This is a genomic window from Pseudomonas sp. C32 (assembly GCF_030417915.1).
Lineage (GTDB): Bacteria > Pseudomonadota > Gammaproteobacteria > Pseudomonadales > Pseudomonadaceae > Aquipseudomonas.
Map to the genome: position 1 here is coordinate 1 of NZ_JAUHUK010000016.1, position 57,671 is coordinate 57,671.

Below are 57,671 nucleotides of genomic sequence, written 5' to 3' on the forward strand. Positions count from 1 at the left end.
TACTGGCTGATGGCGTGCAGCTTACAGCTCAAGTTGACTGGCGGTGATGCCAAACGCCGCGGCGATTTTTTCGCGTGTGGCTTTGCGGGGCTTGGCGACTGTTTCCTGTTGGGCGAAGGCCGGTTGAGAAATGCCCATGCGTTTGGCTACTTCATCTTGGGTAAGGTTCAAGTGTTCTCGCCATGCGCGTACCGGTAGAGCTCCGTCAACAATGCGGCTGACAACTTCGTGAGGGATCATCATGTTTTCCATCCTTTGTATTTACTCCTGCCCAATCGACTCCAAAAACTCCGACCGCTCGTCACTCATTCGCGCCACGCAATCGTTCTGCGCAATGGTGAATGCTTTGCTGCCGGCCGTGGCGGGAAAGGCTTCTACGGCGCAATCGGCATCGCGGGTTTTCAGCCATTGGGCCTGGGCGGTCTTGATCCTGGCGGTGATGTCGGTCAGTTGCGACGGGTTCTTGCCGTAGAGCGACTGCATGCGCTCGTTCAGGCTTTTGAGGTTTTCGCTCAGCAGGTCTTCGGCGGTGGTTTTGCTGAAGACCGAGCATTCCAGGGTCTGGATGTCGTTTTCGACTTTGTCGCAGGGGTTGTCGTCGGACTCCTCCGCTGCGTGTACGCCGGTCGCAATCAGTGCCAAAGCCAGAAAGATGGATTTCATTGAGGTCGCCGCTCTATTCCAGTGATGCGACGAATTCTGGCTCAAGCGGACGGCCTTGAACAGGTCGCGGATTGTGCCTGGCGACGACCCTTTGTCGCGGATTGACGCTTTCGGCAATTCCCCTGTCGTTTTTGCACCCGGCTGCCCCGGTGCGCAGGCATATGCTGGCCCCAAAGCGCCGGCAGACGATTCGGCGCATGAATCGCTAATAAGGGGACAGCCTGATGAGCCCAGCCGAATTGCACGCCGACAGCATCGTTATCGACGGGCTGATTATCGCCAAGTGGAACCGTGAACTGTTCGAAGACATGCGCAAGGGCGGTTTGACGGCGGCCAACTGCACCGTTTCGGTGTGGGAGGGCTTTCAGGCCACCGTCAATAACATCGCCGCCAGCCAGAAACTGATTCGCGAGAACGGCGATCTGGTGATGCCGGTGCGCACCACCGCCGACATCCGCAAGGCCAAGGAACTGGGCAAGACCGGCATCCTCTTCGGCTTCCAGAATGCCCACGCCTATGAGGACCAGATCGGCTATGTCGAGGTGTTCAAGCAGCTGGGCGTCGGCATTGTGCAGATGTGCTACAACACCCAGAACCTGGTCGGCACCGGCTGCTACGAACGTGATGGCGGCCTGTCGGGTTTCGGTCGCGAAATCGTCGCCGAGATGAACCGGGTTGGCGTCATGTGCGACCTGTCCCACGTCGGTTCCAAGACCTCCGAAGAAGTCATCCTCGAATCGAAGAAACCTGTGTGCTACTCCCACTGCCTGCCGTCGGGGCTCAAAGAGCACCCGCGCAACAAGTCCGATGAAGAACTCAAGTTCATTGCCGACCACGGCGGTTTTGTCGGCGTGACCATGTTCGCGCCATTCCTGGCCAAGGGCATTGATTCGACCATCGACGATTACGCCGAAGCCATCGAGTACGTGATGAACCTGGTTGGCGAAGACGCCATCGGCATCGGCACAGATTTCACCCAGGGCCATGGCCAGGACTTCTTCGAATACCTGACCCACGACAAGGGCTACGCCCGCCGCCTGACCAGCTTCGGCAAGATCATCAACCCGCTGGGCATCCGTACCGTGGGCGAGTTCCCGAACCTGACCGAGACCCTGCTCAAGCGCGGCCACTCCGAGCGCGTGGTGCGCAAGATCATGGGCGAGAACTGGGTCAATGTCCTCAAGGACGTCTGGGGCGAGTAAGCCGCCGCACTTCTGAATCCTTTCCTGCGGCCGTCCGCGCCGCAGGCAACACAACGAATTTTCTGGAGTTAAGTTTCCATGGCCAAGATCGCCCCGCAATTGCCAATCGAAGTCGACAGCGAAACCGGTGTCTGGACCTCCGATGCCCTGCCGATGCTGTACGTGCCGCGCCATTTTTTCGTCAACAATCACATGGGCATCGAGGAAGTGCTGGGCGCCGAAGCCTATGCCGAGATCCTCTACAAGGCCGGCTACAAATCCGCCTGGCACTGGTGTGAAAAAGAAGCCGAATGCCATGGCCTGGAAGGCGTCGCGGTGTTCGAGCACTACATGAAGCGCTTGTCGCAACGCGGCTGGGGCTTGTTCAAGATCCAGGACATCGACCTCGACAAAGGCACCGCCAGCGTCAAGCTCGAACACTCGGCGTTCGTCTACGTGTACGGCAAGGTCGGGCGCAAGGTCGACTATATGTTCACTGGCTGGTTTGCCGGTGCGATGGATCAGATTCTCCAGGCCCGTGGCAGCAAGATTCGCACCGTCGCCGAGCAAGTCTACGGTGGCTCCGAAGAAGGCCACGACGACGGCTTGTTCACCGTCAAGCCGTTGTAAGTCGAGGAACCCGCCATGGCTTTCGAAGCAATGTTCCAGCCGATCCAGATCGGCAAACTGACCATCCGTAACCGCGTGCTCAGCACCGCGCACGCCGAGGTCTACGCGACCGACGGCGGCATGACCACCGACCGGTACGTCAAGTATTACGAAGAGAAGGCCAAGGGCGGGATCGGCCTGGCGATCTGCGGCGGTTCGTCCGTGGTGGCGATCGACAGCCCGCAGGAGTGGTGGAGTTCGGTGAACCTGTCCACCGACCGCATCATCCCGCACTTCCAGAATCTGGCCGACGCCATGCACAAGCACGGCGCCAAGATCATGATCCAGATTACCCATATGGGCCGTCGCTCGCGTTGGGACGGCTTCAACTGGCCAACCCTGATGTCGCCCTCGGGCGTGCGTGAGCCGGTGCACCGTGCCACCTGCAAGACCATCGAGCCGGAAGAAATCTGGCGGGTGATCGGCAACTACGCGCAAGCGGCACGCCGCGCCAAGGCCGGTGGCCTGGACGGCGTCGAACTGTCGGCCGTGCACCAGCACATGATCGACCAGTTCTGGAGCCCGCGAGTCAACAAACGTACCGACGAGTGGGGCGGCACCTTCGAAGGCCGCATGAAGTTCGGCCTGGAAGTCTTGAAAGCGGTACGCGCCGAGGTCGGTGACGATTTCTGCGTGGGCATGCGCATCTGCGGTGACGAGTTCCACCCCGATGGTTTGTCCCACGAGGACATGAAGCAGATCGCCAAGTATTACGACGACACCGGCATGCTCGATTTCCTCGGCGTCGTGGGTTCGGGTTGCGACACCCACAACACCCTGGCCAACGTTATCCCCAACATGAGTTATCCACCGGAGCCGTTCCTGCACCTGGCCGCCGGCATCAAGGAAGTGGTCAAGGTCCCGGTGCTGCACGCGCAGAACATCAAGGACCCGAACCAGGCCACCCGTATTCTGGAGGGCGGTTACGTCGACATGGTCGGCATGACCCGCGCCCACATCGCCGACCCGCACCTGATCGCCAAGATCAAGATGGGCCAGATCGACCAGATCAAACAATGCGTCGGCGCCAACTACTGCATCGACCGTCAGTATCAAGGTCTGGATGTGTTGTGCATCCAAAACGCTGCGACGTCTCGCGAATACATGGGCCTGCCGCACATCATCGAAAAAACCACCGGTGTGAAGCGCAAGGTTGTGGTTGTTGGCGCCGGTCCTGCGGGGATGGAAGCCGCTCGCGTTGCTGCCGAGCGCGGCCACGACGTGACACTGTTCGAGAAAAAAGAATTCATCGGCGGGCAGATCACCACCGCCTCGAAAGCGCCGCAACGGGACCAGATCGCCGGTATCACCCGCTGGTATCAACTGGAACTGGCACGCCTGAAAGTCGACCTGCGCCTGGGCACAGCGGCGGATGCGCCGACCATCATGGACCTGCGTCCAGACGTGGTAGTGCTGGCGGTTGGCGGTCATCCGTTCATCGAGCAGAACGAACACTGGGGCGCGGCTGAAGGTTTGGTGGTCAGCAGTTGGGACGTGCTCGACGGCAAAGTCGCGCCGGGCAAGAACGTGCTGGTCTACGACACCATTTGCGAATTCACCGGTATGTCGACTGCCGACTTCATCGCGGACAAGGGCAGCCAGGTCGAGATCGTCACCGACGACATCAAGCCGGGCGTGGCCATTGGCGGTACGTCGTTCCCGACCTACTACCGCAGCATGTACCCGAAAGAAGTGATCATGACCGGCGACATGATGCTGGAGAAGGTCTACCGCGAAGGCGACAAGTTGGTGGCGGTGCTGGAGAACGAATACACCGGCGCCAAAGAGGAGCGGGTCGTCGATCAGGTGGTCATCGAAAACGGCGTGCGTCCGGACGAAGAAATCTACTACGCGTTGAAGGAAGGCTCGCGCAACAAAGGCCAGATCGACGTCGAGGCGTTGTTCGCGATCAAACCGCAACCGTGTCTGGAACAGAGTGGTGACGGTTACCTGCTGTTCCGCATCGGCGACTGCGTGGCCCAGCGCAACGTGCATGCGGCGATCTACGACGCGCTGCGGCTGTGCAAGGATTTCTAAGCCGGCCACCTGTAGGAGCCGGCTTGCTGGCGATGAACGATAACGCGGTCTGCCTGATTCACCGCGTCGTCTGAATCGCCAGCAAGCCGGCTCCTACAAGATCGATGCATGACTCCGTGGTTTGTGGGAGCAACACCTATGTTGAACACCCTTCTTCCAATCCTGTTGTTCGCAGCCCTGGCCCTTGGCGTCCTCGGCGCGTTGCGGCGGGTGGCCATGTGGCGCCGGGGCCGGGCCTCGAAGGTCGACCTGATCGGCGGCCTGTTCGCCATGCCCAAGCGTTACATGGTCGATTTGCATCACGTGGTGGCGCGGGACAAGTACATCGCCAACACCCACGTCGCCACGGCGGGCGGTGCGGTGGCGTCCATCGTGCTGGCGATTCTGGTGCACGGTTTCGGCCTGCATAACCGCATCCTCGGCTACGCGTTGCTGCTGATGACGGCGGTGATGTTCGTCGGCGCGATCTTTGTTTACCTGCGTCGCCGCAACCCTCCGTCGCGTCTGTCGAAAGGCCCGTGGATGCGCCTACCGAAAAGCCTGCTGGCGTTCTCGGCCTCCTTCTTCCTGTTGACCTTGCCGGTGGCCGGGATCCTGCCGGAAAACTTCGGTGGCTGGCTGGTGGCTGCGATTCTCGGGGTTGGCGTGTTGTGGGGCGTGTCGGAACTGTTCTTCGGCATGACCTGGGGCGGTCCGATGAAGCACGCCTTCGCCGGTGCGCTGCACCTGGCCTGGCACCGTCGCGCCGAACGCTTTGGTGGTGGTCGTTCCACCGGTTTGAAACCACTGGACCTGAACGACCCGACCGCGCCTTTGGGCGTGGAAAAACCCAAGGATTTCACCTGGAACCAGTTGCTCGGTTTCGACGCCTGCGTGCAGTGCGGTAAATGCGAAGCAGCATGCCCGGCCTTCGCCGCCGGCCAACCACTGAACCCGAAAAAACTGATTCAAGACATGGTCGTCGGCCTGGCTGGCGGCACCGACGCGAAGTTCGCCGGCAGTCCGTATCCGGGCAAGGCCATTGGCGAGCATTCAGGGAGCCCGCATCAACCGATCGTCAACGGTCTGGTGGACGCCGAGACCTTGTGGTCGTGCACGACCTGCCGCGCTTGCGTCGAGGAATGCCCGATGATGATCGAGCACGTCGATGCCATCGTCGACATGCGCCGCCATCTGACCCTGGAAAAAGGCGCGACACCGAACAAGGGCGCCGAGGTCCTGGAAAACCTGATCGCCACCGACAATCCGGGCGGTTTTGCGCCGGGCGGGCGGATGAACTGGGCGGCGGACTTGAACCTCAATCTGCTGAGCGAGAAGAAATCCACTGACGTGTTGTTCTGGGTCGGCGACGGCGCCTTCGACATGCGCAACCAACGCACCCTGCGTGCCTTCGTCAAAGTGCTCAAGGCGGCGAAAATCGACTTCGCCATGCTCGGCCTCGAAGAGCGCGACAGCGGTGACGTGGCCCGGCGCCTGGGCGACGAAGCAACCTTCCAGCTATTGGCTAAACGCAACATCCAGACCCTGGCCAAGTACAGCTTCAATCGCATCGTCACCTGCGATCCGCACAGCTTTCACGTGCTGAAAAACGAGTACGGCGCCTTCGATGGCAACTACCTGGTGCAGCACCACAGCACCTACATGGCGGAAATCATCCAGGCCGGCGCGCTGAACCTCGGCCAGCACAAAGGCGACAGCGTGACCTATCACGACCCGTGCTACCTCGGCCGCTACAACGGCGAATACGAGGCGCCGCGTCAGGTGTTGCGTGCGCTCGGGATCGAAGTCAAAGAGATGCAACGTTCCGGTTTCCGTTCGCGCTGCTGCGGCGGCGGCGGCGGGGCGCCGATCACTGATATTCCGGGCAAGCAACGGATTCCCGACATGCGCATGGAAGACATCCGCGAGACCGGCGCCGAACTGGTGGCGGTGGGTTGTCCACAATGCACGGCGATGCTCGAAGGTGTGGTCGAGCCCCGCCCGCTGATCAAGGACATCGCCGAGCTGGTGGCCGACGCGTTGCTCGAAGATGCCGCGTCGAGCAAACCGGCTGCACCAGCCCAACGTGAACCTGCGGAGGTGCACTGATGAGCGACATTATCCGCCGCGACCCCCGTGCCGAATGGATCGCCCGTAACCGTCTGCATCCGCTGCACGCGGCCATGCAACCGGCGCAACACAGCTGGATGGGACCCAACGGCGTCATCCGCAAGAACCCGCATGGGATGGGTTTCATCGGCCCCAACGGCATCAAACGGATCGACCGAAGTGGCGAACAACAGGGTGGCGCCACCAAGCGCACCGCCGCCGTTGAGGTGCAATTGCCGCTGCATCAAGTGCCAGCACCGGCGTTCTACATCTGCGTGGTGCCGGACATGGTCGGCGGCCGCTTGAGCAGCCACGACCGCGATCTGTTGGGCCTGGCTCATCAACTGGCCGGCAGCGACGGCGCGGTGCTGGCCGTGGTGTTTGGCGAGCACAAGGAAACCACGTTCGCCACTGCAGGCGTCGATCGCTTGCTGGTGCTGGATGGCGAAGAATTCAGCGGTTATGCACCGGAACAGCGAGTCCAGGGCCTGCGGGCTGTGGATAACCAGTTCAACCCGCGTCACTGGTTGCTGCCGGACAGCCGCAGCGGTGGCGGTGAATTGGGTCGGCGCTTTGCTGCGGCATTGGGTCAGCGCCCGGCCACTCGGGTCTGGCAGGTCAAGGATCAGGCGTGCATCGGCCGCGCTGGTGCGGGTTTGCAAGACCTGGCCCGTCCGCTTGCACGCCTGATCCTGGCCGCCGTCGAATGCGCCGAACCGGTCAGCGAAACCCGTCACGAATCCTTGCCGGTGGAGTTATCCACAACCGTCGCGCGCAGTCTGTCGCGCATCGAGGATCTGGGCGCGGTAGCGGTAGACCCGGCAGCGATTCCCATGGCCGAGGCCGAGTTCATTTTCTCCGGCGGTAACGGGGTCAAGGATTGGCAGTTGTTCCACCAGACCGCAGCTGCGCTGGGCGCCACCGAAGGCGCGTCCCGCGTGGCGGTGGACGATGGCTTCATGGCCCGTGACCGTCAGGTCGGCGCATCCGGCACTTGGGTCACCGCACGGGTCTACGTGGCGGTGGGGATCTCCGGGGCGATCCAGCACCTGCAAGGCATCGGTGCCTGCGACAAGGTGGTGGCCATCAACCTCGACCCCGGCTGCGACATGATCAAACGGGCCGACCTGTCGGTGATCGGCGAGAGCGCCGAGATTCTTCAAGCCTTGATCGAGGCGGTAGAGGCCTACCGCAACGACGCCAAGCGCGATGCGGCTTAAGGGAAGGAAAGGGTTATGAGCACGAAAATCATCAGCCTGGTGTCCATCGGCGCCCACCCGACGTCCGGTCGGCCACGGCGCGCAGAACAGGATGCGCGGGCGGTGGAACTGGGCCTGCAACTGGCTGGGGATAACCTGCAAGTGCTGCATGCCGGCGACATCGCCGAACCTGCGCTGCGTGCCTATCTGGGCATGGGCCTTGAACAACTTCACGTACTTGAACAACCGGAAGGCGCTGATGCGCTGCCAGCGCTGACCGACTATTTGCGCGACGCGGGCGCTCAAGTGGTGCTGACCGGCAGCCAGGCGGAAACCGGTGAAGGTTCGGGGATGTTGCCGTTCCTGTTGGCCGAAAGCCTCGGCTGGCCGCTGGTGGTGGGACTGGCGCAGGTCGAGTCCATCGATGGCGGTTCGGCGCTGGTGCTGCAAGCCTTGCCCCGTGGCCAGCGGCGTCGATTGAAAGTGCGACTGCCGTTTCTGGCGACTGTGGATAACGCAGCGCCCAAGCCTCGGCAAAGTGCTTACGGCCCGGCTCGACGCGGCGTGCTGCAAGCACAGGACGTCGAGGTCATCGATGATGAATTGCTGGCGGTTGCCACCTTGCAACCGGCCAAACCTCGGCCGAAACGCTTGAAAGTAATCAAGGCCAAAAGCGGTGCCGACCGGATGAAAGCCGCAACGGCGAAAGCCAGTGGCGGAGGGGGACAAGTGCTCAAAGGCGTTACGGCGCAAGCTGGCGCTGAAGCCATTCTCAAGCTGCTGATTGAAGAAGGCGTTGTTCGCTGACGCTTTGTGTAGGAGCAGCCTGCGGCAGCTCCTACCTGTGTAATGGATAACCTGCCAGGTTACCCCCCACCCAATGATCCGTGTCATCGGTGACGCCTATCTTATGCACAGCCCTTGAGCGTCTTCGAGGGTTCATGCCTCAATAAAATCCAAACGTTGATGTTTACCCACAATCCCTGTTGGTGGTTCTGTGGATAACGTGTTCGCCCTTCGCTACACCCCATACAAATCAAGCCTTACGAGGCGTCGTTCAAAAAACAACCAGCCTTGTTGGTGTTTTTTCCAAGCTTTTTCAAGGGGATAAGTGCTGACGTTGATGCAGACTTGCCCCCAATCTCTGTTGGCGCTTCTGTGGATAAGATGTTTGCTTAACGCTGAAGCCCTTGTAAAACGCGGCGTTCAAGCGTTTGATCAATAAATGATCGAAACCTCATTTTGAATCGTCAATCAACGCCCGGAAGCCGAAAAACCGCGGCTTTCAGCGGTTTTCCACAGCATCGAGTAAGTTGCCCCCAAAGTCTGTTGGCCTTTCTGTGGATAAGGTGTTTGCCATACGCCACAGGCCACGGTTTACGTGGCCTGCAAAGAGTTGGTCAAAATATGATCAGTCGCCACTGAAAACCCTGGTTCTGAATAAGTCACGGATTTTCTTTGGTTTTTGTGGAGAAAGTTTTCAGAGTGTCCACACTTGTCCCCATTTGCTGTGGGTGGAGGTGTGGATAACTTGTTTGCGGAAGGCTGAGAGGCTCGGACTGTATAGCGCGGAAGGGAATAGATCATATTTCGTACAGTTCTAAACACCTGCAGGAGCAAGCTTGCTCGCGATGGACGTCAACGATAACGTTGGCAACCTGACACCCCGCGGCGTTCTCAGGTCCATCGCGAGCAGGCTCGCTCCTACAGGGGCAGTGGAATCAGCCTTGGACGGGCACACCTTTGAGATACGGCGCAGGCTCGGCCCCCAGGTTGCTCAGCAGGCGTTCGCTGTACCAGTCCACAAAGTTCACCACACCGAACTCATAAGTCTTGGAGTAAGGCCCCGGCTGGTAGGCGGTGGAGTTGATCCCGCGCTGGTTCTCTTCGGCCAGGCGACGGTCCTGGTCGTTGGTGGCGTCCCAGACCTGGCGCATGCGGTCCACGTCATAATCCACGCCCTCGACCGCGTCCTTGTGCACGATCCACTTGGTGGTGACCATGGTTTCCTGGGCGCTGATCGGCCACACGGTGAACACGATGATGTGGTCGCCCATGCAGTGGTTCCAGGAGTGCGGCAGGTGCAGGATGCGCATCGAGCCCAGGTCCGGGTTCTTGATGCGGCCCATGAGTTTGGCGCAGCCCTGCTTGCCGTCCAGGGTCATCGACACGGTGCCCTTGAGCAGCGGCATGCGCACGATGCGGTTACGCAGGCCGAAGCTCGCGTGGGCGTATGGGATCTTCTCGGCGTCCCAGGCCGCGGCGGAGGCGGCGACGTGGTCCTTGAAGGCCTGGTCGGCGCGTGGATCGGTGACGTCGTCCCATTCCAGCAGCGTTTTCAACAATTCCGGGTGCGACGCGTTGCAGTGGTAGCACTCGCGGTTGTTTTCCAGCACCAGTTTCCAGTTGGCCTTTTCCATCAAGGTGGTGGTGATCGCCACCTTGGTGTTCTCCATGTCGTACGGTTCCATGTAATGGCTGAGCGTCGACAGGAAGTCATCGATGGCCGGCGGGTTCTCCGCCAGGCTGATGAAGATGTAGCCGCCGGCGGTTTTCACGTTCACCGGTTTGAGGCCGTACTGCTTCATGTCGAAGTCGGCGCCCATTTCGGTGCCGGCGAACAGCAGGCGGCCGTCGAGTTCGTAGGTCCACTGGTGGTAGTGGCAGACCAGTTTGGCGACCTTGCCCTTTTCGCTGGTGCACAGGCGCGAGCCACGGTGGCGGCAGACGTTATGGAACGCATGCACCACACCCTCGGCGCCACGGATCACGATGATCGGGTTCTTGCCGACTTGCAGGGTAAGGTAGTTGCCCTTGGTAGGGATTTCGCAGGTCATGCCGGCGATCAACCACTCTTTCTGAAAGATTTCCTGCATGTCGATATCAAACAGGCGCTCGTCAGAGTAGAACGGCTGCGGCAGCGAGAACGTACGCTCGCGTTCTTGCAGCATTTGCGCGGTGGCCTTGCGTGCGGGTTCCAGCGGATCGCCCAGGCTCAGGGTAGTAGTGACGTCCATCGATTCAGTCCTCATGGCCATTCTGTGTGGCCGGCGAAATGTGGCTACGGTTGTGCGACGCAAGACAAAAAACAGCAGTTCTCTGTTGAAGCGAGTGTGGGGCCGGCGCAGGCCAGAACCTTATCCATGGGCGACATGATGCAATCTGTTCCCGACGCGCAACCCCCGGTCGTTGGGGGCTGGTCGCGATAAGCATGTCAATGTCGCAGATAGGTAAACGGCTGGTTCGCGCTATACGCAGAATCGCCAACATGAAGGCCGACAGTCGGCCGTGGAGATCAGCATGTCCAACACCTTCCTGAACCCGGTAACCACCCAGACCTGGGCCAATGGTCGACACATCGTCCGTTGCGTCAAAGTCATCCAGGAAACCTGGGACGTGCGCACCTTCTGCTTCATGGCCGACCAGCCGATCATGTTCTTTTTCAAGCCGGGGCAATTCGTCACCCTGGAGCTGGAAATCGAAGGCGAGCCGATCATGCGCTCGTACACCATTTCCAGCTCGCCATCGGTACCCTACAGCTTTTCGGTGACCATCAAGCGTGTGCCCGGCGGTCGGGTTTCCAACTGGTTGCACGATACCCTGCACGAAGGCCAGGAGCTGGCGGTACACGGCCCGGTCGGGCTGTTCAATGCCATGGATTTCCCGAGCCCGAAAGTGCTGTACCTCAGCGGCGGCGTCGGGATCACGCCGTGCATGTCGATGGCACGCTGGTTCTACGACACCAACGCCAACGTCGACATGACGTTTATCCACAGCGCCCGCTCGCCGAAAGACATCATCTATCACCGCGAGCTGGAGCACATGGCGTCGCGGATCGACAACTTCAGCCTGCACCTGATCTGCGAGAAACACGGCCTGGGCGAGCCTTGGGCCGGTTATCGCGGCTACCTGAACCACAAGATGCTGGAACTGATGGTTCCGGACTTCCTCGAGCGTGAAGTGTTCTGCTGCGGCCCGACGCCGTACATGCACGCGGTCAAGCGCCTGCTGGAAAACGCTGGCTACGACATGAAGCGTTACCACGAGGAATCCTTCGGTGCGACACCACCGGAGGCTCGTGCCGATGCAGTAGAGCAAGCCGAACAAGCGGCCGATGCGCCGGAAGTCGATGCGGCTGATTTGCATCAGGTGGAGTTCACCGCGTCCGGCAAGAGCATTCGCGTGGTGCCGGGCGAGACCGTGCATGCGGCGGCGGCCAAGGTCGGTCTATTGATCCCGAAAGCTTGCGGCATGGGGATCTGCGGGACCTGCAAGGTGCTCAAGCTCGGCGGCGAGGTAGAGATGGAGCACAACGGCGGGATCACCGAGGAAGACGAAGCCGAAGGGTACATCCTGTCGTGCTGCAGCGTGCCGAAGGGGGATGTGCGCATCGAGTTCTGACGGTCACGCAATAACCCTTGTGGGAGCGAGCCTGCTCGCGATGAACCTGAGAACGCCGCGGGTTGTCAGGTTGCCAGCGTTATCGTTGACGTCCATCGCGAGCAGGCTCGCTCCTACAGGGGAGGGTGTTTAGTCGACAAACAAGTCTGTCATCAGTTTGTCGCTGCTGTCCGGCGCGAAGCGGTAGTGCTCGAACTCGGTCACACCGCTTTCCCGCAGAATCTCCTCATCGATCAGCAACCGCCCGGTCAGGCTGCGTCCGCTGCTGCTCAGAATGATGTGGGCCGCATCCGCCATGATCGCCGGCGTGCGCGCATGCTTGAACGACTCCCGCGACCCCAGCTGAAACTCGATGGCGGCGGTGGCAATCATCGTCTGTGGCCACAGCGAATTGACGCTGATCCCGTAGTTCTTGAATTCCTCGCTCATGCCCAGCGTCAGCATGCTCATGCCGTATTTGGTGACGGTGTAGGGGCTGTATTGGGCGAACCATTTGGTCGCGAGGTTCAGCGGCGGGGACAGGTTGAGGATGTGGCCGTTGGACTTCTTCAAGTACGGCAGGGCGGCCTGACTGCACAGCAGCACCGCGCGGGTGTTGATCTGGTGCATCAGGTCAAAGCGCTTGAGTTCGAGGTGTTGAACACCGGTCAGTTTGATCGCCCCGGCGTTGTTGATCAGTGCGTCGATGCCGCCAAAGTGTTCGTTGGCCTGGGCCAGCGCTTCGCGCACGGCGTCTTCTTCACGGACGTCCACTTGCAAGGCCAGCGCCTTGCCGCCTGCGGCTTCGACTTCCCGGGCCACGCTGAAAATTGTCCCCGGCAGCTTGGCGTGGGGCTCGGCGCTTTTGGCAGCGATCACGATGTTGGCGCCATCGCGTGCGGCTCGTAGCGCAATCTCGCGGCCGATGCCACGGCTGGCGCCGGTGATGAACAGGGTTTTGCCTTGCAATGACATGCTGACGCTCCTGATTATTGTTATGTGAGCGGGGAGGCTCGACAAACAATGTAGACCATGAGCGCGCATTGCCTCTGTAGGAGCCGGCTTGCTGGCGATCCAGGCGACGCGGTGTCTGGTCGGCCGTCATCGCTGGCAAGCCAGCTCCTACAAAAGACGGGTGTCAGGCGGACATCACTTCACGAATATCTTTGGCCAATTCCCGCACCCGCTCTTCCTCGGTATCCCACGAGCACATGAAGCGTGCGCCGCCGTTGCCGATGAAGGTGTAGAAACGCCAGCCCTTGGCCGTCAGTGCGGCGATGGCCGGTTCCGACAGTTGCAGGAACACGCCGTTGGCCTGCACCGGGAACATCAGCTCTACGCCGGGAATGTCGCTGACCAGTTCGGCCAGCAGTTGCGCGCAATGGTTGGCGTGGTTGGCGTATTTGAGCCAGGCGTCGTTTTCCAGAATCCCGACCCACGGCGCCGACAGGAAGCGCATCTTCGAAGCCAGTTGCCCGGCCTGTTTGCAGCGATAGTCAAAGTCTTCCGCCAGCTTGTGGTTGAAGAACAGAATCGCCTCGCCCACCGCCATGCCGTTTTTCGTCCCGCCGAAGCACAACACGTCGACACCGGCCTTCCAGGTCAGGTCAGCCGGCGAGCAGCCGAGGAATGCGCAGGCGTTGGAGAAGCGTGCGCCGTCCATGTGCAGGTTCAGGCCCAGCTCTTTGCAGGTGACGCTGATGGCGCGGATTTCGTCCGGGGTGTAGACGCTACCGACTTCGGTGGCCTGGGTCAGGGTCACGACGCGGGGTTTCGGGTAGTGGATGTCCTGGCGCTTGAGCGCGACCTCGCGGATCGACTCCGGGGTCAGCTTGCCGTTTTCAGTGCGGGCGATCAGCAGTTTGGAGCCGTTGGAAAAGAATTCCGGGGCGCCGCATTCGTCGGTTTCGACGTGGGCGGTTTCCGAGCAGATCACGCTGTGGTAACTCTGGCACAGCGAAGACAGGGCCAGCGAGTTGGCGGCGGTGCCGTTGAAGGCGAAGAACACTTCGCAGTCGGTTTCGAACAGTTTGCGGAAATCGTCGGAGGCGCGGGCGGTCCACTCGTCGTCGCCGTAAGCGCGTTGATGGCCATGGTTGGCCTGTTCCATGGCCGCCCAGGCTTCAGGGCAGATGCCGGAATAGTTGTCGCTGGCGAATTGTTGGCTCTTATCGGTCATGGCCTGCTTCCGTAGTCGGAACGCCTATGGTGAAGCGTTCCGTGGTCAATGAGGGTGCGCACTTTACCCAAGATCGTCAGGAGCGCACACGGGATGTTGCTGTCGGGAAAATACACAATCGAAGGGCGATTATGCACGCGACTATGCACTTAAAGCAGCGCGACGGGGCACTGGATCTGCTCAAGTGGCTGGCGCTGTTGTGCATGGTGCTCGATCACCTGCGATATGTCGGCTTTAGCATCGATCTGTTGTATGTGCCGGGGCGTCTGGCGTTTCCGTGGTTTTGCCTGGCGATGGCAGCCAATCTGGCGCGCAAGCCTGCGGTGGTGAACGGCGGGCAATGGCGCTATCTGGGTTGGCTGTTGCTGTTCAGTGCGGTGAGTGAAATTCCTTACCGGATGTTTATTCCCAATCCGGACACGTTCAATGTGCTGCCGACGCTAACCCTTGGCCTGCTGGTGGCGCGGGGCTGGCAGCAACCGACCCTGCAATCGCGTCTGTTGGCGGTCGGCGCCTTGCTTTTGGCAGCGCTCTTTTCCCAGCGGGTGATGTTTGGTTTCTTCGGTGTTTTGTTGCCGCTGGTGTTGTTGTGGGTGATCCACCGTCCCTGGTACTTCGCGCTGATGGCGGGGCTAATCTGCCTGGCGTGCAATCAATGGCAGGTGCTGTATTTCTCCGTTCGACTGGGCAATGGCGTGGCGATGGCGGCGGTCGCCACGTGTCTGATTGCGCCATGGCTGGGGCTGTTCTTGTTGCGACATGCGAAGAACGCAAAAGCACCGCCGATGCGGCGCTGGGCGTATGCGTTGTATCCCGTGCATTTCCTGCTGTTGCTGGCACTGCGTCAGGCCATCGCATAACCCTGTAGGAGCTGGCTTGCCAGCGATTGTGGCGGGCCTGCCGATATCAATGCCGGATGTGCTGCCCCATCGCTGGCAAGCCAGCTCCTACAAGGGATCTGCGTTGAATTGATAGTTGTGTTCGGCCAGCCATTTCTTGCCATGTCGTAAACGCACCTTTGCGTGGCGCCCGTAGGCATTTGATCTCTCCAAGCCAGTCATACCATCGCTATCAAAGGGCACTGCCGAAACGCCGGTGCCTTACCGAGACGAATGGCGCACTGATGCCGCTGGGAGAGACGCGATGTTCAGCAAGCAAGACCAGATCCAGGGTTACGACGATGCACTGCTGGCGGCGATGAATGCCGAGGAGCAACGTCAGGAAGATCACATCGAGCTGATCGCGTCAGAGAACTACACCAGCAAGCGCGTCATGCAAGCGCAAGGCAGCGGCCTGACCAACAAGTACGCCGAAGGCTATCCGGGCAAGCGCTACTACGGTGGCTGCGAGCACGTCGACAAAGTCGAGGCGCTGGCCATCGAACGCGCCAAGCAACTGTTCGGCGCCGATTACGCCAACGTCCAGCCGCACTCCGGTTCTTCGGCCAACAGCGCCGTGTACCTGGCCTTGCTGCAAGCTGGCGACACCATTCTGGGCATGAGCCTGGCCCACGGTGGTCACCTGACCCATGGCGCCAAAGTGTCGTCCTCGGGCAAGTTGTACAACGCCGTGCAGTACGGCATCGACACCAAGACCGGCCTCATCGATTACGACGAAGTTGAGCGCCTGGCCGTCGAGTGCAAGCCGAAGATGATCGTTGCCGGTTTCTCGGCTTATTCCAAGACTCTCGACTTCCCGCGTTTCCGCCAGATTGCGGATAAAGTTGGTGCGCTGCTGTTCGTCGACATGGCCCACGTGGCCGGTCTGGTTGCCGCCGGTCTGTACCCGAACCCGCTGCCTTACGCCGATGTGGTCACCACCACCACCCACAAGACCCTGCGCGGTCCACGGGGCGGCCTGATCCTGTGCAAGTCCAATGAAGAGATCGAGAAGAAGCTCAACGCGGCAGTGTTCCCCGGCGCCCAGGGTGGCCCGCTGATGCATGTCATCGCCGGTAAAGCGGTGTGCTTCAAGGAAGCGCTGGAGCCTGGCTTCAAGACCTACCAGCAACAAGTGATCGACAACGCCCAGGCCATGGCCGGCGTGTTTATCAAACGCGGCTACGATGTAGTGTCCGGCGGCACCGACAACCACCTGTTCCTGGTCAGCCTGATCCGTCAGGGCCTGACCGGCAAAGAGGCGGACGCAGCACTCGGTCGCGCCCACATCACTGTGAACAAGAACGCTGTCCCGAACGATCCACAGTCGCCGTTCGTGACCTCCGGCCTGCGCATCGGCACCCCGGCGGTGACCACCCGCGGCTTCAAGGTGGCCCAGTGCGTGGAACTGGCCGGCTGGATCTGCGACATCCTCGACAACCTCGGCGATGCCGATGTCGAGGCCAATGTTGCCCAGCAAGTGTCGGCACTGTGCGCGGACTTTCCGGTTTATCGCTGAGCGCGGTTTTGGAGTAAATGACTATGCAACGCTACTCAGGTTTCGGCCTCTTCAAACACTCCCTCAGCCACCATGAAAACTGGCAGCGCATGTGGCGCACGCCGACCCCGAAAAAGGTCTACGACGTGGTCATCGTTGGCGGTGGCGGACATGGTCTCGCCACGGCTTACTACCTGGCCAAGGAGCACGGCATCACCAACGTGGCCGTGGTCGAGAAAGGCTGGCTGGGCGGCGGCAACACCGCACGCAACACCACCATCGTTCGCTCCAACTACCTGTGGGACGAGTCGGCGCACTTGTACGAACACGCGATGAAACTGTGGGAAGGCCTGTCCCAGGACCTGAACTACAACGTGATGTTCTCCCAGCGCGGCGTCTACAACCTGTGCCACACCCTGCAGGACATCCGTGATTCCGAGCGTCGGGTCAGCGCCAACCGCCTCAACGGCGTGGATGGCGAACTGCTCGATGCCAAGCAGGTGGCCGACGAGATTCCGTACCTCGACTGCTCGAAAAACACTCGCTACCCGGTGATGGGCGCGACCGTCCAGCGTCGCGGCGGCGTGGCTCGTCACGATGCCGTGGCGTGGGGCTTTGCCCGTGCCGCCGACGCCCTCGGCGTGGACCTGATCCAGCAGACCGAAGTGATCGGCTTCCGCAAGGAAAACGGCGTGTGCATCGGCGTGGAAACCAACAAGGGCTTCATCGGCGCCAAGCGCGTCGGCGTAGTGACCGCCGGTAACTCCGGGCACATGGCCAAGCTCGCCGGTTTCCGCCTGCCGATCGAATCCCACCCGCTGCAAGCGCTGGTGTCCGAGCCGATCAAACCGATTATCGACAGTGTGATCATGTCCAACGCCGTGCACGGTTACATCAGCCAGTCCGACAAGGGCGACCTGGTGATCGGCGCCGGTATCGACGGCTACAACGGCTACGGCCAGCGGGGTTCGTACCCGGTGATCGAGCACACCATCCAGGCCATCGTCGAGATGTTCCCGGTGCTGTCCCGCGTACGCATGAACCGCCAGTGGGGCGGCATCGTCGACACCACGCCGGATGCCTGCCCGATCATTTCGAAAACCCCGGTCCCGAACATGTTCTTCAACTGCGGTTGGGGCACCGGTGGCTTCAAGGCAACGCCTGGCTCGGGCAACGTGTTTGCCGCGAGCCTGGCCAAGGGTGAAATGCACCCATTGGCCGCACCTTTCTCCATCGACCGTTTCCACAACGGTGCGTTGATCGATGAACACGGCGCTGCGGCCGTCGCCCACTAACAGGAGAAATTTCCTATGTTGCATATCTTCTGTCCTCACTGCGGCGAGTTGCGCTCCGAAGAGGAATTCCACGCATCCGGCCAGGCGCACATTCCGCGCCCACTGGACCCGAATACCTGCACCGACGAGGAGTGGGGCGACTACATGTTCTTCCGCGATAACCCGCGCGGTCTGCACCACGAGCTGTGGGATCACGTCGCCGGTTGCCGCCAGTACTTCAACGTCACCCGCGACACCGTGACCTACGAGATTCTCGAAACCTACAAGATCGGCACCAAGCCACAATTCACCGACAAGACCGATAGCCCGAAAGCGGCCAGCACGGCTCTGGGAGAGAAGGTATGAGCCAGATCAATCGCCTGTCCAACGGCGGACGGATCGACCGCAACAAAGTCCTGACGTTCACCTTCAACGGCCAGAGCTACAAAGGCTTTGAAGGCGACTCGTTGGCCGCCGCCCTGATCGCCAACGGCGTCGACATCATTGGTCGCAGCTTCAAGTATTCCCGTCCGCGCGGCATCTTCGCTGCCGGTGCCGAAGAGCCGAACGCGGTGCTGCAGATCGGCGCCACCGAAGCCACGCAGATTCCGAACGTGCGCGCCACGCAACAGGCGTTGTATCAGGGCTTGGTCGCCACCAGCACCAACGGCTGGCCGAGCGTGAACAACGACATGATGGGGATTCTCGGCAAGGTCGGCGGCAAGCTGATGCCACCGGGTTTCTACTACAAAACTTTCATGTACCCGCAATCGTTCTGGATGACCTACGAGAAGTACATCCGCAAGGCTGCTGGCCTGGGCCGCTCGCCGACCGAGAACGATCCGGACACCTACGACTACATGAACCAGCACTGCGACGTGCTGATCGTTGGTGGCGGCCCTGCCGGTCTGGCCGCTGCACTGGCCGCTGCGCGCAGCGGTGCCCGTGTGATCCTGGCTGACGAACAGGAAGAGTTCGGTGGCAGCCTGCTCGACTCCCGAGAAAGCCTCGACGGCAAACCGGCCGTGGAATGGGTCGCCAGCGTCATCGACGAATTGAAAAATACCCCGGACGTGCTGCTGTTGCCGCGCGCCACAGTCAACGGCTACCACGACCACAACTTCCTGACCATTCACGAGCGCCTGACCGACCACCTCGGTGACCGCGCACCGATTGGCCAGGTGCGTCAGCGCATCCACCGGGTCCGCGCCACTCGCGTGGTGCTGGCGACCGGCGCTCACGAGCGTCCGTTGGTCTACGGCAACAACGACGTGCCGGGCAACATGCTCGCCGGCGCCATCTCGACTTACGTGCGCCGTTACGGCGTGGCACCGGGCAAGAAACTGGTGCTGTCGACCAACAACGACCACGCTTACCGCGTGGCGCTGGATTGGCTCGATGCCAGCCTGCAAGTGGTGGCCATCGCCGACGCCCGCAGCAACCCGCGTGGTGCGCTGGTGGAAGAGGCTCGCGCCAAAGGCATCCGCATCCTCACCGGCAGCGCCGTGATCGAGGCCCGTGGCAGCAAGCACGTGACCGCTGCCCGCGTTGCCGCCATCGATGTGAAGGGACATAAAGTCACCAGCCCGGGCGAATGGCTCGACTGCGACGTGGTTGCCAGCTCCGGCGGTTATAGCCCGGTGGTTCACCTGGCTTCGCACTTGGGCGGCAAGCCGATCTGGCGCGAAGACATCCTCGGTTTCGTACCGGGTGAAGCGCCGCAGAAACGCGTGTGTGTCGGTGGCATCAACGGCGTTTACGGCCTTGGCGATTCCCTGGCCGACGGTTTTGAAGGGGGCGCCCGCGCCGCCGCTGAAGCCGGGTTCCAGACCGTCGAAGGTCTGTTGCCGAAAGCCCTGAGCCGTCTTGAAGAACCGACCCTGGCGCTGTTCCAGGTGCCACACGAAAAGAACACCGCACGGGCGCCGAAGCAATTCGTCGACCTGCAAAACGACGTCACCGCTGCCGCCATCGAACTGGCGACCCGCGAAGGCTTCGAGTCGGTCGAGCACGTCAAGCGCTACACCGCGCTGGGCTTCGGCACCGATCAGGGCAAGCTCGGCAACGTCAACGGCCTGGCCATCGCTGCCCGCTCGCTGAACGTGACCATCCCGCAGATGGGCACCACCATGTTCCGCCCGAACTACACGCCGGTGACGTTCGGCGCCGTGGCCGGTCGTCACTGTGGGCACATCTTCGAGCCGGTGCGTTACACCGCACTGCATCAATGGCACCTGAAAAACGGCGCCGAGTTTGAAGACGTCGGCCAGTGGAAACGTCCTTGGTACTTCCCGAAATCCGGTGAAGACCTGCACGCCGCGGTCAAGCGCGAATGCAAAGCCGTGCGCGACAGCGTCGGCCTGCTCGATGCTTCGACCCTGGGAAAGATCGACATCCAGGGCCCGGATGCGCGCGAGTTCCTCAACCGCGTCTACACCAACGCCTGGACCAAGCTCGATGTGGGCAAGGCGCGTTACGGCCTGATGTGCAAAGAAGACGGCATGGTCTTCGACGACGGTGTGACGGCTTGCCTGGCGGACAACCATTTCGTCATGACCACCACCACCGGCGGCGCGGCTCGCGTACTTCAGTGGCTGGAGCTGTACCACCAGACCGAATGGCCGGAAATGAAGGTGTACTTCACCTCCGTCACCGACCACTGGGCGACCATGACCCTGTCCGGGCCGAACAGCCGCAAGCTGCTCGCTGAAGTCACGGACATCGACCTGAGCAGCGAAGCTTTCCCGTTCATGACCTGGAAAGAAGGTCTGGTGGGTGGTGTGCCGGCGCGGGTATTCCGGATTTCGTTTACCGGTGAGCTGTCGTACGAAGTCAACGTGCAAGCCGACTATGCGATGGGTGTATTGGAGAAAATTGTTGATGCTGGCAAGAAGTACAACCTGGCGCCATATGGCACCGAAACCATGCACGTGCTGCGGGCCGAGAAGGGCTTCATCATCGTCGGTCAGGACACTGACAGCTCGATGACCCCGGACGACTTGAACATGGGCTGGTGCGTCGGTCGCACCAAACCGTTCTCGTGGATCGGCTGGCGCGGCATGAACCGTGAAGACTGCGTGCGTGATCAGCGCAAGCAACTGGTGGGCCTGAAGCCGATCGATCCGAACAAGTGGCTGCCGGAAGGTGCGCAACTGGTGTTCAACACCAAGCAAGCCATCCCGATGACCATGGTCGGTCACGTGACTTCCAGTTACCTGCACAACTCCCTGGGCTATTCGTTTGCCATGGGCGTGGTCAAGGGCGGGTTGCAGCGGATGGGCGAGCGCGTGTTCGCACCGCTGGCCGACGGCAGCGTGATCGAGGCGGAAATCGTGTCTTCGGTGTTCTTCGATCCGAAGGGCGAACGCCAGAACGTGTGATTGCCGGATGTCCGTAGGAGCCGGCTTGCTGGCGATGAACGATAACGCGGTGCATCTGATACACCGCGTCGTTTGGATCGCCAGCAAGCCGGCTCCTACAGGAGGCAACCGCACCATCAACAGAATTCAGGAAAGGTGCTTTATGACCGCAGCCAATGTTTACCAACAACGCCCAACCACCGGGGCCAAGGCCGAGTCGTCGTTGCATCACGCCGACCTCGCCAGCCTGGTGGGCAAGGGTCGCAAGAGCGCCGGTGTCGTCGTGCGCGAGAAGAAACTCCTCGGCCACCTGACCCTTCGTGGCGATGGTCACGATGCCGCATTCGCCGCTGGCGTGCTCAAGGCCCTGGGCATCGAACTGCCGGGTGCACTGAGCGTCATCGTCAAAGGCGAAACCAGCCTGCAATGGATGGGACCGGATGAGTGGCTGCTGATCGTGCCGACCGGTGAAGAACTGGCCGCCGAGCAAAAACTGCGCGCAGCGCTGGGTGATCTGCACATTGCAATCGTCAACGTCAGCGGCGGCCAGCAACTCCTCGAACTGAGCGGCCCTAACGTGCGCCAGGTATTGATGAAGTCCACCAGCTATGACGTGCACCCGAACAACTTTCCGGTGGGCAAAGCCGTCGGCACGGTGTTCGCCAAGTCGCAACTGATGATCCGTCACACCGCCGAAGACACCTGGGAACTGCTGATCCGCCGCAGCTTCTCGGATTACTGGTGGCTGTGGTTGCAGGATGCTTCTGCCGAGTACGGGCTGAGCGTTCAGGCTTGAGATTTATCGCCGGCAAGCCGGCTCCTACAGGATTGATGTCGGTCTTGAGAGCGACGTGAACCCCTGTAGGAGCTGGCTTGCCAGCGATCAACCGCGCAGCGGTTGCCATTCAACGAACAGGAGTCACCGCACTATGAGCCGCGCCCCAGACACATGGATCCTGACCGCCGACTGCCCCAGCGTGCTCGGCACGGTGGACGCGGTGACCCGCTTTCTGTTCGAGCAGGGCTGCTACGTCACCGAACACCATTCCTTCGATGACCGGCTCTCGGGCCGTTTCTTCATTCGTGTGGAATTCCGCCAGCCTGACGGTTTCGACGAGCAGTCCTTCCGCGCGGGCCTAGCCGAGCGCGGTGAAGCCTTCGGCATGATCTTCGAACTGACCGCGCCGAACTACCGGCCGAAAGTGGTGATCATGGTCTCCAAGGCCGATCACTGCCTCAACGACTTGCTCTATCGCCAGCGCATCGGCCAATTGTCGATGGACGTGGCTGCCGTGGTCTCCAACCACCCGGACCTCAAGCCGCTGGCCGACTGGCACCAGATTCCGTACTACCACTTCCCGCTGGACCCGAACGACAAGCCGTCGCAAGAGCGCCAGGTGTGGCAGGTGATCGAAGAGTCCGGCGCTGAACTGGTGATCCTTGCGCGCTACATGCAGGTCTTGTCGCCGGAGCTGTGCCGCAAGCTCGATGGTAAGGCGATCAACATTCACCACTCCCTGCTGCCCGGTTTCAAAGGCGCCAAGCCGTATCACCAGGCCTACAACAAGGGCGTGAAACTGGTGGGTGCTACCGCGCATTACATCAATAACGATCTCGACGAAGGGCCGATCATTGCCCAGGGCGTCGAGGCTGTGGATCACAGTCATTACCCGGAAGATTTGATTGCCAAGGGGCGGGATATTGAAGGGCTGACCCTGGCGAGAGCCGTTGGCTATCACATTGAAAGAAGGGTTTTCCTCAACGCGAATAGAACGGTCGTTCTTTAGACCGCCATCGCTGGCAAGCCAGCTCCTACAGGGGTTTGTGTCGTTGACAAATAGTGGGTTCGCTCCGAATCACTGTAGGAGCTGGCTTGCCAGCGATGAGGTCCTTAAAAGCAACACAAGAAACAGCATCTATACCCGAGCACTCAACGCGCTGCCTGCCTGGGCAACGCGGTTCCATAAAAACAACAGCGAGGTGAAAGCATGTCTGGCAATCGTGGTGTGGTGTATCTCGGCGCTGGCAAGGTCGAAGTACAGAAAATCGACTATCCGAAAATGCAGGACCCGCGCGGCAGGAAGATTGAACACGGTGTCATCCTGCGTGTGGTTTCCACCAATATCTGTGGCTCCGACCAGCACATGGTGCGCGGCCGTACCACGGCGCAAACCGGCCTGGTGCTGGGCCACGAGATCACCGGCGAAGTGATCGAGAAGGGCAGCGACGTCGAGAACCTGAAAATCGGCGACCTGGTATCCGTACCGTTCAACGTGGCTTGCGGGCGCTGCCGTTCCTGCAAGGAAATGCACACCGGTGTCTGTCTGAGCGTCAACCCGGCGCGTCCCGGCGGTGCTTACGGTTATGTCGACATGGGCGACTGGACCGGTGGCCAGGCCGAATACGCCTTGGTGCCCTACGCCGACTTCAACCTGCTGAAACTCCCGGACCGCGACCGGGCCATGGAGAAAATCCGCGACCTGACCTGCCTCTCCGACATCCTGCCGACCGGTTACCACGGCGCTGTGACCGCAGGCGTTGGCCCGGGCAGCACCGTGTACATCGCCGGCGCCGGTCCGGTTGGTCTCGCAGCCGCCGCTTCAGCTCGTTTGCTCGGCGCGGCGGTGGTGATCATCGGCGACGTCAACACCGTGCGCCTGGCTCACGCCAAGGCCCAGGGTTTTGAAATCGCTGACCTGTCCCTCGATACCCCGCTGCACGAACAAATCGCCGCGCTGCTCGGTGAACCGGAAGTGGATTGCGCCGTCGACGCCGTAGGCTTCGAAGCCCGCGGCCACGGCCACGACGGCGTCAAACACGAAGCCCCGGCCACCGTGCTCAACTCGCTGATGGGCGTGGTGCGGGTTGCCGGCAAGATCGGCATCCCCGGCCTCTACGTCACCGAAGACCCGGGCGCCGTCGACGCTGCCGCGAAAATGGGCAGCCTGAGCATCCGCTTCGGTCTCGGCTGGGCCAAATCCCACAGCTTCCACACCGGCCAGACCCCGGTCATGAAGTACAACCGCCAGTTGATGCAGGCGATCATGTGGGACCGCATCAACATCGCTGAAGTGGTGGGTGTGCAGGTGATCAGCCTGGATCAGGCGCCGGAAGGTTATGGCGAGTTCGATGCGGGTGTGCCGAAGAAGTTTGTGATTGATCCGCATAAGATGTTTAGTGCGGGGTAAGGGCGCTTGGAAAGGGCGATCTGATGGTCGCCCTTTTCATATGTAGAGTTCTATTGGGTGGAAACTACCAAATGTCTCCGTGGGAAGCTCTGATTTCTTGTGAAACTCGTTCCAGACGCTCTGCTCGTTGTTGTGCTTGAACTCTTTCAAATGTTGCTAAATAAGGGCGACGATTGATTTCGGTGATTGTAGTGATAGTTTCCATGTGCGTATATCCAGTTTCAATCGCGTGCGCAGGCAGTAAGCCAGGTACTGTTCCTTGCCCCACAGCCCCCAATCTCATTAATCGTTCTTGTGGTGATGTGCCTCTGTCTATGTATTTTATGAAGTGCTTTTGTCTGACCTCGGAATAAGCTACTCCATGCATACGTTTTGATGTTGCTGCGAATTTGGCAAGACTGTTTCCAGGTACATAGTCGGCGATTTTATTGATTATTTCATTTGGCATGTCATTCAGTGTTAGTTCTTTTTTTACAGCAATATTTCGTGGTGTCGGTTTGGCAGGTAGAAGGCGAGCCGATTTGGGACTTTTTTTAGCCGCGTTCAGTGCTCTCGAAAAATGTTTGGCCATAAGAGCTGACCAACTGGCATGCCCTGTCTGATCTTTTCGATTCACCGGATCCCCCACACAATATGCATACCCATTCAACCCTCCCTCCCCAAACGGACTCCAACTGTCCGAACTGTTAAACCTCATCAACACCGGGTTAAACGCCCGATAACCATTCCCCAACAAATAACACCCCGTCACTGGATCCGGTCGTTCGCCGTTGAAGCCAAGCAGGCTGAGCAAGCCGTTGCCAGGATGGCGAAGACCGTAGGGAGAGTAGGCGAGAGGATGAGGGCGAGTTGCATCAAGTACGTTCAACACCGAACGCTGTTGATCCGTGGCAAGCAAGCGCGTTTGCGCTGTACCGTTCTGGCGCTGTTGCTGCGCCAGCAATTGATCGTCGTGCTGCATGATCGAACACTGCAGCGCCCCTTGAATCTCAGTGGCGAGGCGATCTTTCAGGTAGAAGCGCTGAGCATCGCTCTGTGCTGAAGGTGTGCTGGCGACCAGTCGATCCAGCGGGTCGTAGCGGTATTGGCAGAGCAGTGTTTCGCGGTTGGACGGCATGGTCATGAGCCCCTGAAAAGTCGGTCAATTCAGGGATTCACTGTCGCGTAATAAGCCAGGGCTGCCTACTAGCAGAACTGCTAGGTTGGGCCAAATCCCACAGCTCCAACACCTTCCAGACCCCGGTGATGAAGTACAACCGCCAGTTGATGCAGGCGATCATGTGGGACCGCATCAACATTGCTGACGTGGTGGGGGGCAGGTGATCAGCCTGGATCAAGCGCCGGAAGGTTACGGCGAGTTCGATGCGGGTGTGCCGAAGAAGTTTGTGATTGATCCGCATAAGATGTTTAGTGCGACGTAAGCTTGGGCGCTATACGTCACGTACAGGTTTACCCCTGATGAATTTAACTGCATCGTAGTGGTGCTCTTTCATAACAGCATTGGTCGTATATATTTGTAGGGCAGGTTTGCTAGCTGAATAAGTACGGTTGGCGGAGCTTGCTTGAAGTGTGATTGATTGCTTTAAGTTGTTGTCGGCAGCAACCGTGCCGCGGTACCCCTTCACAGGTAGCCCAGTTAGAGTTGAGAGTTCGGCGGCGATAGAACTGCTTCCTCCGTTGGCGGAGTGGCAAATGACTAATCGAATGTTTGCATGGTCTTTAATTTTTATTCCTTTTTCTTTGGCAAGGTTGTGAAGGCCTTCTGCATTAAGAGCCTCATCTCCATTCGGTATTCTAGTACCTTTAAATCTAGGGGTTGGTGCCCCGTGAGCTACAAAATTTAGGCGTGGTTGATTCTTGTAGGTGTCGACAAAGGCTTCTATGTCGGGTGAGAGTGTATGCCAGCTTTTATACTGACCTTTTTGTAATGGGTACTTTACTAACTTATTAATATTAAGACTTGATGCGCGTGTCGGAGCTGATATCAGGAATGGTCCCCGAGTAAACATATGGCCGCTCGGGTCGACTCGATTCACCGGTTCCCCCGCGCAATACCCATACCCATTGAACCCACCCTCCCCAAACGGACTCCAACTGTCCGGACTGTTAAACCGCATCAACACCGGATTAAACGCCCGATAGCCATTCCCCAACAAATACCACCCCGTCACCGGATCCGGCCGTTCGCCGTTGAAGCCGAGCAGGCTGAGCAAGCCGTTGCCAGGATGGCGGTGACCGTAGGGCGAGTAGGCGAGAGGATGAGGGTGAGTTGCGTCGAGTACGTTCAACACTGAACGCTGTTGATCCGTGGCGAGCAAGCGCGCTTGCGCTGTACCGTTCTGGCGCTGTTGCTGCGCCAGCAATTGATCGTCGTGCTGCATGATCGAACACTGCAGCGCCCCTTGAATCTCAGTGGCGAGGCGATCTTTCACGTAGAAGCGCTGAGCATCGCTCTGCGCTGAAGGTGTGCTGACAACCAGTCGATCCAGCGGGTCGTACCGGTAGCGGCAAAGCAGTGTTTCGCGGTTGGACGACATGCTCACGTACTCCCGAAGAGTCAATTCATTCAAGGTTTAACTGTCGCCCAATACGCCAACACTGCCTACTAGCAGAACTGATAGTGGCGAAGTGTTTTCACTGGCTCGCCACAAGCAGACAGAATGCACTTCAGCGTCAGGAACATGTGGGCGTAACCCCGGTCAAACCGGCAGTTTTACCGCTCTTCAACCGGGCGGTTTTCATGGCGCAAGAGGATGTCTGGATGAAGATTTCACGCGGTATTGCACTGGCTTCGCTGTTGGCCTTGTCCGCCAGCCAGGTCTTCGCACAGTTCAGCCTGAACGATGCGACCAACGCCATTTCGGGCATGCAGGGTGGCAACGCGGCTACCGAAGCGGCGCCTACTTCGCAAACGGCAGATCTGCTGGGCGCACTCACTCAATTGAACATCACTCCGCAGCAAGCCGTCGGCGGTGCCGGCGCGATGTTGGGGCTGGCGAAGAATCAGTTGAGCTCGACCGATTACTCGGAACTGGCCAAGAGTGTGCCCGGGATCGACAAGTTGTCGGGCGGCGGCGAGTTGGGTGCGTTGGCCGGGCTACTCGGCTCCACCGGCAAAGCCGCTGGGCTGGACAACGCCTTGGGCAACGTCAAGGACACAAGCGACCTGAACAACGCCTTCAGCGCCCTGGGAATGGACACCGGCATGATCGGGCAGTTTGCGCCGATACTCCTGCAATACCTCGGTCAGCAGGGTGTCGGCGGTTCGCTGCTGAGCAGCCTGGGCAGCATCTGGGGCACCGGTACCGGCGCTTGATTCAAATGTGCTCGGCGTGCAAAGCGTCGATACGCCGGTCCTTCTCGATCCAGAGCTGGTTGACCCAGTTCTGGATTTTCTCGCGAAACAGCGGATCGTTTTCGTAATCGCCCTGCCACAGTGCAGGGTCGAGCTCGCGGGTCTTGATGTCGATGACTACCCTCGGCACGTTGCCGCTGATCAAATCCCAGAAACCCGGAATCGTCTGCTGCGGGTAAACCACCGTCACATCCAGAATCGCGTCCAGCTGTTCACCCATCGCCGCCAAAACAAACGCCACGCCACCGGCCTTGGGCTTGAGCAGGTGGGTGAACGGTGATTGCTGATGAGCGCGTTTGGCCGCCGTGAAACGCGTACCTTCCAGATAATTGACCACGGTGACCGGCTGACGCTTGAACAGTTCGCAGGCCTGTTGGGTGATTTCCAGATCCTTGCCCGCCAGCTCCGGATGCTTGGCCAGGAAGGCCTTGCTGTAGCGCTTCATGAACGGGTAATCCAGCGCCCACCACGCCAGGCCCAGGAAGGGCACCCAGATCAGTTCTTTCTTGAGGAAGAATTTGAAGAACGGCGTGCGCCGGTTGAGTGTCTGGATCAGCGCGGGGATGTCGACCCACGATTGATGGTTGCTGATCACCAGATACGACGTGTCGCGACGCAGATCGTCACCGCCGCGGATGTCCCACTGGGTGGGGATGCACAGGCGGAAGATCAGCTTGTCGATTTCGGACCAGGTCTCGGCGATCCACATCACTGCCCTTGAGGCGTGGTCGCGAAAGCGGCCGGGCAGGATCAGTTTGAGCAGGGCAAACACCAACAGCGGTCCGATCAGGATCAGTGTGTTGAGCAATAGCAGAAGGGCGACGAAACAGCCGGTGAGCAGGCGGCGCATAAGTAACTCTTGAAATCATTTGGGCGCGCCATGATAAGCAGCTTCGGGCGACAGGCCAAATCGATGGGTGACGAATGTTTCACTTTTTGCGGGGTATGCTTGGCGCAAGCATTGTGTTGAATGTGCTGGCCTCATCGCGAGCAAGCTTGCTCCTACAGTAGATTGGGGCGGCGCAAAACCCTGTAGGAGCGAGCCTGCTCGCGAAGCAATCTCCGGGCGAACGAATGGCTCGCGAGCTGTCTAAAACCTCGCCCTCAATTTCCAAGGAACCCCACTACGTGAAATTCCTCCTTGCACTGCTTCCCCTCATCGCCTTGCCGGTCATGGCCGCCGAGCCGACCCTGTACGGGCGCTACGAATACATCGCGCTGCCGGAAATCGGCGGCGAAGTGCTCAAAGCCAAAATGGACACTGGCGCGCTGACAGCGTCACTGTCGGCCAAAGACATCGAAACCTTCACCCGCGATGGCGAAGACTGGGTACGTTTCCGCCTCGCCACCAAAGATGCAAGCAACAAGGTCTACGAGCACAAAGTTGCACGGATCAGCAAGATCAAGACCCGTTCCGAAGAGGACGAGGATGAAAGCGAAGTGATCGCGCCCACCAAGCGTCCGGTAGTGGATCTGGAATTGTGCCTGGGCAACGTCAAGCGCACGGTTGAGGTGAATTTGACGGACCGTAGTAGCTTTAATTATCCGTTGTTGATTGGGGCCAAGGCGTTGCGTGAGTTTGGGGCTGCGGTGAATCCGGCGAGAAGGTTTACGGCGGATAAGCCGGATTGTTGATCTGGCTGGAGCTTCTGGTTGTGAGGCAATGTCCGATCAAGGCTGACGGATATTTGCTCTCGCCTGTTTCAAATCCGAATTAATGCCACCGAGCATCATTTGATGATTTTTCTGTATTTTATTCATATCTGTTGGCCTAAGTCCGTCTTCTCTTGTTCCTACCAATAAATCAAAAAAGACATCGTTGGTTTCCTTTAGGTTTTTTTGGATTGCTTCTAGTTTTTCTATGCTTCTTTGTGGTGAGTTTGGCTTGGTTTCGAGAATTTTTGTAGTTTCAGCTAATCGTGCTTCAACCGTTTTTCTAAGCAAAAAAGCTTCTGGTTCCATTTTTGCTTCTTTAGCCAACTCAATAATTTTATTTTTCCCGCCTAATATTCCAGCGGTATCACGGATAGCAGGCTCGGTAAATTTTGATATTTTCTTCGGCCCTGAGTGATGGTTTTTTGCTGCTTTTTTCAGCATTTCAATTAAGTTCGAAATCTTAAAATGGCCAGTAGGGTCCATTCCATTCATTGGGTCTGCGCCACAATACGCATAAGCATTAACCCCGCCCCTCCCAAACGGACTCCAACTATCCGGACTATTAAACCGCATCAACACCGGATTGAACTGCCGATACCCATTGCCCAAATGATAATGCCCCGTCACCGGGTCCGGCCGTTCGCCGTTGAAGCCGAGCAGGCTGAGCAAACCGTTTAGCGCTGGGCGATGGCCGTAGGGTGTGTAGGCGAGGGGATTGGGTTGATTGGCGTCGAGGGCGTTGAGTACCGAGCGTTGTTGGTCGGTTGCCAGCAGTGTGCTGGTCACCCTGGCATAGAGCTGATTCAGCTGCGCCAGCAACTGCTCATCATGCTGAAAAAAACTCCACCGGGCGGCGCCCTGAATCTCGGTGGCCAGTCGGTCTTTGCAGTTAAAGCGCTGAATTGCGGGCTGTTGATGCACCGAGCAGCCATTCTGACGATCCAGCGGATCGTAGTGATAGCGGCACAAAACGATTTTACTGGGTGAACTGGGCATGAGCTGAACTCCGTTCAAGGTCCGGATGGCAGGACCTTGAGCATCGGAGTTTTTTCAGCGGTTGCCTACTAGCAGATCTGATAGGACTGCGGCCCTCAGTTCACGGCTGAAGTGGAGGGGCCGCACAGGTAACCTCGCTCGTCGAAAGTAAGTTTTCCCACAGAAAAAACTCGCCTCCTACAGAGCCAATCCCTTCCTTTTGCAGGACGCTTCCTAGATTATTCCGCACGCTTGCGCCGACAGATTTGCGTGCCTAGTCTTCGTCCGTCACTGCTCATCAGTGATCGGGTTTAGTAGCCCGCATCAATAGGCGCATAACGTTTCATGCTCATGCCCGGCAACTTTGCCGGTACTGAATATGGCGGCTGTGCGTGGGGCATCTTCGGGTGCACCGGGTTTCCTATTGACCGGCCTACTAACCTGCGCACAGCTGCCACCTATCGTTTAGTAGGCGAGAAGTGTCGGCTCCTACGCAGCAATAGGAGAAACACCGATGAAACGGCCAGTCCCCGATCCACCTTCCCATTCAACCGAAAACGACGAACTGTGCAGAGACCGCTCCGCACTCTACCGGGCAATCGATTTCTACCTGACCGGCGAACAACCCTCGGCACCCGATGAACTCCGGTTCTACAACGTCAGCAATGACGTGAGCTTCGAAGACACCCAACTCTACGTCGCCGACCTCCTGCGCTGCGCCTCGGTCACGGCCTATCAATGCGGCGACCACCTCAAAGGCGCAGACAGGGCCATGGTGTTTTCTATCTGGCATTTGCTGGAAATCGCCAAGGCCATGGTTGATCGGTCGATTGTAAGCGCTCCATAAACCCCACATTCAAAGCGCTTAGCTGATCCCGGATGCTGTGCTCCCGATTCCTTCAGGAGCCAGCTCGCCATGATGCGACCCGATGCCAAAGTCGAAAAAGTGTATCTGTACCCAAAGCCGGTCGACTTCCGAAAATCCATCGACGGCTTGGCGGCGCTGGTCGAGCTGGATATTAAAGTCGCCGTATTCGACCCGGTGCTTTTCGTATTTCTGAATCGCCACCGTAACCGAGTAAAGATCCTCTATTGGGAGCGCAACGGCTTCTGCCTTTGGCTCAAGCGCCTCGAGTCCGAACGATTCAAAACATCGCCTGACGCCACCGACGAGGCGATCGTTCTGACCGTCCAGGAACTCAACTGGATGCTCGATGGCTTTGACCTCTGGCGCAACCGTCCTCATCAAGTTTTGACGCCGCGATTCGTAGCCTGATTCGGTATAATCCAGGGCATGAATTCCTTGCCCGAAAATCTTCCAGATGATCCCGTTCTGCTCAAGAAAATGCTTGGGCAGATGCTTGACGAGCGTCAGTTGGATAAGGGAAAAATTGTTCGGCTAGAAGAACAGAATGCCCTCCTGCTTCAGCGTCTGTTCGGACGTAAGTCCGAGCAAACAGCTGATGCGGAAACGCCGCAACTGGCCCTCTTCAATGAAGTAGAAAGCGTCGTTGAGCCTGTGGACGAAATCTCAGATGAAGAGGTCGTTGCCCCGACCAAGCGCCGCGGCAAACGCAAGCCTCTGCCCGCCGATCTCCCGCGCATCGAGATCATCCACGAACTTCCCGAACATGAACTGACGTGCGTCTGCGGCTGCCGCAAACACACGATTGGCGAAGAAGTCAGCGAGCAGCTTGAAATCGTGCCGATGCAGATCCGTGTGATCAGACACGTTCGGAAAGTTTACGGTTGCCGCGACTGCGAGATGGCGCCGGTCACTGCTGACAAGCCGGCTCAACTGATTGAAAAAAGCATGGCCAGCCCAAGTGTTCTGGCGATGCTGCTGACCACCAAGTACGTCGATGGACTACCGCTTCACCGTTTCGAAAAAGTCTTGGGCCGCCATGGCGTCGATATCCCGCGCCAGACGTTGGCACGCTGGGTTATCCAGTGCGGTGAACACTTCCAACCGCTGCTGAATTTAATGCGCGAGAGCCTACTGGGCAGCCGTGTTATCCACTGCGATGAAACACGGGTACAGGTGTTGAAAGAGCCTGACCGAGACCCAAGCAGCCAGTCCTGGATGTGGGTGCAAACCGGCGGCCCGCCAGATAAACCAGTGATCCTTTTTGACTACGCCACCAGCCGTGCGCAGGAGGTGCCGACACGCCTGCTCGATGGCTATCGTGGCTATGTGATGACCGATGATTACGCCGGTTATAACGCGTTGGGCGCGCAGGCCGGAGTCGAGCGTTTGGGCTGCTGGGCGCACGCAAGGCGCAAGTTTATTGAGGCGCAAAAAGTGCAGCCGAAAGGCAAGACGGGACGCGCTGATATCGCACTGAACCTGATCAACAAACTCTATGGCGTAGAGCGTGATCTGAAGGATGCGTGCGACGACGATCGTAAAACCGGCCGTCATGATCGAAGCCTGCCAGTGCTGGCTCAGTTAAAAAGCTGGATGGAAAAGACGCAGCCACAAGTTACGTCTCAGAACGCCTTGGGCAAGGCCATCGGCTATCTGGCGAGTAACTGGAACAAACTGGAGCGGTACGCCGAGGAAGGCTATTTGCCGATCGACAACAACCCCGCCGAGCGTGCGATCAGGCCCTTCGTCATCGGAAGAAAGAACTGGTTGTTTAGCGACACACCCAAAGGCGCGACGGCCAGCGCTCAACTTTACAGCCTGGTCGAGACTGCCAAAGCCAACGACCAAGAGCCCTATGCGTGGCTGCGCCACACATTAGAACGACTACCACTGGCGACCTCGGTTGAAGATTACGAAGCGCTGTTGCCGTGGAACTGCTCGCCGGCATCGCCTAGCTAGGCGCGTTACCGATCTTGAAGTCGGTGGGGTTTATGGAGCGCTTACGGTCGATTGATTGCTTGGGGATGAAGCAAACGCGGGACTGATTCGATGAGTTGGTTGTCGTTAGTGTCGCTTTCGCGAATAGGCTCGCTCAAATATGGTAGTTTGAGCGAGCGTAAGAAATATTGACCGGAAACTACGGTTGCGAAAGATACAAGGCGAACATAGTGTAGTGATGATCTCGCTGTTGGTCGATTTTGCCGGATTTCTTATTTGTCAGTCCGGATGTTTGATTGTTTAGTTGAAGGTTGGGGTTTAATTTTTTTTAGTTTATTTATGGTGGCGATGTAGGTGTCGATCTCTTGTTTAGTGAGGTCTATGTTTGTTTTCGAACGGTGAAGAAGATCACTTGAATTTTTCAAGGCTTCTTTGATCACCGCGTAATCATATCCTGGTGGTGAGGTTGCTTCGTACGTTGGGAGGACGCCAGGTTTGAAGTTCTCTCTGTCACGAAAAGATTTGGTAAGCTTGTCGAGTTCAGGCTTTAATATGTCTATATCGCTTTGAATCTCTGCAGAGGTTTTTTTTAGATATATTGCGTCTTTTTTTGCTTGCTCGATTTTCTTGGTAAGTAATTCTATCTTGATGTTAGTCTTGCGAGGAGTGCGACCAAAAATGTTTAGTATTCCCTTGAGCGGATTGGGGAAGTGTCCAGTCGCATCGTTACGGTTTCTTGGATCTCCCTCACAATACGCATAAGCATTAACCCCACCCTCCCCAAACGGACTCCAACTATCCGGACTGTTAAACCGCATCAACACCGGATTGAACTGTCGATAGCCATTACCCAAATGATAATGCCCGGTCACCGGATCCGGCCGTTCGCCGTTGAACCCGAGCAGGCTGAGCAACCCGTTTAGCGCCGGGCGATGGCCATAGGGTGAGTAGGCAAGAGGATTAGGCTGGTTGGCATCAAGGGCGTTGAGTACCGAGCGTTGTTGGTCGGTTGCCAGCAACGTAGTGCTGCGCTCGGCGTCGAGGTCATTTAGCTGCGCGAGTAACTGGTTATCGCACTGCAAGATGCTCCGCCGGGCGTTGCCCTGGATTTCAGTGGTGAGTTGATCTTTGCAGTTGAACCGCTGGATGGCGGGCAGCTGAGGTAACGTGCAGTCCGTCTGGCGATCCAGTGGATCGTAGAGATAGCGGCACAACACGGTTTCGAGAGGTGAGTTGGACATCGGCTGAACTCCGTTCAAGGTCCGGATGGCAGGACCTTGAGCATCGGAGCTTTTTCAGCGCTTGCCTACTATCAGAACTGCTAGGGTCGCTTCAAACCTTCGGGATCGTCGCGATCATCGATGGCCGCTGACTGACCTCGAAATACCAGGCCGCCAGCTGCGGATTCGCCGTGCGCCAGTCCAGATCCGGATGGCGCAGGTCCACGTAACCCAGGGCACACGCCACGCTGATGGCGGCCACGTCGAAGTGGCTGGTCAGCTCGGCAATCGCGTCTTTTTCCAGCAACGCCAGGGCGCGGCGGATTTTGTCGCGTTGGCCGTCGAGGTACGCGTCCCACTGTTTTTCGGGGGCGCGCAGGACGACTTCGTAGCGCACCAGCACGGCGGCATCCATGATCCCGTCGGCCAGGGAGGCCAGGGTAAGACGGCGCCAGCGGGCCGAACCTTCGCGGGGGATCAGCGGGTTGCCGACGTGCTGATGGTCGAGGTAATCGAGGATCACCCGGCTGTCGTGAATGATGTTGCCATCGGCCAGACGCAGCGCGGGGATTTTGCTCAGCGGGTTGTCATTGATCAGCGTCAGGTCCGGATCGACCGGCGTGAGCACGCAGTTCTGCAACGCCACGCGGTCCTGTTGACCGGTCTCGTGCAGCATCACCATGACTTTGCGGACGAAGGGGGAAAGGGGGTTGTGGTACAGGGTCATGCTCGGGGCGGACATGGCAGCGTCTCGATCGGTGGGCAGTGTCGGGCAGCATAGCGCGTTCCTGTAGGAGCGAGCCTGCTCGCGATTGCGGTGTATCCGTCAACGACGATGGTGACTGACAGGGCCTCATCGCGAGCAAGCTCACTCCTACAAAAAATCAGCGGCGTTGCAGGAGGCCGCGCAGGCCCAGGATGGCCGGGATGCCCAGCCCCACCCAGCTCAGCGCATCCCACACACCATCGCCCAACAATGCGGCAAACAACCCCGCGGCGCTGAACAGGGCGATGACAGTCGGGGTGGCGAAGACCTTCCAGAAATTTGACTGCCGGCGCTTCATGCCACGCTCTCCGCTTTTTCCAGCACCGGTTTCGTGGCCCTGCGGCGCACCACCCACAGGTAAACCCCGCTGCCGAGCACGATGATGGTCAGCACATCGAGGGTCGCCCAGAGTATCTGCATTGGCATGCCGCCGTAGTCACCGAAGTGCAACGGCTGCGACATGCCCATCACGTCCATGTACCACGGGCGCTCGACCACCGCGGTGACTTGCAGGGTGCTGGCATCGATCAGTACCGGCGTCAGCAGGTGCGAGGTCAGGTGCGTGCTGCCCTTCATGAACACCGCGTAATGGTGCTCGCTGGAAAAACGCGTGCCGGGGAAGGCGATGAAGTCCGGTTGCATGCCCGGTGCGACTTCCCTGGCGATGTCCAGCAAACGGGTGGCGGGCGCCAGTTGTGTAAGCGGCGGTGCATCGCGATAGGGCGCGATCATCGCGGTCAGTGTGTCGTTGCGCCATGCGGCAATCAGCAAGTCCGCGCAGGCACTGACGACACCGGTCACGCCGACCACCAGCGCCCACGTCAGCGTCACGACACCGATCAGGTTGTGCAGATCGAGCCAGCGCAGGCGGGTGGATTTGTCCTGCCGCACGGTGGCGAATTTCAAGCGGCGCATGAACGGCAGGTACAGCACGGTGCCGGAGACAATCGCGACGACGAACAGAATCCCCATGAACGCCAGCAGCAACTTGCCCGGCAATCCGGCGAACATGTCCACGTGCAGACGCAGCATCACCATCATGAAGCCGCCGTTGGCCGAGGGCATCTCCAGCGCTTCGCCGGTACGGGCGTCGAGCATGAAGGTGTGGGACGAATTCGGTTCGGTACCCGCGGTGGGTGCCATGATTGCGATGGCGGCGTTGGGTTCGTCCTTTTCATAACCGAAGTACTGCACGACTTCGCCAGGACGATGCTTTTCCGCAGCCTGCACCAATTGCTGCAGGTTCAACTGCGGGGTGTCTGCCGGCATGACTTTCAACTCGGCGGCATCGCCCAGCAAATGGTCGATCTCGTGGTGGAAGATCAACGGCAGGCCGGTCAATGCCAGCATCAGCAGAAACACGGTACAGATCAGGCTGGTCCAGGTGTGGACAGCGGACCAGCGGCGAATTGTTTTACTTTTCATTTCAAAGCCTTCAGAAAAACCAAAGCCGTCCACGAAGGACGGCCTGGTCATTGGGTGCGTCAGGTCAAGCGGTTACCACTTGTAGCCGATGCTGGCCATGACGTTGCGACGGTCGCCGTAATAGCAGTAGAAGCCGTCACAGGTCGAAATGTATTCCTTGTCGAATACGTTGTTGGCATTGACGCTGACACTGACGCCCTTGAGCACATTGTCCAGGCGACCGAGGTCGTAATGGACGGCCGCATCATAGACGGTATAGGAATCGCTATGGCCATCTGATGGATCGCGCACGTAGGCCATGCTGCCGATCGCGATGTTGTCGGTTTCGCCGACATATCGCACACCAAAGCCGATACCGAAGCCATCCAGAACACCTGTGTGCCAGGTGTAGTCAGCCCAGGCAGCGGCCTGGTTTTCCGGGGTCAGTGGCAGCGGACGGTTTTTGTCCAGCGGATCGGTGACTTTGGTCATCTTGCTGTTGGCGTAGGTGTACGAAGCGGTCAGCTTCAGGTTCTCGTTGACGTTCCCGGTCGCTTCCAGCTCGAAGCCACGCACTTTGGCCTCACCCAATGGACGAGACACGCCCAGGGTGTCACTGAGTACGATGTCCTTGCGGGTCAGGTCATAGGCGGCTGCCGTGAACAGCATGTCGGTGCCTGGCGGCTGGTACTTGATACCCACTTCGTATTGCTTGCCGGTTCCAGGGCTGAACGCCTCGCCATTAGCGCCACCGGCTTCCGCCTGGAAGGATTCGGCGTACGAGATGTAAGGGGTGAAGCCAGAATCGAACACATAGCTGATGGCCGCGTTGCCGCTGAAGTTGCTGTCGTTGCGGGTGTCCTTGGCGTCGTTCATGTTGTAGAACGTCGAATCCGTATGCAGCCAGTCCTGACGACCGCCCAGGGTCAGGCGCCAGTTATCGAGGGCCATCTGGTCTTGAGCGTACAGGCCGGTGTCATGGGTCTTCTGGTTGTAATCGTTGTAAGCGGTGTATTTGACGTTGCTGAAGTCCTGACCGTAGATCGGGTGGGTGATGTTACTGGGTGGCGCGTTGCCGTACAGCCATTTGTAGTTGGTGTTGACGCGTTGGTGGTCCAGCCCCAGCAGCACGGTGTGCTTGATGACACCGGTGTCGAAATCAGCCTGGAAATTGTTATCCACCGCGAATTGGCTGAGGTCTTCGTCGACGACGTTGGCACCACGGGCCACGGTGCCGTCATCGCTGACCGAGCCGTAGTAGCCGCCCGAGGTGATGCTCTGGAAGGACAGATCGCTCTTGGTGTAGCGCAGGTTCTGACGGAACTGCCAGACGTCGTTCATCCGATGCTCAAAGGCATAGCCCAACGCGTAATAGGTCTTGTCGTAGAACTCCCATTCCGGATCGCCGAGGTTCTTGTGGTACTTCACTTCACCGGCAGGCGAGGACAGTTTGGTGCCTTGCAACGGAAGGAACTGGCTGGTGGAGCCCGTATCGTCACGGTTGTACTGGCTGAGGAATGTCAGCGTGGTATCGGGATCGATGTTCCAGGTCAGGCTGGGCGCGATGTTGTAGCGCTTGTCGTCGATGTGTTCGATGGAGGTGTTGCTATCGCGAACCACACCGCTGACACGGTACAAAAAACGCCCTTCGTCATCGACCGGGCCGGTGCTGTCAAAGCTGACCTGCTTGCGCTCGTAGCTGCCGACCTGCAGTTGCACTTCGTTGCTGGCCAAGGCATCAGGGCGACGGCTGACCATGTCGATCAAGCCACCAGGCGGCGTCTGGCCGTACTGCGAGGACGCTGGGCCACGCAGCAGGGCGACGCGCTCAAGGTCCCAGGTTTCCATTTTCGGCATGGTGTAAGTGCCCTTTGGCAGCGGCAAACCATCGAGGAACTGGGTAGGCTCAAAGCCACGCACCTTCAGCCATTCGGCGCGGCTATCGCTGCCGTAGCTGCTGGCAATGACGCCGGGCATGTAACGCACGGCGTCATCCAGATTCTGTACGGCACGGTCTTGCATCTGTTCGCGGGTGGCGACCGAGATTGAACGCGGCGCTTCGGCCAGTGCGGTATCGGTCTTGGTCCCGGCAGCGGTGCGCTTGGCCAGATAGCCTTGCACCGGGCCCCAAGCGCTTTCAGCGTCTTCCACGCCGATCACGCTGGTCGCCGGCAGCGCCATCACGCCCTCGGGTACCGCCGCCAGGCTGTAGGTGCCGGCGCTGCTTTGTTCCAGTTGCAGACCGGTGCCACGCAGGGCTTCGCGCAGGGCGCCCGCCGCGTCGAACTGGCCGTTGACCGGGGCCGAGGTCTTGCCCGCCGCCAGCGACGGATTCAACGACAGCGCCAGACCGGCCTGGCTTGCAATCTGATTCAGGGTGCTGGCCAGTGGCGCGGCGGGCAAGTTGTAGGCACGAACGCTGGATGCCTGTTCAGCGGCGATCAGTTGGCTGCTGGCCAAAGGGGTGCAAAAGGCAATGGCAAGCGCCAGCAAACTGGGGCGCAACAAGGTGTCTAGCGAGCGGGACATACAGCGGCTCCTGAAAGGGAATACTTCTCAATTGCCTAAGTGCCGAACGAAAATCAAAAAGTGATAGGGCTGGATGAAAATAATTTAGATTCAGGAAGTGAGTTTGTATCTATCGGCCCTTTTGTGGCGAGGGATGATTCAGTGTTTGGAGTCGGCCTTCGCCACCGTCACCCACCATTGCGTGTGCTGTTCGATTTTCACCGGCAGGGTCGGCAGCAGTGCATTGAGCGCCAGGTCGGTATCGCGCAGCGGGAAACTGCCGGTAATCCGCAGGTCAGCGACTTCCGGTGCAACCCCCAGATACCCTCGTCGGTAGCGGCCGATTTCATGAATCAGGTCTTCCAGGCGTGCGTTGTCCACCACCAGCATGCCGCGGGTCCAGGCGTCGGCGCCGAGGTTGACGGCCAGGATCGGCCCCAGGCCATTGCTGCGGATCAGCACTTGCTGGCCCTCGCGCAGGATCTGTTCTTCAGGACTGGATTGCGGATGAGCCGCCACCGCCGACTGCAACACGCTTAGACGCGTGCCTTCTTCCTCACGCTTGACCAGGAACCGCGTACCCAGTGCGCGCATGCTGCCTTCGCGGGTTTCGACGATGAAGGGCCGGGGGTCGCCATGACCGGTTTCGATAAGGATTTCGCCTTCCTGAAGGACGATCAGGCGCTGCTTCTCATCGAAACGTACGTCCACGGCGCTGTGGGTATTGAGGTTGATCACGGTGCCGTCGGCCAGGCGAAGGGTGCGCTGTTCGCCGGTCGCGGTGCGCTGGTCGGCCAGCCAATAATCGACCGGCAGATACCGTTCGCCAGCGAACAACGCCAGGCCGATCACCGCGACGACACTGGCCAATCCGTTACCGAGTTTGCGCACGCGCCGACGAATGCCTTCGCGCGATTGCAGCAGGGCGGTACGGGCCGGGCCGCTGGCAACGCTGAAGCGCTGGTCGAGCATGCCCAACTGGCACCAGGCGCGGGCGTGTTCTTCGTGGGCGGCGTGCCATTGGGTGAACGCTTCGCGCTCCGCCGGGTTGCCGGAGTCCAGGGACAACTGCCAGGCAATCGCGGCGTCCAGTACTTGCGTCGACACCGGTTTGGAACTGACCGGGCTCATGTCGGCTCACCGTACAGCGCGATGTAGCACTGGCGAATGCCTTGGGCCAGGTACTGACGAACCCGCGGCACCGACACGCCCAAACGCTCGGCAATTTCCGCATGGCCCAGGCCATCGAGACGGTTGTAGAGAAACGCCGCCCGCGCCTTGCTGGAGAGCTTGCCGAGCAGGCGGTCGATGTTTTTCAGGTCTTCGAGGATCATCTGCTGTTCTTCCACCGACGGCTGTTCGGCTTCGGGGATCAGCATCAGTTCGGTGAGGTAGGCCTGTTCCAGCGCGGCGCGCCGGAAATAATCGAACAGCAGCCCCTTGGCGATGGCCACCAGGAACGCGCGCGGTTCGCGGGGCACCTTCAGTTCCTCACGACCCAACAAACGCACGAAAGTGTCCTGGCTCAGGTCTTCGGCCCGTTGCGGGCAAGCGACGTTGCGCCGAAGCCAGGCCAGTAGCCAACTGCGATGGTCGCGATACAACGCACCGACGAGCTCACTTTGAGGGCTAGGGACTGACGACACGCAGCATCACCGATTGGGAAGTGTTAACTAACGAGAATTGTTCGCGATTGTGTCAGAGGCGGGGGCGGGAAGCAATTGGCACTGGTCGGCTGATTGGCGCGGCTTATTAGGAGTGCACCAACCTGTGGCGAGGGGGCTTGCCCCCGTTGGGTTGCGAAGCGACCCTCTCCGTTTCTCCTGCCAGTTTGCAGCTACTGGTTTGACGACTGCTTCGCAGTCGAGCGGGGGCAAGCCCCCTCGCCACAGTTAATGCTAATGCGAACTGAGTCTAAAAGGACGGCGCCTGCTGCCGCCGTTTCCATTGGCTCAAGCGCTGTTGCAGGTTCAACGGGCTATGAATCTGCTGCTGCCGCGCCCGGCTGAACAGGATCAGCGCCAGTTCCGCAGTGGCCAGCGCATCGGCACTGGCGTGGTGGCGCTCGAAAACTTCCAGCTTGAACCAGTCGATCCAGTCGTCCAGCCCGGCCTCGCGAATGTGTGCCTGAGGGCACAGCAGCGGGGCCATATCCGCCACATCCAGAAACGGGTGCTGCAACTTGTAGCCCAGATGATCTTTCAATGCGCGCCCGAGCATGTGTTGATCGAACGGCGCATGAAAGGCCAGCACGGGGCTGTCACCGATGTACTCCATCAGATCGAGCAACGCCTCGGCCGGATCGCTTCCCGCCGCAATGGCACTGGGGCCGAGTCCATGGATCAGCACGCTGGGGCCGAGTTTGACTTCAGCGCATTGCAAGGTGCGCTCGAACTGCTGACTGAAATCAATCGCGCCGTCCTCGATCACCACCGCACCGATGGACAGCACCCGATCCTTGTTCATGTTGAGCCCGGTGGTTTCCAGGTCGAGCACGACCCAGCGTTGCTCACGCAGGCTGCATTCGCCAAGGGCAGTAGCATCGGGCAAGCGATCAAGCCGTTGCTGCACCTCGGCGGGCAGGGTTGGGCTGGTTGGGCGCAGCCATGCAAACAGGCTCATAGCTGATACCGCAGGCTCAGGCTGCTTTGCAGGCGTTGGGCCTGACGCAGGGACTCACGCAGGATGCGTCGGTCCAGATGATTGAGGCTGTCAGGATCGACCCGATTGGAGTAGGGAAAATTCTCCCGGGTCTGTAGTTGATGTTGCTGCATGCGCGTTTGCTGAATGAAGTGATAAGCCTCTTCGTACGCCGCGCCATCCAGCGGGTCGATTACCTCGTTGGCGATCAACTGACGAAAACGCTCCAGCGTGTTGTTCGCTTCGATGCCATGGGCGAGAGCCAGTACCCGGGCGCCGTCGACAAAAGGGGCCAGGCCCTGGGTCTTCAGGTCCAGCGTGGCTTTCTCGCCATTTTTGCGCGCCAGCACAAAATCACGGAAACGCCCTACAGGCGGGCGATTGCGCAGCGCATTCTCGGCCATCATCCGCTGGAACAAACGGTTGTCGCCGACCTGATCGAGAATGCCCCGCCGCAACTGTTCGCAACTCTGTTCGCTGCCCCAGACCACGCGCAAATCGAAATAGATGCTGGAGCCCAGCAGATTCTCCGGCGTCGCCTCGCGGATAAACGCCGAAAAGCGTCGCGCCCATTCCGCACGGGACAGGCACAGCTCGGGGTTGCCGGCCATGATGTTGCCCTTGCACAGGGTGAAACCGCACAGCGCCAGGCTCTGGTTGATCTGCTGGGCGATGGGCAGCAACTTGCCGCGAATCTCTGCCGCATGGGCCGCGTCCCGGGCTTCGAACAGAATGCCGTTGTCCTGGTCGGTGTGCAGCGTCTGTTCGCGGCGGCCTTCGCTGCCAAAACACAGCCAACTGAACGGCACGCCGGGGTCGCCTTTCTCGGCGAGGGTCAGTTCGATCACCCGGCACACGGTGTGATCGTTGAGCAAAGTGATGATGTGCGTGATCTGGGTCGAAGACGCACCGTGCGCCAGCATGCGCTCGACCAGTTGACCGATTTCGCCACGCATCGCCACCAGGTTTTCCACCCGGGGCGCATTGCGGATGGTCCGCGCCAGGTGCACGAGATCGACCCGTTGCAGGGAAAACAGATCGCGCTCCGACACCACGCCGCACAGGCGCTGATCCTTGACCAGGCAGACGTGGGCGATGTGGCGCTCGGTCATGGCAATCGCGGCATCGAAGGCGCTGTGATCCGGCGACAGGTAAAAGGGCGCGGGGGTCATGAACCGCTCGATGGCTTCGTTGAAGTCACTGCTGCCATTGGCCACGGCCTGGCGCAGGTCGCGCAGGGTGAAAATCCCCAGGGGCGCTTTGTGTTCGTCGACGGCCACGATGCTGCCGACCTGCTGTTCATGCATCAGCGTCACGGCCTCGCGCAGCGGCGTGAGCGGGCTGCAAGTCACTGGATGACGCATGGCCAGCTCGCCCAATCGGGTGTTGAGCGAATACTGGGTGCCGAGGGTTTCCACGGCTTTTTGCTGGACCTGCTGATTGACCTGGTCCAGCAAACTGCTAACGCAACGCAGGGCAAAGTTGCGAAAGGTGTCCGAGAGTGAAAACAGGCGGATGAACGCGGGTTTGTTCAGTTGCAGGCAAAACGTGTCTTCGCCGGCCAGGTGCTCGGTGCGAGTCGCCCGTTCACCGAGCAACGCCGCTAGAGGGAAGCACTCGCCGGTGGTGATTTCGAACACCGTTTCAGTGCCACCCTTGGCCGTGTGCGGACGTTCGCCCACCACCCGGCCTTGCTTGACGATATAGAAGTGTTCAACCGGACCGTCGGCGGGCTTGATGATGCTCTCGCCGGGGGCATAGAAACGCAGCTGACATTGCTCCACCAGAAACGCCAGGTGGGCCTGTTCCATCTGATTGAAAGGCGGGAAGCGCTGAAGAAATTGCAACGTACCCTGGATGTTCTGCAACACCGCGGTTTTCCCTGCCTGTGTGAAGGCGTCCGCTTTACTCATAACCATTACCGCAGTCGTTGTTTGAATTGTTGTGGTCGGATGTCTCAGACATGGTCGACCCCTGCGGCCGGAGTGCCCATTGGACGTAAGTCTAGGTAGGCAATCATTGTGGTGGAATGTCGGAAGAACCTTACACAACTGTACGAAAAACCTCTCTGTCCCCCTATTGGAAAAATATCCGACGAAGCGCACATTTAAGGCCTGCTTAGCGATGTCTGACCACTGTGCTAGGGAATTGATCTGAACATGTAGAGAACGCCATGTCCGACCACGATATTTTGAGTGACGCCGAGCGGGAAGCATTGAGTGCCGTCATGCTGGAACCTGACCTGCCGCTGCAACGGGTGCTGATCGTCGATGACGATAAAGATGCCCGGGAGTTACTGTCGGAGATTCTGGCACTGGACGGTATTCGCTGTGTGACGGCGGCCAGTGGTGAGGCTGCACTCAGGATCCTGGTGGCCGAAACGGAGATCAAAAAACCCACCATTGGTTTGCTGATCACTGACCTGCGAATGGGCCACGTCGATGGACTTGACCTGATCCGTCAGGTCCGCGAGTCGGTACGGGCAGCGTTGCCGATCATCATCGTCTCGGGCGATGCCGATGTGGAGGACGCGATCGCCGCGATGCACTTGAGCGTGGTGGACTTCCTGCTCAAGCCGGTTGATTCGGGCGAGTTGCTTGGGTTGGTCAAGCGTGAACTGGGGATGAAGCCTTAGCTCAAACCTGCCGGCCTCGCACATTCCCTGTAGGAGCCGGCTTGCCGGCGATGGACTCAAGTGCGCCGCGTTTATCCGGTTCAAAAACGCGTTATCGTTAACGACCATCGCTGGCAAGCCAGCTCCTACAGGTATGCGTTATCTGTCTTTCCCGGGGGCTTGCGTGAACCAAAAAAAAGCCCTGATCTTTCGATCAGGGCTTTTTCATGTCCGGCGCAATCGCTTGGTTACAGGCCGTTGGCAGCCTTGAACTCGCGACGACGACGGTGCAGGACCGGCTCGGTGTAACCGTTCGGCTGCTTGGTGCCTTCAACCACCAGTTCGACCGCCGCCTGGAAGGCGATGTTGCTGTCGAAGTTGGGGGCCAGCGGACGGTACAGCGCATCACCGGCGTTCTGACGGTCAACCACCGGCGCCATGCGCTTGAGGCTTTCCATCACTTGCGCTTCGGTGACGATGCCGTGACGCAGCCAGTTGGCGATGTGCTGGCTGGAAATACGCAGCGTCGCACGATCTTCCATCAGGCCGACGTCGTTGATGTCCGGCACTTTCGAACAGCCGACGCCCTGGTCGATCCAGCGCACCACATAACCGAGAATGCCCTGGCTGTTGTTGTCCAGTTCGTTCTGGATCTGCTCGGCGGTCCACTGCGGGTTCACTGCCAGCGGGATGGTCAGGATGTCGTCCACCGAGGCGTGAGCACGCTTGGCCAGTTCGGCTTGACGGGCGAACACGTCAACCTTGTGGTAGTGCAGCGCGTGCAGGGCAGCGGCGGTTGGCGACGGGACCCAGGCGGTGTTGGCGCCGGCCATCGGGTGGGCGATTTTCTGTTCGAGCATCGCGGCCATCAGGTCCGGCATGGCCCACATGCCTTTACCGATTTGTGCGCGACCTTGCAGGCCGGTGCTCAAGCCGATATCGACGTTGGAGTTCTCGTAGGCGCCGATCCATTTTTCCGCCTTCATGTCCGCCTTGCGAACCATCGGGCCGGCTTCCATGGAGGTGTGGATTTCGTCGCCCGTGCGGTCGAGGAAACCGGTGTTGATGAACACCACGCGCTCGCTCGCCGCCTTGATGCAGGCCTTGAGGTTGATCGTGGTACGACGCTCCTCGTCCATGATCCCGACTTTGAGGGTGTTGCGCGGCAAGCCCAGCACGTCTTCGATGCGCCCGAACAGCTCGTTGGTGAACGCCGCTTCTTCAGGACCGTGCATCTTCGGCTTCACAATGTAGATGGAGCCGGTGCGGGTGTTTTTGCGCGAGGTGTTGCCGTTCAGGTTGTGCATCGATGCCAGGCACGTGACCAGGCCATCGAGAATACCTTCAGGCACTTCGTTGCCGTCTTTGTCGAGGATCGCGTCGATGGTCATCAGGTGACCGACGTTGCGCACGAACAACAGCGAGCGGCCATGCAGGCTCAGTTCGCTGCCATCGACGCCGGTGTAGGTGCGATCGGCGTTCATGGTGCGGGTAAAGATCTGACCGCCCTTGGCGACTTCTTCCGACAGGTCGCCCTTCATCAGGCCGAGCCAGTTGCGGTAGATCACCACTTTGTCATCGGCATCGACGGCGGCGACGGAGTCTTCGCAGTCCATGATGGTGGTCAGCGCGGCTTCCATCAGGATGTCTTTGACGCCGGCCGCGTCGGTCTGGCCGACCGGGGTGCTGGCGTCGACCTGGATTTCGAAGTGCAGGCCGTTGTTTTTCAGCAGGATCGCGGTCGGTGCCGCAGCATCGCCCTGGAAACCGATCAACTGAGCGTCGTTGCGCAGGCCGGTGTTGCTGCCACCCTTAAGGGCGACCACCAGTTTGCCGTCGATGATTTTGTAAGCGGTGGAATCGACGTGGGAACCGGCTGCCAATGGCGCCGCTTCGTCGAGGAAGGCGCGGGCGAAGGCGATAACCTTGTCGCCGCGAACCTTGTTGTAGCCTTTGCCTTTTACCGCGCCGTCAGCTTCGCTGATAGCGTCGGTGCCGTAGAGCGCGTCATACAGCGAACCCCAGCGGGCGTTCGAGGCATTGAGGGCAAAACGGGCATTCATTACCGGCACCACGAGTTGCGGGCCGGCCATGCGGGCGATTTCGTCATCGACGTTTTGCGTCGTTGCCTGGAAATCGGCCGCTTCTGGCAGCAGATAACCGATGTCTTGCAGGAAGGCTTTATAGGCCACGGCGTCATGCGCCTGACCGGCACGGGATTGGTGCCAGCCATCGATACGAGCCTGGAAATCATCGCGTTTGGCGAGTAGGGCTTTGTTCTTCGGCGCAAGGTCATGAATGACCTTGTCGGCACCGGCCCAGAACTGATCGGCGGTGAGGCCGGTTCCGGGAATGGCTTCGTTGTTCACGAAGTCGAACAGGACTTTGGCGACCTGCAGGCCACCGACTTGAACGTGTTCAGTCATTGCTTGCCTCACTCTGCTCAGCTATTTCGCTTTTCAGCTCTTCAATTTAACAATGAAGCCTTGGGCCATTTAAACCACAAACCCGTCTACCAGTACATGCCATTTAGGGGCGGCTGGGTTGGGACCAATCAACGGCTTGGGGCCTTGCTGACAGGGCTTTCAGGGTCGCGAACGTGCCTGCGGCAGACATCGATCCAACGTTATGTAGTGCGCGCTGCGGCATACTACATGATGAATTGCGGTTGTGAAAATTAGACTATTTACGTCGTTCTGCGACCCCATGACGCATTGCAGTCATCGCGGGGTGCGTGATGTTCTCAAAAAACCAATGGATTGTTCCAGTTAAATATCAAAAGTTGTACACGATTTGTTTTCCGCAGCAGATCGGCGGTGGACTGGATCGCTGGCAAGCCAGCTCCTACAGGGCCTTTTGCAATCCTTGTAGGAGCTGGCTTGCCAGCGATGGCGTCAGCCCATTCAGCACAGGAACAACCCTTGCCTATACTTGGTTTTCTATAACAAAAGTCATGACCAGAGGGCTGCGCCATGGACCACCTCGTACTCACCGTAATCGCACCGGACAAGCCAGGGCAGGTCGAGCGCATTGCCCAATGCATTGCCGAGCACGGCGGCAATTGGCTGGAAAGTCGCATGTCGCGCATGGCCGGGCAGTTCGCCGGGATTCTTCGGATCGGCGTGCCGGCCGAGGCCTACGATGAATTGGTCGATGCCCTGCAAGGTTTGTCGACCTTGGGCATTCGCGTGCTGATCGCCGAAAGCGGCATCGAACAATCGTGCACCTGGAAACCGATCGCCATGGAACTGGTGGGCAATGATCGTCCGGGAATCGTGCGCGACATCACGCGGTTGCTGAGCGAGCAGGGGGTCAACCTGGAACAGCTGACAACGGAAGTGCGTCCGGCGCCAATGAGCAGCGAGCCGCTGTTTCACGCTGAAGCGATCCTTGCCGTACCGCTGACGCTGTCGCTGGACGTGCTGCAGTCGCGCCTGGAAACCCTGGCCGACGACCTGATGGTCGAACTGGTACTGCGCAGCGAGCCTTGATCAGGTTATCCAAGTTAATCGTGCACCTGCCTGTGGATAACCTGTAGAGACAGCCCGCCAGCCCACGCTGGCCGGGCTTCTTCAGGGCCTGATCAAAAAACCAGCAGTTTCAGCGACTTGCGCACAATCGGCGGGGATCACGCTGTGGATAACCTTGGGAAGGATCGATGCAGGCCACGGGGGACGAGGCCTGCAGAGGTTTGTATGTTTTTTGATCAGCTGCGGCGGCGCAAACTGACCCACGCATCGATGCTGTATACCGCCAGACCGGCCCAGATAAAGATGAACGCGACCAGCGTGCTGGACGACAGCTGTTCGCCAAACAGCAGCACCGCTTGCAGCAGTACCAACGTCGGCGCCAGGTACTGGAGAAATCCCAGTGTGGTGTAGGGCAAATGCCGGGCAGCGGCGTTGAAACAGACCAGCGGCACCAGCGTGACCGGTCCTGCGGCGACCAGCCACCAGGCTTCAGACGTGGTCCAGAATTCGGCCTGTGCACTGCTGGCGGTTGGATTGAACAGCAACCAGGCCACGGCAATCGGTACTAGCATCCAGGTTTCCACCACCAGCCCCGGCAACGCCTTGACCGGCGCCTGCTTGCGAATCAACCCGTAGAAACCGAAGGTCAGTGCCAGCACCAGCGACACCCAAGGCAGACTGCCGACCTGCCACACCTGTTGCGCCACGCCGACCGCCGCCAGACCCACCGCAACCCACTGCATGCGCCGCAGCCGTTCACCGAGGATCAGCATGCCGAGCAACACGTTCACCAGCGGATTGATGTAGTAGCCGAGGCTGGCTTCCAGCATGCGGCCGTTGTTCACCGACCACACGTAAGTCAGCCAGTTGGCCGCGATCAGGGTGCCGCTGAGGGCCAGGATCGCCAGCCGGCGCGGATTCTCGCGCAGTTCACGCCACCAGCCGGGATGCTTCCAGACCATCAGCAACAGGGCACCGAACAGCGCCGACCACAACACGCGGTGAATGATGATCTCCACGGCGGGCACACTGGCGATGGCTTTGAAGTAGAGCGGGAAAAGTCCCCAGATGATGTAGGCACTGAGGCCCAGAATGTACCCGCGACGCGGGTTGGCGGCTTGCATGCAGAATCCTTGCTTAGGCAGCTAACAAAGAAACCGATTGTATAGATGTGTCACGACTTTTGTAGGAGTCGGCTTGCTGGCGATTCGTACGACGCGGTGTATCAGGTAAACCGCGTCTTGGTTCATCGCCAGCAAGCCGGCTCCTACAAGGGTTAGAACAGCTTCAGTGGCTCTTCGCTGAGCGCAGCACACTGCTCGCGCAACGCCAACACCTGATCGCCCCAATACCGCTCGGTGCCGAACCACGGAAAGCTGTGCGGAAACGCCGGGTCATCCCAGCGCCGGGCCAGCCAGGCGCTGTAATGCATCAGGCGCAAGGCGCGCAATGGTTCGATCAAAGCCAGTTCGCGCGGATTAAAGTCGTGGAACTCGTTATAGCCGTCCATCAACTCCGACAGCTGCCCCATGCATTCGTGGCGATCGCCGGCCAGCATCATCCAGATGTCCTGGACCGCCGGGCCCATGCGGCAGTCGTCGAGATCGACGATGTGGAACATTTCGTCGCGGCACATCATGTTGCCGGGGTGGCAGTCGCCGTGCATGCGGATGTTCTGATGCGGCGTGTTGCTGTAGGCATCTTCCACACGCTTGAGCAGATCACGGGCCACCGATTCGTAGGCCGGCAATAGGCTGCGGGGGACGAAATTGCCTTCGAGCAATGTCGTGAGTGAATCGTGGCCGAAGTTTTTCACGGCCAAGGCTTCACGGTGATCGAACGGTTTGGTCGAGCCGACGGCATGCAAGCGACCGAGCAACTGGCCCAGGCGATACAGTTGATCGAGGTTGCCCGGCTCCGGCGCACGACCGCCACGACGCGGAAACAGGGTGAAACGGAAGCCGTTGTGTTCGTGCAGGGTTTCACCGTTGTGGATCATCGGCGCGACCACCGGAACATCGCACTCGGCGAGTTCGGCGGTGAACTGGTGTTCTTCCAGAATGGCTTCGTTGGTCCAGCGCTGAGGTCGGTAAAATTTGGCGATCAGCGGCTCGGCGTCTTCGATGCCGACTTGATAGACGCGGTTCTCGTAGCTGTTGAGCGCCAGAATGCGCGCGTCGCTGAGGAAGCCAATGCTTTCGACGGCATCGAGCACGAGGTCTGGCGTAAGGGTTTCAAACGGGTGGGCCATGCTGACTCCTGCGCGCAGCAGGCTGCTGCGTCCGGCCAGGCATGGTAGCGCAGACGGGCGCTCTTTAGGGGCAGGGTTGCGAGATGTGTTGTTTGGGCTGACGCTATCGCGAGCAAGCCAGCTCCTACAGGTTATGCACATGCCCTGTAGGAGCTGGCTTGCCAGCGATGAGGGGCTGTCAGGCGCCGACGATCCCGCCATCTTCGCGGGAAATGGCCATCACCGAAGACCGTGGCTTGCCATTGGGCAGATGCTCGGGGAAGGTCGAACCGCCGTTCTCGCCCGGATGCTGAATCCCGACAAACAGGGTTTTCTGGTCCGGCGAAAAACTGATTCCCGTCACTTCACAGCCCACCGGCCCGACCATGAAACGGCGAATCTCGCCGGTCACCGGGTCAGCACAGAGCATCTGATTATTGCCCATGCCGGCAAAGTCACCGGCGTTGCTCGAATCGCCATCGGTGAGAATCCACAAGCGTCCCGCCTTGTCGAAACCCAGACCATCCGGGCTGTTGAACATGTTCTGCGGCGTGATATTCGAAGAGCCAGCCTTCGGCGTGCCGGCGTGGATCCCCGGATTGCCTGCAACGACAAACAGATCCCAGGCAAAACTCTTCGAGCCGTGATCGTCGCGGTCGGTGCGCCAGCGCAGGATCTGCCCGTAGACGTTCTTCTCGCGCGGGTTCGGCCCGCCCGCCGGCTGGCCGTCTTCGCCGCGTTTGGCGTTGTTGGTCAGCGTGCAGTAAACCTGGCCGTCGTTGGGACTGACGACGATCCACTCCGGACGGTCCATGCGCGTGGCCTTGACCACGCTGGCAGCCAGCCGCGCATGGATCAACACTTCAGCCTGATCGGCAAACCCGCTGCTGGCGTCGATGCCGTTTTTGCCGTGGGTCAGTTCGATCCATTCGCCCTGGCCTTTCGGGTGATCGGTGTTGCCGTCGCCCGCATCGAAACGCGCGACATACAGCGTGCCGTGATCGAGCAGGTCGTGGTTGGCCTTGGGGTTCTTGTGATTGATCTTGTCGCGGCTGACGAATTTGTAGATGAACTCGCCGCGCTCATCGTCGCCCATGTACACCACGGCATGGCCCTCCGCAGTTTCGGCGAGGGCAGCATTTTCATGCTTGAAGCGGCCGAGGGCGGTGCGTTTGACCGGGGTCGACTTTGGATCGAACGGATCGATTTCCACGACCCAGCCATGGCGGTTCAATTCGTTGGGATTCTTCGCCATGTCGAAGCGCTCGTCGTGCGGGTGCCAGTTGATCTCTTTACTGGTGGCCACCACGCCGTAGCGTTTCTGCGCCGCGTCGAATTTTTGCTCGGCGTTGCTGCTGCCGAAGCAGTCGGTGAAGTTTTCTTCGCACGTCAGATAAGTGCCCCACGGCGTCTTGCCGTTGGCGCAGTTCTGGAAGGTGCCGAGGACGTGCTTGCCCTGAGGGTCGGCGCTGGTTTTCAGCAGGGCGTGACCGGCGGCCGGACCGCTCACGGTAATAGGCGCGTTACCGTGAATGCGGCGGTTGTAGTGCGAGCCCTGGACGAACTGCCACTGGCCGTTCTTGCGCTGCACTTCGATCACCGACACACCTTCGCAGGCCAGAGCCTTGCGCACGTCTTCCGCCGATTGCGGCATGCCGCCGTGGGGGTAGAGGTAGCGGTAGTTGGTGTATTCGTTGTTGATCGCCATCAGCGCCCGGTCTTTCTCACCCGGAAACTCGAACAGGCTCATGCCGTCGTTGTTGTCCCCGAACTGGAGTTCCTGCTGCTCGGCGCTGCCGTTGCCGCTCGGGTCGAACGCCGGTCCGTTTTTGTGCAGGGGTTGGCCCCAACTGATCAACACTGAAGACTTGTAGCCTGGCGGCAGGGTAATTGCGTCGCTGGTCGCAGCGGCAATGCTGTCGAAACCCAGCAATTGGCTGTTGCCGGCGCTGACACTGGCGGCCATCACGCTGCGGCTCAGCAGGTTGCCACCCAAAAACATGGCAGCACCACAAAGGGCGCCCGCGCTGATAAAGCCGCGACGGCTGAGGCCGACCATTTTTTCGAGGTCGGTGGATTGGTTTTCTTCTAATAGGCTCACATCAGGCTCCAAGCGGTTTTGCAGACACCTTAAAGAAGCGTGATGAAGGTTTTGTTGCAGATTGCTTAAAGCGGAGTACCCAGCAGTACATTGGACGGAGAAAACTCGATGCGCACGGATTTGCCGATTGCCAACCCCAACGTTTGTAGATGTGCGGGTTCGGCCAGGGCGCACAGCGTCAAACCGTTGGGCAGGGTGATGCGCACTTCGCTGGGGCCGTCGTCGGCGTCGAGAATCTTCTCGATGATGCCGGTCAGGCAATTGTTCCCGGGCGTTGCCTGGGAATCGACATCCAGCACGTCCAGCCAGCCAGCCTTGATCAAGGCCACGACTTCGGTGCCGATTTGCAGTTCCAGGCGTTGGGTGCTGTCGTGGGTGATTTGCGCCTCGATGATCACGTCTTTGCACACTTCGAGACGGATCAAGTCGTTGCGTCCTTGAGACCGGATCGCTGCAACCTTGCCGTGCAATTGGTTGCGAGCACTGGTTCGCAGCATCAAACGCCCGAGCAGATCAAGATCGCCTGCCTCTTCCGTGGCTTCCAGCACCTGAGCCTGCAGCGCTTGCAGCTTTTGATACAGGCGCAACACGCGCTCGCCCTCGCTGGACAGCCTGGCACCGCCACCGCCCTTGCCGCCGACAACCCGTTCTACCAGCGGTGTTTGCGCCAGGTTGTTCAGCTCATCGATGGCGTCCCAGGCGGCCTTGTAGCTGAGCCCCGCGCTTTTCGCGGCGCGGGTGATCGAGCCCTGTTCGGCGACGTGCTGCAACAGCGCGATGCGCTGCGGTCGGCGGACAATGTGCTGGGACAACAAGGTAGGCAGGGACATGGCAAGTCGCTTTGGGTTCTGACGATGGCGCAGACGTTGGCGGCTTGGCGTGCTGGCGTCAAGTCAGGACGTCTCGCCAGGTTTTGGCGTTCGGGCCAGGCAGTAAACGTCCACACGGGCGGCTCCGGCTTCCATCAGCAGACGGGCCAGGGCCTGGGCCGTGGCACCAGTGGTCAATACATCATCGACCAGGGCCAGATGTTGTCCCTTCACGACGGCATCGGGCGCCATCGCGAACGCATTGCGCAGGTTTTTCCGGCGCGCGTCGGCGTTCAGTGCCTGTTGCGCGTCGGTATCCTGAGTGCGCAATAACAACCGTTCGTCGACGGGAATGTCGAGGCTGGTTCCAAGCCAGCGAGCCAGCATCGCCGCCTGATTGAAGCCCCTTTTACGCAGGCGTCGGTTGGCCAAAGGAACGGGTATCAGCGCGTCGGGGCGATCCAGGTCGTCGGTGAAGCGATGTTGCAGCGATTGACTGACAAGTTCGGCGAGCAGGCGTCCAAATGGCCACTTGGCGTTGTGTTTGAAGCGCGTAATCAGGCTGTCGATCGGAAAGCTGTAGGTCCACGGTGCAATGACCCGTTCAAAGGCCGGAGGCCGCTGCAGACATTGGCCGCAGGTCAGGCCCGCAGCGGGCAAAGGCAGGGCGCAGGTCAGGCAATGATCGCCGAGCCAGGGCAGTTCGGTTTCGCAGGCCATGCAGATGGGTGTGATGTCTTCGGCGGGCTCGTTGCAAAGCAAGCACCGCTGTTTGTTTTTTAACCAGATGTAAACCGGTCCTGAGTATCGTGGTTGACAGCGCATCGCTCTTCCTTAAATATGCCGAACATCCGTGTTGCGCCTGTGGGTATTCCATTCCCCAGCCGCTGCCCAGCATAAATGAAGGAAACGCCCATGAGCGCCAGCACCACTGCAACCCTGCGTCATGACTGGTCTTTGGCCGAAGTCAAAGCACTCTTCGTACAGCCATTCAACGACCTGTTGTTCCAGGCGCAGACGGTGCACCGCGCGCATTTCGACGCCAACCGCGTCCAGGTATCGACCCTGTTGTCGATCAAAACGGGCGCCTGCCCGGAAGATTGCAAATATTGTCCGCAGTCCGGTCACTACAACACCGGCCTGGAAAAAGAAAAACTGATGGAAGTGCAGAAGGTCCTCGAAGAGGCCGCTCGCGCCAAGGCCATCGGTTCGACCCGTTTCTGCATGGGCGCGGCGTGGAAGCATCCGTCGGCCAAAGACATGCCTTACGTATTGAAGATGGTCGAAGGCGTGAAAGCGCTGGGTCTGGAAACCTGCATGACCCTCGGTCGCCTGGATCAGGACCAGACCGAGGCGCTGGCCAAGGCCGGCCTCGACTACTACAACCACAACCTCGACACCTCGCCTGAGTTCTACGGCAGCATCATCACCACCCGCACCTACAGCGAGCGCCTGCAAACCCTGGCCTATGTGCGTGAGTCAGGGATGAAGATCTGTTCCGGCGGTATTCTGGGCATGGGCGAATCCCTCGACGACCGCGCCAACCTGCTGATCCAGCTGGCCAACCTGCCGGAGCATCCGGAGTCGGTGCCGATCAACATGCTGGTGAAGGTTGCCGGTACACCGTTGGAAAATGCCGACGACGTCGATCCGTTCGACTTTATCCGCATGCTCGCGGTCGCTCGCATCCTGATGCCGCAATCCCACGTGCGCCTGTCCGCCGGCCGCGAAGCCATGAACGAACAGATGCAGGCCCTGGCGTTCTTCGCCGGCGCCAACTCGATTTTCTACGGCGAGAAACTGCTGACCACCGCCAACCCGCAGGCCGACAAGGACATGCAACTGTTCTCGCGTCTGGGCATCTTGCCGGAAGCTCGCGAAGAGCACGCCGATGAAGTTCACCAGGCTGCCATCGAGCAAGCACTGGTGGAGCAGAAGAGCAGCGAGCAGTTCTATAACGCGGCGGTTTGAAGCCTTCCATCGACTCCTCTGATTGGAGTGCGAAACCCTTGTAGGAGCTGGCTTGCCAGCGATAGCGGTCTGTCAGCTGATGGGTATGTCGAATCTGACGCCCTCATCGCTGGCAAGCCAGCTCCTACAGGTTCGGTGTCTACCTTGATTGTTTGTCCGAGGCCTGCATGTCTTTCGATCTCGCCGCACGCCTTGCTGCCCGTCGTGCCGAAAACCTCTACCGCCAACGCCCGTTGCTCGAAAGCCCCCAGGGGCCGCAAGTAGTGGTCGATGGCCAGCCGTTGCTGGCGTTCTGTAACAACGACTACCTGGGCCTGGCCAATCACCCGCAAGTGATCGAAGCCTGGCGAGAAGGCGCGTCGAAATGGGGCGTCGGTGGCGGGGCGTCGCATCTGGTCATCGGTCACAGTGGCCCGCATCACGCGTTGGAAGAAGCCTTGGCGGACCTCACCGGTCGCCCGCGGGCCTTGTTGTTCACCACCGGCTACATGGCCAACCTCGGTGCAGTCACCGCATTGGTCGGGCAGGGCGATACGGTGCTGGAAGACCGGCTCAACCATGCGTCGCTGCTCGATGCGGGCCTGTTGTCCGGGGCGCGGTTCAATCGTTACTTGCACAACGACGCCGTGAGCCTGGCCAAGCGCCTCGAGAAAGCCACCGGCAATACGCTGGTGGTCACCGACGGCGTGTTCAGCATGGACGGCGACATCGCCGACTTGCCGGCGCTGGCGCGGGAAGCCAAGGTCAAAGGCGCGTGGCTGATGGTCGATGACGCCCACGGTTTCGGGCCCTTGGGTGCGAACGGCGGCGGCATCGTCGAACATTTCGGTTTGAGCCAGGAAGACGTGCCGGTACTGGTCGGCACTCTCGGCAAAGCGTTCGGCACGGCCGGGGCTTTTGTCGCGGGCAGTGAAGAGTTGATCGAGAGCCTGATCCAGTTCGCCCGCCCGTACATCTACACCACCAGCCAACCGCCAGCCCTGGCCTGCGCCACGCTGAAAAGCCTGGAACTGCTGCGCAGCGAGCACTGGCGCCGCGAGCATTTGCAGACGTTGATCCGCCAGTTCCGCCACGGCGCCGAGCAAATCGGCCTGGAACTCATGGACAGTTTCACGCCCATTCAACCGATCATGATCGGTGACGCCGGGCGTGCGGTGCGTCTGTCGCAGATGTTGCGCGAGCGCGGACTGATGGTGACCGCGATCCGTCCGCCAACCGTGCCCGCCGGCAGCGCCCGACTGCGCGTGACCCTGACCGCCGCCCATACCGAGGCGCAGGTACAGCTATTGTTAGAAGGATTGGCCGATTGTTTTCAACAACTGGGACCGGAGCCGAACCATGCGTGATCGTCTGATTCTGCTGCCAGGTTGGGGTCTTGGTGTTTCGCCGCTCGAACCTTTGGCGGCGGCGTTGCAGGGGCTGGATGAACACCTGCGGGTCGAGATCGAACCGTTGCCGGAGCTGGCGTCGAGTGATCTCGAAGAATGGCTCGACGATCTCGATTCGACGCTGCCGCAGGACGCCTGGCTGGGTGGCTGGTCCTTGGGTGGCATGCTCGCTTCGGAATTGGCGGCGCGTCGCGGTGATCGTTGCTGCGGATTGCTGACGCTGGCGAGTAATCCTTCTTTTGTCGCCCATGAACAGTGGCCGAGCGCGATGCCAGGTGAAACCTTCGACGCGTTCCTGGCCGGCTGTGCTGCTGATTCACGCATGACCTTGAAACGTTTTTCGCTGCTTTGCGCCCAAGGCGCCGAAGACCCACGCGGGTTGTCGCGGTTGTTGGTCGGTGGTGCGCCGCATACGGCTGGCCCCGTGTTGATGAGCGGCCTGGGGTTGCTTGCTCAACTGGACACCCGCCAAGCCTTGCAGGCGTTCCGTGGCCCGCAACTGCACTTGTTCGCCGGCCTCGACGCACTGGTTCCGGCCGAAGCCACCGCAGAGTTGCTGGCATTGCTGCCGGATGTCGAAATCGGTCTGATTGAACAGGCCAGCCACGCGTTTCTTCTGGAAGACCCCCACGGTGTGGCGGGGGCGATCCAGGCTTTTTTGCATGAGTCCGGCGATGACTGATTTGTCTCTTCCCAACGCACCCGGCGGTCTGCCTGACAAGCGCCAGGTGGCGGCTTCGTTTTCCCGTGCGGCGTCGAGCTATGACAGCGTGGCCGAACTGCAACGTGACGTGGGCAGCCAATTGCTGAGCCGCCTGCCGGCAGATTTTATGCCGCAACGCTGGCTGGACCTGGGCTGTGGCACCGGGCATTTCAGCCGTGCGCTGGGTGAACGTTTTGCCGGTACTCACGGTGTGGCGCTGGACATCGCCGAGGGCATGCTCAACCACGCCCGGCCCTTGGGTGGCGCCACGCACTTCATCGCCGGTGATGCCGAGCGCTTGCCATTGCAGGACTCGACCTGCGATCTGATCTTCTCCAGCCTGGCGGTGCAGTGGTGTGCAGACTTCGGTTCGGTACTCAGCGAAGCCCATCGGGTACTGAAACCGGGCGGATTTTTCGCGTTTGCTAGTCTATGCGTAGGGACGTTGATTGAGCTGCGTGA

Annotated in this window: 49 protein-coding genes and 2 pseudogenes (1 of these 51 running past the window's edge); 27 read left to right on the forward strand and 24 right to left on the reverse strand. The window is 59.6% G+C overall.

The window, feature by feature from the left end; genetic code table 11:
* Positions 1-21: 21 nt before the first annotated feature.
* Both QYH43_RS18550 and QYH43_RS18555 read right to left on the reverse strand, forming a co-directional pair.
* Positions 22-258 (reverse strand): annotated as a pseudogene (locus QYH43_RS18550) (helix-turn-helix domain-containing protein); the annotation flags it as partial.
* A 3-nt stretch (positions 259-261) separates the two neighbouring features.
* Entirely contained in the window at positions 262-663 is a 402-nt protein-coding gene (locus QYH43_RS18555; RefSeq protein WP_095057476.1) for a lysozyme inhibitor LprI family protein, read from the reverse strand.
* 224 nt (positions 664-887) lie between these two features.
* Between QYH43_RS18555 and QYH43_RS18560 the strand changes: the two genes are divergently transcribed.
* The 6 genes from QYH43_RS18560 (at position 888) to QYH43_RS18585 (ending at position 8,644) form a co-directional block, all read left to right on the forward strand.
* A complete protein-coding gene (locus tag QYH43_RS18560) occupies positions 888-1,865 on the forward strand; it encodes a dipeptidase (protein WP_301157757.1) in 978 nt (325 codons plus the stop codon).
* A 78-nt stretch (positions 1,866-1,943) separates the two neighbouring features.
* Positions 1,944-2,474, forward strand: coding sequence for a DUF5943 domain-containing protein (locus QYH43_RS18565; RefSeq protein ID WP_007947752.1), 531 nt, complete (start codon positions 1,944-1,946; stop codon positions 2,472-2,474).
* 15 nt (positions 2,475-2,489) lie between these two features.
* Complete coding sequence (gene dgcA, locus QYH43_RS18570; protein ID WP_095057479.1) at positions 2,490-4,550, forward strand: dimethylglycine demethylation protein DgcA; 2,061 nt, start codon at positions 2,490-2,492, stop codon at positions 4,548-4,550.
* A 138-nt stretch (positions 4,551-4,688) separates the two neighbouring features.
* A complete protein-coding gene (dgcB, locus tag QYH43_RS18575) occupies positions 4,689-6,638 on the forward strand; it encodes a dimethylglycine demethylation protein DgcB (protein ID WP_301157758.1) in 1,950 nt (649 codons plus the stop codon).
* Entirely contained in the window at positions 6,638-7,858 is a 1,221-nt protein-coding gene (locus QYH43_RS18580; RefSeq protein WP_301157759.1) for an electron transfer flavoprotein subunit alpha/FixB family protein, read from the forward strand. Before dgcB ends, QYH43_RS18580 begins: the two co-directional genes overlap by 1 nt.
* Before the next feature lie 15 nt (positions 7,859-7,873).
* Positions 7,874-8,644, forward strand: coding sequence for an electron transfer flavoprotein subunit beta (locus QYH43_RS18585; RefSeq protein WP_301157760.1), 771 nt, complete (start codon positions 7,874-7,876; stop codon positions 8,642-8,644).
* A gap of 914 nt (positions 8,645-9,558) precedes the next feature.
* Here the strand turns inward: QYH43_RS18585 and gbcA are convergent.
* Entirely contained in the window at positions 9,559-10,854 is a 1,296-nt protein-coding gene (gene gbcA, locus QYH43_RS18590) for a glycine-betaine demethylase subunit GbcA (protein WP_053163079.1), read from the reverse strand.
* Positions 10,855-11,137: 283 nt separating this feature from the next.
* On the opposite strand from gbcA, the gene gbcB reads away from it, so the two are divergent.
* A complete protein-coding gene (gbcB, locus tag QYH43_RS18595) occupies positions 11,138-12,238 on the forward strand; it encodes a glycine-betaine demethylase subunit GbcB (protein ID WP_095057484.1) in 1,101 nt (366 codons plus the stop codon).
* 129 nt (positions 12,239-12,367) lie between these two features.
* On the opposite strand, the gene QYH43_RS18600 is transcribed toward gbcB, so the two are convergent.
* Both QYH43_RS18600 and QYH43_RS18605 read right to left on the reverse strand, forming a co-directional pair.
* Positions 12,368-13,192 (reverse strand): NAD(P)-dependent oxidoreductase, encoded by an 825-nt coding sequence (locus tag QYH43_RS18600; protein WP_301157761.1) that lies wholly within the window; start codon positions 13,190-13,192, stop codon positions 12,368-12,370.
* A 163-nt stretch (positions 13,193-13,355) separates the two neighbouring features.
* Positions 13,356-14,396: a low specificity L-threonine aldolase gene (locus tag QYH43_RS18605; RefSeq protein ID WP_095057486.1), complete on the reverse strand. Its 1,041-nt coding sequence runs from the start codon at positions 14,394-14,396 to the stop codon at positions 13,356-13,358.
* A 143-nt stretch (positions 14,397-14,539) separates the two neighbouring features.
* Here QYH43_RS18605 and QYH43_RS18610 point away from each other — a divergent pair, with 143 nt between their 5' ends.
* The 8 genes from QYH43_RS18610 to fdhA all read left to right on the forward strand — a co-directional run bounded on the left by QYH43_RS18610 (position 14,540) and on the right by fdhA (position 24,593).
* Positions 14,540-15,256 (forward strand): TraX family protein, encoded by a 717-nt coding sequence (locus QYH43_RS18610; RefSeq protein ID WP_301157762.1) that lies wholly within the window; start codon positions 14,540-14,542, stop codon positions 15,254-15,256.
* Positions 15,257-15,539: 283 nt separating this feature from the next.
* Positions 15,540-16,793: a serine hydroxymethyltransferase gene (gene glyA, locus QYH43_RS18615; protein WP_053163070.1), complete on the forward strand. Its 1,254-nt coding sequence runs from the start codon at positions 15,540-15,542 to the stop codon at positions 16,791-16,793.
* 23 nt (positions 16,794-16,816) lie between these two features.
* On the forward strand, positions 16,817-18,067 hold the full coding sequence (locus QYH43_RS18620; protein ID WP_007980419.1) for a sarcosine oxidase subunit beta: 1,251 nt from the start codon (positions 16,817-16,819) through the stop codon (positions 18,065-18,067).
* 15 nt (positions 18,068-18,082) lie between these two features.
* A complete protein-coding gene (locus tag QYH43_RS18625) occupies positions 18,083-18,412 on the forward strand; it encodes a sarcosine oxidase subunit delta (protein ID WP_046039383.1) in 330 nt (109 codons plus the stop codon).
* Positions 18,409-21,426 (forward strand): sarcosine oxidase subunit alpha, encoded by a 3,018-nt coding sequence (locus QYH43_RS18630; RefSeq protein WP_301157763.1) that lies wholly within the window; start codon positions 18,409-18,411, stop codon positions 21,424-21,426. The genes QYH43_RS18625 and QYH43_RS18630 overlap by 4 nt, the downstream gene beginning before the upstream one ends.
* Positions 21,427-21,568: 142 nt before the next feature.
* Positions 21,569-22,201, forward strand: a complete 633-nt coding sequence (locus QYH43_RS18635; RefSeq protein ID WP_095057490.1) for a sarcosine oxidase subunit gamma — start codon at positions 21,569-21,571, stop codon at positions 22,199-22,201.
* A gap of 133 nt (positions 22,202-22,334) precedes the next feature.
* Positions 22,335-23,192 (forward strand): formyltetrahydrofolate deformylase, encoded by an 858-nt coding sequence (gene purU / locus QYH43_RS18640; RefSeq protein WP_007981374.1) that lies wholly within the window; start codon positions 22,335-22,337, stop codon positions 23,190-23,192.
* Positions 23,193-23,393: 201 nt separating this feature from the next.
* Positions 23,394-24,593: a formaldehyde dehydrogenase, glutathione-independent gene (gene fdhA / locus QYH43_RS18645; RefSeq protein WP_301157764.1), complete on the forward strand. Its 1,200-nt coding sequence runs from the start codon at positions 23,394-23,396 to the stop codon at positions 24,591-24,593.
* 64 nt (positions 24,594-24,657) lie between these two features.
* Here the strand turns inward: fdhA and QYH43_RS18650 are convergent, their stop codons facing one another.
* Positions 24,658-25,710: an RHS repeat-associated core domain-containing protein gene (locus tag QYH43_RS18650; protein WP_301157765.1), complete on the reverse strand. Its 1,053-nt coding sequence runs from the start codon at positions 25,708-25,710 to the stop codon at positions 24,658-24,660.
* Positions 25,711-25,790: 80 nt separating this feature from the next.
* Here QYH43_RS18650 and QYH43_RS18655 point away from each other — a divergent pair.
* Positions 25,791-26,014: pseudogene (locus QYH43_RS18655) on the forward strand (formaldehyde dehydrogenase, glutathione-independent); the annotation flags it as partial.
* 9 nt (positions 26,015-26,023) lie between these two features.
* Here the strand turns inward: QYH43_RS18655 and QYH43_RS18660 are convergent.
* Positions 26,024-27,130: an RHS repeat-associated core domain-containing protein gene (locus QYH43_RS18660; protein WP_301157766.1), complete on the reverse strand. Its 1,107-nt coding sequence runs from the start codon at positions 27,128-27,130 to the stop codon at positions 26,024-26,026.
* A gap of 224 nt (positions 27,131-27,354) precedes the next feature.
* Between QYH43_RS18660 and QYH43_RS18665 the strand changes: the two genes are divergently transcribed.
* On the forward strand, positions 27,355-27,909 hold the full coding sequence (locus tag QYH43_RS18665) for a DUF2780 domain-containing protein (protein WP_301157767.1): 555 nt from the start codon (positions 27,355-27,357) through the stop codon (positions 27,907-27,909).
* Position 27,910: 1 nt separating this feature from the next.
* Here QYH43_RS18665 and QYH43_RS18670 read toward each other — a convergent pair whose 3' ends face one another.
* Positions 27,911-28,798, reverse strand: coding sequence for an acyltransferase (locus QYH43_RS18670; protein WP_301157768.1), 888 nt, complete (start codon positions 28,796-28,798; stop codon positions 27,911-27,913).
* A gap of 278 nt (positions 28,799-29,076) precedes the next feature.
* On the opposite strand from QYH43_RS18670, the gene QYH43_RS18675 reads away from it, so the two are divergent.
* Positions 29,077-29,583 (forward strand): ATP-dependent zinc protease, encoded by a 507-nt coding sequence (locus QYH43_RS18675; protein ID WP_301157769.1) that lies wholly within the window; start codon positions 29,077-29,079, stop codon positions 29,581-29,583.
* 36 nt (positions 29,584-29,619) lie between these two features.
* Here the strand turns inward: QYH43_RS18675 and QYH43_RS18680 are convergent, their stop codons facing one another.
* A complete protein-coding gene (locus QYH43_RS18680) occupies positions 29,620-30,600 on the reverse strand; it encodes an RHS repeat-associated core domain-containing protein (protein ID WP_301157770.1) in 981 nt (326 codons plus the stop codon).
* Positions 30,601-31,093: 493 nt separating this feature from the next.
* Here QYH43_RS18680 and QYH43_RS18685 point away from each other — a divergent pair, with 493 nt between their 5' ends.
* The 3 genes from QYH43_RS18685 (at position 31,094) to QYH43_RS18695 (ending at position 33,406) form a co-directional block, all read left to right on the forward strand.
* Entirely contained in the window at positions 31,094-31,426 is a 333-nt protein-coding gene (locus QYH43_RS18685) for a hypothetical protein (RefSeq protein WP_301157771.1), read from the forward strand.
* A gap of 69 nt (positions 31,427-31,495) precedes the next feature.
* Positions 31,496-31,855: an IS66 family insertion sequence element accessory protein TnpB gene (gene tnpB / locus QYH43_RS18690; protein WP_007943645.1), complete on the forward strand. Its 360-nt coding sequence runs from the start codon at positions 31,496-31,498 to the stop codon at positions 31,853-31,855.
* Between the two features lie 18 nt (positions 31,856-31,873).
* Positions 31,874-33,406: an IS66 family transposase gene (locus QYH43_RS18695; RefSeq protein ID WP_095057654.1), complete on the forward strand. Its 1,533-nt coding sequence runs from the start codon at positions 31,874-31,876 to the stop codon at positions 33,404-33,406.
* 251 nt (positions 33,407-33,657) lie between these two features.
* On the opposite strand, the gene QYH43_RS18700 is transcribed toward QYH43_RS18695, so the two are convergent.
* The 9 genes from QYH43_RS18700 to QYH43_RS18740 all read right to left on the reverse strand — a co-directional run bounded on the left by QYH43_RS18700 (position 33,658) and on the right by QYH43_RS18740 (position 43,842).
* Positions 33,658-34,626 carry an RHS repeat-associated core domain-containing protein gene (locus tag QYH43_RS18700; RefSeq protein ID WP_301157772.1) on the reverse strand — a complete coding sequence of 323 codons (969 nt, stop codon included), beginning with the start codon at positions 34,624-34,626 and terminating at the stop codon, positions 33,658-33,660.
* 91 nt (positions 34,627-34,717) lie between these two features.
* The gene (locus QYH43_RS18705; RefSeq protein ID WP_301157773.1) at positions 34,718-35,347 is read right to left on the reverse strand and encodes a glutathione S-transferase; all 630 of its coding nucleotides are present in this window, start codon (positions 35,345-35,347) and stop codon (positions 34,718-34,720) included.
* A gap of 142 nt (positions 35,348-35,489) precedes the next feature.
* Positions 35,490-35,669 carry a hypothetical protein gene (locus tag QYH43_RS18710; protein ID WP_095057497.1) on the reverse strand — a complete coding sequence of 60 codons (180 nt, stop codon included), beginning with the start codon at positions 35,667-35,669 and terminating at the stop codon, positions 35,490-35,492.
* A complete protein-coding gene (locus QYH43_RS18715) occupies positions 35,666-36,796 on the reverse strand; it encodes a PepSY domain-containing protein (RefSeq protein WP_301157774.1) in 1,131 nt (376 codons plus the stop codon). The genes QYH43_RS18710 and QYH43_RS18715 overlap by 4 nt, the downstream gene beginning before the upstream one ends.
* Positions 36,797-36,868: 72 nt before the next feature.
* The gene (locus QYH43_RS18720; protein WP_301157775.1) at positions 36,869-39,304 is read right to left on the reverse strand and encodes a TonB-dependent siderophore receptor; all 2,436 of its coding nucleotides are present in this window, start codon (positions 39,302-39,304) and stop codon (positions 36,869-36,871) included.
* A 138-nt stretch (positions 39,305-39,442) separates the two neighbouring features.
* Positions 39,443-40,414 carry a FecR domain-containing protein gene (locus QYH43_RS18725; RefSeq protein ID WP_301157776.1) on the reverse strand — a complete coding sequence of 324 codons (972 nt, stop codon included), beginning with the start codon at positions 40,412-40,414 and terminating at the stop codon, positions 39,443-39,445.
* Positions 40,411-40,929 (reverse strand): RNA polymerase sigma factor, encoded by a 519-nt coding sequence (locus QYH43_RS18730; RefSeq protein ID WP_301157777.1) that lies wholly within the window; start codon positions 40,927-40,929, stop codon positions 40,411-40,413. Before QYH43_RS18730 ends, QYH43_RS18725 begins: the two co-directional genes overlap by 4 nt.
* Positions 40,930-41,197: 268 nt before the next feature.
* On the reverse strand, positions 41,198-41,905 hold the full coding sequence (locus QYH43_RS18735) for a PolC-type DNA polymerase III (RefSeq protein WP_095057501.1): 708 nt from the start codon (positions 41,903-41,905) through the stop codon (positions 41,198-41,200).
* Positions 41,902-43,842, reverse strand: a complete 1,941-nt coding sequence (locus tag QYH43_RS18740; protein WP_301157778.1) for a putative nucleotidyltransferase substrate binding domain-containing protein — start codon at positions 43,840-43,842, stop codon at positions 41,902-41,904. The genes QYH43_RS18735 and QYH43_RS18740 overlap by 4 nt, the downstream gene beginning before the upstream one ends.
* 254 nt (positions 43,843-44,096) lie before the next feature.
* On the opposite strand from QYH43_RS18740, the gene QYH43_RS18745 reads away from it, so the two are divergent.
* A complete protein-coding gene (locus tag QYH43_RS18745; RefSeq protein ID WP_301157779.1) occupies positions 44,097-44,558 on the forward strand; it encodes a response regulator in 462 nt (153 codons plus the stop codon).
* A gap of 227 nt (positions 44,559-44,785) precedes the next feature.
* Here QYH43_RS18745 and QYH43_RS18750 read toward each other — a convergent pair whose 3' ends face one another.
* Positions 44,786-46,963, reverse strand: a complete 2,178-nt coding sequence (locus QYH43_RS18750; RefSeq protein WP_301157780.1) for a malate synthase G — start codon at positions 46,961-46,963, stop codon at positions 44,786-44,788.
* Positions 46,964-47,509: 546 nt separating this feature from the next.
* Here QYH43_RS18750 and QYH43_RS18755 point away from each other — a divergent pair.
* Positions 47,510-48,028, forward strand: a complete 519-nt coding sequence (locus QYH43_RS18755; protein WP_095060396.1) for a glycine cleavage system protein R — start codon at positions 47,510-47,512, stop codon at positions 48,026-48,028.
* Between the two features lie 215 nt (positions 48,029-48,243).
* On the opposite strand, the gene rarD is transcribed toward QYH43_RS18755, so the two are convergent.
* The 5 genes from rarD to QYH43_RS18780 form a co-directional block, all read right to left on the reverse strand.
* Positions 48,244-49,131, reverse strand: a complete 888-nt coding sequence (gene rarD / locus QYH43_RS18760) for an EamA family transporter RarD (RefSeq protein ID WP_095060394.1) — start codon at positions 49,129-49,131, stop codon at positions 48,244-48,246.
* A gap of 152 nt (positions 49,132-49,283) precedes the next feature.
* Positions 49,284-50,258 carry a serine/threonine protein kinase gene (locus QYH43_RS18765; protein WP_095060392.1) on the reverse strand — a complete coding sequence of 325 codons (975 nt, stop codon included), beginning with the start codon at positions 50,256-50,258 and terminating at the stop codon, positions 49,284-49,286.
* A 178-nt stretch (positions 50,259-50,436) separates the two neighbouring features.
* Positions 50,437-52,338 carry a PhoX family phosphatase gene (locus tag QYH43_RS18770; RefSeq protein ID WP_301157781.1) on the reverse strand — a complete coding sequence of 634 codons (1,902 nt, stop codon included), beginning with the start codon at positions 52,336-52,338 and terminating at the stop codon, positions 50,437-50,439.
* A gap of 65 nt (positions 52,339-52,403) precedes the next feature.
* Complete coding sequence (locus tag QYH43_RS18775; protein WP_301157782.1) at positions 52,404-53,168, reverse strand: TOBE domain-containing protein; 765 nt, start codon at positions 53,166-53,168, stop codon at positions 52,404-52,406.
* Positions 53,169-53,231: 63 nt separating this feature from the next.
* Positions 53,232-53,972, reverse strand: a complete 741-nt coding sequence (locus QYH43_RS18780; RefSeq protein WP_301157783.1) for a ComF family protein — start codon at positions 53,970-53,972, stop codon at positions 53,232-53,234.
* A gap of 90 nt (positions 53,973-54,062) precedes the next feature.
* On the opposite strand from QYH43_RS18780, the gene bioB reads away from it, so the two are divergent.
* The 4 genes from bioB to bioC all read left to right on the forward strand — a co-directional run.
* The gene (gene bioB / locus QYH43_RS18785) at positions 54,063-55,118 is read left to right on the forward strand and encodes a biotin synthase BioB (RefSeq protein ID WP_095060384.1); all 1,056 of its coding nucleotides are present in this window, start codon (positions 54,063-54,065) and stop codon (positions 55,116-55,118) included.
* Positions 55,119-55,285: 167 nt separating this feature from the next.
* Positions 55,286-56,464, forward strand: a complete 1,179-nt coding sequence (bioF, locus tag QYH43_RS18790) for an 8-amino-7-oxononanoate synthase (RefSeq protein WP_301157784.1) — start codon at positions 55,286-55,288, stop codon at positions 56,462-56,464.
* A complete protein-coding gene (locus QYH43_RS18795) occupies positions 56,457-57,188 on the forward strand; it encodes an alpha/beta fold hydrolase (RefSeq protein WP_301157785.1) in 732 nt (243 codons plus the stop codon). Before bioF ends, QYH43_RS18795 begins: the two co-directional genes overlap by 8 nt.
* A protein-coding gene (bioC, locus tag QYH43_RS18800; protein ID WP_301157786.1) for a malonyl-ACP O-methyltransferase BioC crosses the window boundary here: on the forward strand, positions 57,181-57,671 show its 5' portion. 322 nt of this gene lie beyond the right edge of the window; only the first 491 of its 813 coding nucleotides appear in the window; its start codon is at positions 57,181-57,183; its stop codon lies off the right edge, out of view. The genes QYH43_RS18795 and bioC overlap by 8 nt, the downstream gene beginning before the upstream one ends.

Bases quoted from the DNA above. Each gene is read 5' to 3' on its own strand.
- QYH43_RS18625 (WP_046039383.1), top strand. From the start codon at position 18,083: ATGTTGCATATCTTCTGTCCTCACTGCGGCGAGTTGCGCTCCGAAGAG.
- QYH43_RS18630 (WP_301157763.1), top strand. From the start codon at position 18,409: ATGAGCCAGATCAATCGCCTGTCCAACGGCGGACGGATCGACCGCAAC.
- QYH43_RS18650 (WP_301157765.1), bottom strand. From the start codon at position 25,710: ATGCCGTCCAACCGCGAAACACTGCTCTGCCAATACCGCTACGACCCG.
- QYH43_RS18660 (WP_301157766.1), bottom strand. From the start codon at position 27,130: ATGTCGTCCAACCGCGAAACACTGCTTTGCCGCTACCGGTACGACCCG.
- glyA (WP_053163070.1), top strand. From the start codon at position 15,540: ATGTTCAGCAAGCAAGACCAGATCCAGGGTTACGACGATGCACTGCTG.
- QYH43_RS18720 (WP_301157775.1), bottom strand. From the start codon at position 39,304: ATGTCCCGCTCGCTAGACACCTTGTTGCGCCCCAGTTTGCTGGCGCTT.
- gbcA (WP_053163079.1), bottom strand. From the start codon at position 10,854: ATGGACGTCACTACTACCCTGAGCCTGGGCGATCCGCTGGAACCCGCA.
- QYH43_RS18765 (WP_095060392.1), bottom strand. From the start codon at position 50,258: ATGGCCCACCCGTTTGAAACCCTTACGCCAGACCTCGTGCTCGATGCC.
- QYH43_RS18665 (WP_301157767.1), top strand. From the start codon at position 27,355: ATGAAGATTTCACGCGGTATTGCACTGGCTTCGCTGTTGGCCTTGTCC.
- QYH43_RS18680 (WP_301157770.1), bottom strand. From the start codon at position 30,600: ATGCCCAGTTCACCCAGTAAAATCGTTTTGTGCCGCTATCACTACGAT.
- dgcB (WP_301157758.1), top strand. From the start codon at position 4,689: ATGTTGAACACCCTTCTTCCAATCCTGTTGTTCGCAGCCCTGGCCCTT.
- purU (WP_007981374.1), top strand. From the start codon at position 22,335: ATGAGCCGCGCCCCAGACACATGGATCCTGACCGCCGACTGCCCCAGC.
- rarD (WP_095060394.1), bottom strand. From the start codon at position 49,131: ATGCAAGCCGCCAACCCGCGTCGCGGGTACATTCTGGGCCTCAGTGCC.
- QYH43_RS18755 (WP_095060396.1), top strand. From the start codon at position 47,510: ATGGACCACCTCGTACTCACCGTAATCGCACCGGACAAGCCAGGGCAG.
- QYH43_RS18745 (WP_301157779.1), top strand. From the start codon at position 44,097: ATGTCCGACCACGATATTTTGAGTGACGCCGAGCGGGAAGCATTGAGT.
- gbcB (WP_095057484.1), top strand. From the start codon at position 11,138: ATGTCCAACACCTTCCTGAACCCGGTAACCACCCAGACCTGGGCCAAT.
- QYH43_RS18620 (WP_007980419.1), top strand. From the start codon at position 16,817: ATGCAACGCTACTCAGGTTTCGGCCTCTTCAAACACTCCCTCAGCCAC.
- QYH43_RS18710 (WP_095057497.1), bottom strand. From the start codon at position 35,669: ATGAAGCGCCGGCAGTCAAATTTCTGGAAGGTCTTCGCCACCCCGACT.
- dgcA (WP_095057479.1), top strand. From the start codon at position 2,490: ATGGCTTTCGAAGCAATGTTCCAGCCGATCCAGATCGGCAAACTGACC.
- bioF (WP_301157784.1), top strand. From the start codon at position 55,286: ATGTCTTTCGATCTCGCCGCACGCCTTGCTGCCCGTCGTGCCGAAAAC.
- QYH43_RS18580 (WP_301157759.1), top strand. From the start codon at position 6,638: ATGAGCGACATTATCCGCCGCGACCCCCGTGCCGAATGGATCGCCCGT.
- QYH43_RS18685 (WP_301157771.1), top strand. From the start codon at position 31,094: ATGAAACGGCCAGTCCCCGATCCACCTTCCCATTCAACCGAAAACGAC.
- QYH43_RS18635 (WP_095057490.1), top strand. From the start codon at position 21,569: ATGACCGCAGCCAATGTTTACCAACAACGCCCAACCACCGGGGCCAAG.
- QYH43_RS18605 (WP_095057486.1), bottom strand. From the start codon at position 14,396: ATGACCGATAAGAGCCAACAATTCGCCAGCGACAACTATTCCGGCATC.
- fdhA (WP_301157764.1), top strand. From the start codon at position 23,394: ATGTCTGGCAATCGTGGTGTGGTGTATCTCGGCGCTGGCAAGGTCGAA.
- QYH43_RS18750 (WP_301157780.1), bottom strand. From the start codon at position 46,963: ATGACTGAACACGTTCAAGTCGGTGGCCTGCAGGTCGCCAAAGTCCTG.
- tnpB (WP_007943645.1), top strand. From the start codon at position 31,496: ATGATGCGACCCGATGCCAAAGTCGAAAAAGTGTATCTGTACCCAAAG.
- QYH43_RS18555 (WP_095057476.1), bottom strand. From the start codon at position 663: ATGAAATCCATCTTTCTGGCTTTGGCACTGATTGCGACCGGCGTACAC.
- QYH43_RS18565 (WP_007947752.1), top strand. From the start codon at position 1,944: ATGGCCAAGATCGCCCCGCAATTGCCAATCGAAGTCGACAGCGAAACC.
- QYH43_RS18780 (WP_301157783.1), bottom strand. From the start codon at position 53,972: ATGCGCTGTCAACCACGATACTCAGGACCGGTTTACATCTGGTTAAAA.
- QYH43_RS18610 (WP_301157762.1), top strand. From the start codon at position 14,540: ATGCACTTAAAGCAGCGCGACGGGGCACTGGATCTGCTCAAGTGGCTG.
- bioB (WP_095060384.1), top strand. From the start codon at position 54,063: ATGAGCGCCAGCACCACTGCAACCCTGCGTCATGACTGGTCTTTGGCC.
- QYH43_RS18795 (WP_301157785.1), top strand. From the start codon at position 56,457: ATGCGTGATCGTCTGATTCTGCTGCCAGGTTGGGGTCTTGGTGTTTCG.
- QYH43_RS18700 (WP_301157772.1), bottom strand. From the start codon at position 34,626: ATGTCCAACTCACCTCTCGAAACCGTGTTGTGCCGCTATCTCTACGAT.
- QYH43_RS18560 (WP_301157757.1), top strand. From the start codon at position 888: ATGAGCCCAGCCGAATTGCACGCCGACAGCATCGTTATCGACGGGCTG.
- QYH43_RS18725 (WP_301157776.1), bottom strand. From the start codon at position 40,414: ATGAGCCCGGTCAGTTCCAAACCGGTGTCGACGCAAGTACTGGACGCC.
- QYH43_RS18775 (WP_301157782.1), bottom strand. From the start codon at position 53,168: ATGTCCCTGCCTACCTTGTTGTCCCAGCACATTGTCCGCCGACCGCAG.
- QYH43_RS18705 (WP_301157773.1), bottom strand. From the start codon at position 35,347: ATGTCCGCCCCGAGCATGACCCTGTACCACAACCCCCTTTCCCCCTTC.
- QYH43_RS18695 (WP_095057654.1), top strand. From the start codon at position 31,874: ATGAATTCCTTGCCCGAAAATCTTCCAGATGATCCCGTTCTGCTCAAG.
- QYH43_RS18670 (WP_301157768.1), bottom strand. From the start codon at position 28,798: ATGCGCCGCCTGCTCACCGGCTGTTTCGTCGCCCTTCTGCTATTGCTC.
- QYH43_RS18735 (WP_095057501.1), bottom strand. From the start codon at position 41,905: ATGAGCCTGTTTGCATGGCTGCGCCCAACCAGCCCAACCCTGCCCGCC.
- QYH43_RS18600 (WP_301157761.1), bottom strand. From the start codon at position 13,192: ATGTCATTGCAAGGCAAAACCCTGTTCATCACCGGCGCCAGCCGTGGC.
- QYH43_RS18715 (WP_301157774.1), bottom strand. From the start codon at position 36,796: ATGAAAAGTAAAACAATTCGCCGCTGGTCCGCTGTCCACACCTGGACC.
- QYH43_RS18585 (WP_301157760.1), top strand. From the start codon at position 7,874: ATGAGCACGAAAATCATCAGCCTGGTGTCCATCGGCGCCCACCCGACG.
- QYH43_RS18740 (WP_301157778.1), bottom strand. From the start codon at position 43,842: ATGGTTATGAGTAAAGCGGACGCCTTCACACAGGCAGGGAAAACCGCG.